The sequence below is a fragment of the Bradyrhizobium sp. WSM4874 genome (assembly GCF_055811835.1).
Window position 1 is genome coordinate 56,872 of the sequence record NZ_JBVVPR010000005.1, and the last position, 56,460, is coordinate 113,331.

The 56,460-nt window shown below is 62.4% G+C and carries 52 protein-coding genes and 1 pseudogene (2 of these 53 cut by a window edge); 30 read left to right on the forward strand and 23 right to left on the reverse strand.

What is annotated here, in order from left to right; genetic code table 11:
* A protein-coding gene (locus tag AC0L3P_RS06955; RefSeq protein ID WP_473301394.1) for a hypothetical protein crosses the window boundary here: on the reverse strand, nt 1-190 show its 5' portion. 143 nt of this gene lie to the left of the window's left edge; 190 of the gene's 333 nt are visible here — the first part of the coding sequence; its start codon is at nt 188-190; its stop codon lies beyond the left edge, outside the window.
* 278 nt (nt 191-468) lie between these two features.
* Nucleotides 469-759: a hypothetical protein gene (locus tag AC0L3P_RS06960; RefSeq protein WP_354055787.1), complete on the reverse strand. Its 291-nt coding sequence runs from the start codon at nt 757-759 to the stop codon at nt 469-471.
* Between the two features lie 320 nt (nt 760-1,079).
* Between AC0L3P_RS06960 and AC0L3P_RS06965 the strand changes: the two genes are divergently transcribed.
* The 3 genes from AC0L3P_RS06965 (at nt 1,080) to AC0L3P_RS06975 (ending at nt 3,340) form a co-directional block, all read left to right on the forward strand.
* Nucleotides 1,080-1,598: a hypothetical protein gene (locus AC0L3P_RS06965; RefSeq protein ID WP_473301395.1), complete on the forward strand. Its 519-nt coding sequence runs from the start codon at nt 1,080-1,082 to the stop codon at nt 1,596-1,598.
* Nucleotides 1,599-2,043: 445 nt separating this feature from the next.
* Nucleotides 2,044-2,319, forward strand: coding sequence for a hypothetical protein (locus tag AC0L3P_RS06970; protein WP_275167514.1), 276 nt, complete (start codon nt 2,044-2,046; stop codon nt 2,317-2,319).
* 265 nt (nt 2,320-2,584) lie between these two features.
* Entirely contained in the window at nt 2,585-3,340 is a 756-nt protein-coding gene (locus AC0L3P_RS06975) for an outer membrane protein (RefSeq protein ID WP_473301396.1), read from the forward strand.
* A 317-nt stretch (nt 3,341-3,657) separates the two neighbouring features.
* On the opposite strand, the gene AC0L3P_RS06980 is transcribed toward AC0L3P_RS06975, so the two are convergent.
* Nucleotides 3,658-4,095, reverse strand: a complete 438-nt coding sequence (locus AC0L3P_RS06980) for a hypothetical protein (protein WP_473301397.1) — start codon at nt 4,093-4,095, stop codon at nt 3,658-3,660.
* Between the two features lie 365 nt (nt 4,096-4,460).
* Between AC0L3P_RS06980 and AC0L3P_RS06985 the strand changes: the two genes are divergently transcribed.
* From AC0L3P_RS06985 to AC0L3P_RS07000, 4 genes are all read left to right on the forward strand, one after another.
* Nucleotides 4,461-5,306: an HD domain-containing protein gene (locus AC0L3P_RS06985; protein WP_473301398.1), complete on the forward strand. Its 846-nt coding sequence runs from the start codon at nt 4,461-4,463 to the stop codon at nt 5,304-5,306.
* A gap of 94 nt (nt 5,307-5,400) precedes the next feature.
* On the forward strand, nt 5,401-6,489 hold the full coding sequence (locus tag AC0L3P_RS06990) for an AI-2E family transporter (RefSeq protein WP_473301399.1): 1,089 nt from the start codon (nt 5,401-5,403) through the stop codon (nt 6,487-6,489).
* An 86-nt stretch (nt 6,490-6,575) separates the two neighbouring features.
* Nucleotides 6,576-7,784, forward strand: a complete 1,209-nt coding sequence (locus AC0L3P_RS06995) for an acetate/propionate family kinase (RefSeq protein WP_473301400.1) — start codon at nt 6,576-6,578, stop codon at nt 7,782-7,784.
* Nucleotides 7,785-7,888: 104 nt separating this feature from the next.
* Nucleotides 7,889-8,347 (forward strand): potassium channel family protein, encoded by a 459-nt coding sequence (locus AC0L3P_RS07000; protein ID WP_275167509.1) that lies wholly within the window; start codon nt 7,889-7,891, stop codon nt 8,345-8,347.
* Here the strand turns inward: AC0L3P_RS07000 and AC0L3P_RS07005 are convergent.
* Nucleotides 8,325-9,008, reverse strand: coding sequence for a helix-turn-helix domain-containing protein (locus AC0L3P_RS07005; RefSeq protein WP_275167508.1), 684 nt, complete (start codon nt 9,006-9,008; stop codon nt 8,325-8,327). The genes AC0L3P_RS07000 and AC0L3P_RS07005 overlap by 23 nt on opposite strands.
* Before the next feature lie 316 nt (nt 9,009-9,324).
* On the opposite strand from AC0L3P_RS07005, the gene AC0L3P_RS07010 reads away from it, so the two are divergent.
* Both AC0L3P_RS07010 and AC0L3P_RS07015 read left to right on the forward strand, forming a co-directional pair.
* Nucleotides 9,325-9,948 (forward strand): response regulator transcription factor, encoded by a 624-nt coding sequence (locus AC0L3P_RS07010; protein ID WP_473301401.1) that lies wholly within the window; start codon nt 9,325-9,327, stop codon nt 9,946-9,948.
* Between the two features lie 195 nt (nt 9,949-10,143).
* The gene (locus tag AC0L3P_RS07015) at nt 10,144-10,518 is read left to right on the forward strand and encodes a response regulator (protein ID WP_275167506.1); all 375 of its coding nucleotides are present in this window, start codon (nt 10,144-10,146) and stop codon (nt 10,516-10,518) included.
* Nucleotides 10,519-10,530: 12 nt separating this feature from the next.
* Here the strand turns inward: AC0L3P_RS07015 and AC0L3P_RS07020 are convergent, their stop codons facing one another.
* Genes AC0L3P_RS07020 through aspT form a run of 3 tightly spaced genes read right to left on the reverse strand, consistent with a single transcriptional unit; the run spans nt 10,531 to nt 13,761 of the window.
* A complete protein-coding gene (locus tag AC0L3P_RS07020) occupies nt 10,531-11,142 on the reverse strand; it encodes an invasion associated locus B family protein (RefSeq protein ID WP_473301402.1) in 612 nt (203 codons plus the stop codon).
* Between the two features lie 31 nt (nt 11,143-11,173).
* Nucleotides 11,174-12,061, reverse strand: a complete 888-nt coding sequence (locus AC0L3P_RS07025) for an alpha/beta hydrolase family protein (protein WP_473301403.1) — start codon at nt 12,059-12,061, stop codon at nt 11,174-11,176.
* A gap of 11 nt (nt 12,062-12,072) precedes the next feature.
* On the reverse strand, nt 12,073-13,761 hold the full coding sequence (gene aspT, locus AC0L3P_RS07030; RefSeq protein ID WP_354055765.1) for an aspartate-alanine antiporter: 1,689 nt from the start codon (nt 13,759-13,761) through the stop codon (nt 12,073-12,075).
* Between the two features lie 137 nt (nt 13,762-13,898).
* Here aspT and AC0L3P_RS07035 point away from each other — a divergent pair, with 137 nt between their 5' ends.
* From AC0L3P_RS07035 to AC0L3P_RS07060, 6 genes are all read left to right on the forward strand, one after another.
* Complete coding sequence (locus tag AC0L3P_RS07035; RefSeq protein ID WP_473301520.1) at nt 13,899-14,564, forward strand: YoaK family protein; 666 nt, start codon at nt 13,899-13,901, stop codon at nt 14,562-14,564.
* Nucleotides 14,561-16,303 carry a SulP family inorganic anion transporter gene (locus AC0L3P_RS07040; RefSeq protein ID WP_473301404.1) on the forward strand — a complete coding sequence of 581 codons (1,743 nt, stop codon included), beginning with the start codon at nt 14,561-14,563 and terminating at the stop codon, nt 16,301-16,303. Before AC0L3P_RS07035 ends, AC0L3P_RS07040 begins: the two co-directional genes overlap by 4 nt.
* Nucleotides 16,304-16,475: 172 nt before the next feature.
* On the forward strand, nt 16,476-19,229 hold the full coding sequence (locus AC0L3P_RS07045) for a decarboxylase (protein WP_473301405.1): 2,754 nt from the start codon (nt 16,476-16,478) through the stop codon (nt 19,227-19,229).
* 15 nt (nt 19,230-19,244) lie between these two features.
* Entirely contained in the window at nt 19,245-20,945 is a 1,701-nt protein-coding gene (locus AC0L3P_RS07050; RefSeq protein WP_473301406.1) for an aspartate:alanine exchanger family transporter, read from the forward strand.
* Between the two features lie 31 nt (nt 20,946-20,976).
* The gene (locus tag AC0L3P_RS07055) at nt 20,977-21,414 is read left to right on the forward strand and encodes a hypothetical protein (RefSeq protein ID WP_007592965.1); all 438 of its coding nucleotides are present in this window, start codon (nt 20,977-20,979) and stop codon (nt 21,412-21,414) included.
* 174 nt (nt 21,415-21,588) lie between these two features.
* The gene (locus AC0L3P_RS07060) at nt 21,589-22,044 is read left to right on the forward strand and encodes a hypothetical protein (RefSeq protein WP_473301407.1); all 456 of its coding nucleotides are present in this window, start codon (nt 21,589-21,591) and stop codon (nt 22,042-22,044) included.
* A gap of 96 nt (nt 22,045-22,140) precedes the next feature.
* On the opposite strand, the gene ppk2 is transcribed toward AC0L3P_RS07060, so the two are convergent.
* Nucleotides 22,141-22,941, reverse strand: coding sequence for a polyphosphate kinase 2 (ppk2, locus tag AC0L3P_RS07065; RefSeq protein ID WP_473301408.1), 801 nt, complete (start codon nt 22,939-22,941; stop codon nt 22,141-22,143).
* Between the two features lie 38 nt (nt 22,942-22,979).
* Entirely contained in the window at nt 22,980-23,432 is a 453-nt protein-coding gene (locus AC0L3P_RS07070; RefSeq protein WP_354055753.1) for a hypothetical protein, read from the reverse strand.
* 180 nt (nt 23,433-23,612) lie between these two features.
* Between AC0L3P_RS07070 and AC0L3P_RS07075 the strand changes: the two genes are divergently transcribed.
* The 6 genes from AC0L3P_RS07075 (at nt 23,613) to AC0L3P_RS07100 (ending at nt 30,509) form a co-directional block, all read left to right on the forward strand.
* Entirely contained in the window at nt 23,613-24,023 is a 411-nt protein-coding gene (locus AC0L3P_RS07075) for a hypothetical protein (RefSeq protein ID WP_007610043.1), read from the forward strand.
* Nucleotides 24,016-25,248 carry an HlyD family secretion protein gene (locus AC0L3P_RS07080; protein ID WP_275167495.1) on the forward strand — a complete coding sequence of 411 codons (1,233 nt, stop codon included), beginning with the start codon at nt 24,016-24,018 and terminating at the stop codon, nt 25,246-25,248. The genes AC0L3P_RS07075 and AC0L3P_RS07080 overlap by 8 nt, the downstream gene beginning before the upstream one ends.
* Nucleotides 25,249-25,361: 113 nt before the next feature.
* Complete coding sequence (locus AC0L3P_RS07085; RefSeq protein WP_473301521.1) at nt 25,362-26,705, forward strand: TAXI family TRAP transporter solute-binding subunit; 1,344 nt, start codon at nt 25,362-25,364, stop codon at nt 26,703-26,705.
* Between the two features lie 149 nt (nt 26,706-26,854).
* A complete protein-coding gene (locus AC0L3P_RS07090; RefSeq protein ID WP_473301409.1) occupies nt 26,855-27,847 on the forward strand; it encodes an ABC transporter substrate-binding protein in 993 nt (330 codons plus the stop codon).
* Between the two features lie 104 nt (nt 27,848-27,951).
* On the forward strand, nt 27,952-29,595 hold the full coding sequence (locus tag AC0L3P_RS07095) for a DUF3300 domain-containing protein (protein WP_473301522.1): 1,644 nt from the start codon (nt 27,952-27,954) through the stop codon (nt 29,593-29,595).
* Complete coding sequence (locus AC0L3P_RS07100; RefSeq protein ID WP_473301410.1) at nt 29,592-30,509, forward strand: DUF2950 domain-containing protein; 918 nt, start codon at nt 29,592-29,594, stop codon at nt 30,507-30,509. The genes AC0L3P_RS07095 and AC0L3P_RS07100 overlap by 4 nt, the downstream gene beginning before the upstream one ends.
* A 112-nt stretch (nt 30,510-30,621) precedes the next feature.
* Here AC0L3P_RS07100 and AC0L3P_RS07105 read toward each other — a convergent pair whose 3' ends face one another.
* From AC0L3P_RS07105 to AC0L3P_RS07115, 3 genes are all read right to left on the reverse strand, one after another.
* The gene (locus AC0L3P_RS07105; protein ID WP_473301411.1) at nt 30,622-32,316 is read right to left on the reverse strand and encodes an MASE4 domain-containing protein; all 1,695 of its coding nucleotides are present in this window, start codon (nt 32,314-32,316) and stop codon (nt 30,622-30,624) included.
* A gap of 102 nt (nt 32,317-32,418) precedes the next feature.
* Complete coding sequence (locus AC0L3P_RS07110; protein ID WP_473301412.1) at nt 32,419-33,786, reverse strand: amidase; 1,368 nt, start codon at nt 33,784-33,786, stop codon at nt 32,419-32,421.
* Entirely contained in the window at nt 33,767-34,963 is a 1,197-nt protein-coding gene (locus tag AC0L3P_RS07115) for an MFS transporter (protein ID WP_473301413.1), read from the reverse strand. Before AC0L3P_RS07115 ends, AC0L3P_RS07110 begins: the two co-directional genes overlap by 20 nt.
* A 26-nt stretch (nt 34,964-34,989) precedes the next feature.
* Here AC0L3P_RS07115 and AC0L3P_RS07120 point away from each other — a divergent pair, with 26 nt between their 5' ends.
* Nucleotides 34,990-35,325, forward strand: coding sequence for a hydroxyisourate hydrolase (locus AC0L3P_RS07120; RefSeq protein WP_473301414.1), 336 nt, complete (start codon nt 34,990-34,992; stop codon nt 35,323-35,325).
* On the opposite strand, the gene AC0L3P_RS07125 is transcribed toward AC0L3P_RS07120, so the two are convergent.
* Genes AC0L3P_RS07125 through AC0L3P_RS07140 form a run of 4 tightly spaced genes read right to left on the reverse strand, consistent with a single transcriptional unit; the run spans nt 35,326 to nt 39,180 of the window.
* Nucleotides 35,326-36,141, reverse strand: coding sequence for an ABC transporter permease (locus AC0L3P_RS07125; protein ID WP_275167487.1), 816 nt, complete (start codon nt 36,139-36,141; stop codon nt 35,326-35,328).
* Nucleotides 36,141-37,004 (reverse strand): ABC transporter permease, encoded by an 864-nt coding sequence (locus tag AC0L3P_RS07130; RefSeq protein ID WP_473301416.1) that lies wholly within the window; start codon nt 37,002-37,004, stop codon nt 36,141-36,143. Before AC0L3P_RS07130 ends, AC0L3P_RS07125 begins: the two co-directional genes overlap by 1 nt.
* A 4-nt stretch (nt 37,005-37,008) precedes the next feature.
* The gene (locus tag AC0L3P_RS07135; RefSeq protein ID WP_007608710.1) at nt 37,009-38,055 is read right to left on the reverse strand and encodes an ABC transporter substrate-binding protein; all 1,047 of its coding nucleotides are present in this window, start codon (nt 38,053-38,055) and stop codon (nt 37,009-37,011) included.
* Between the two features lie 30 nt (nt 38,056-38,085).
* Nucleotides 38,086-39,180 carry an ABC transporter ATP-binding protein gene (locus AC0L3P_RS07140; RefSeq protein WP_473301417.1) on the reverse strand — a complete coding sequence of 365 codons (1,095 nt, stop codon included), beginning with the start codon at nt 39,178-39,180 and terminating at the stop codon, nt 38,086-38,088.
* An 88-nt stretch (nt 39,181-39,268) separates the two neighbouring features.
* Here AC0L3P_RS07140 and AC0L3P_RS07145 point away from each other — a divergent pair, with 88 nt between their 5' ends.
* Entirely contained in the window at nt 39,269-40,660 is a 1,392-nt protein-coding gene (locus AC0L3P_RS07145; RefSeq protein WP_473301418.1) for an amidase, read from the forward strand.
* On the opposite strand, the gene AC0L3P_RS07150 is transcribed toward AC0L3P_RS07145, so the two are convergent.
* Together AC0L3P_RS07150 and AC0L3P_RS07155 are read right to left on the reverse strand one after the other, a co-directional pair.
* On the reverse strand, nt 40,657-41,406 hold the full coding sequence (locus tag AC0L3P_RS07150) for an aspartate/glutamate racemase family protein (protein ID WP_473301419.1): 750 nt from the start codon (nt 41,404-41,406) through the stop codon (nt 40,657-40,659). The genes AC0L3P_RS07145 and AC0L3P_RS07150 overlap by 4 nt on opposite strands.
* A 2-nt stretch (nt 41,407-41,408) precedes the next feature.
* Nucleotides 41,409-42,119, reverse strand: a complete 711-nt coding sequence (locus AC0L3P_RS07155; protein ID WP_473301420.1) for a GntR family transcriptional regulator — start codon at nt 42,117-42,119, stop codon at nt 41,409-41,411.
* Nucleotides 42,120-42,322: 203 nt separating this feature from the next.
* On the opposite strand from AC0L3P_RS07155, the gene AC0L3P_RS07160 reads away from it, so the two are divergent.
* Nucleotides 42,323-43,063: a maleate cis-trans isomerase family protein gene (locus tag AC0L3P_RS07160; RefSeq protein WP_473301421.1), complete on the forward strand. Its 741-nt coding sequence runs from the start codon at nt 42,323-42,325 to the stop codon at nt 43,061-43,063.
* Nucleotides 43,024-44,484 (forward strand): dihydropyrimidinase, encoded by a 1,461-nt coding sequence (gene hydA, locus AC0L3P_RS07165; RefSeq protein ID WP_473301422.1) that lies wholly within the window; start codon nt 43,024-43,026, stop codon nt 44,482-44,484. Before AC0L3P_RS07160 ends, hydA begins: the two co-directional genes overlap by 40 nt.
* Nucleotides 44,485-44,608: 124 nt before the next feature.
* Here hydA and AC0L3P_RS07170 read toward each other — a convergent pair whose 3' ends face one another.
* The 4 genes from AC0L3P_RS07170 to AC0L3P_RS07185 all read right to left on the reverse strand — a co-directional run bounded on the left by AC0L3P_RS07170 (nt 44,609) and on the right by AC0L3P_RS07185 (nt 49,054).
* Nucleotides 44,609-45,238 (reverse strand): hypothetical protein, encoded by a 630-nt coding sequence (locus AC0L3P_RS07170; RefSeq protein WP_275167480.1) that lies wholly within the window; start codon nt 45,236-45,238, stop codon nt 44,609-44,611.
* 9 nt (nt 45,239-45,247) lie between these two features.
* Nucleotides 45,248-47,503: a xanthine dehydrogenase family protein molybdopterin-binding subunit gene (locus AC0L3P_RS07175; protein WP_473301423.1), complete on the reverse strand. Its 2,256-nt coding sequence runs from the start codon at nt 47,501-47,503 to the stop codon at nt 45,248-45,250.
* A gap of 1 nt (nt 47,504) precedes the next feature.
* On the reverse strand, nt 47,505-47,969 hold the full coding sequence (locus AC0L3P_RS07180) for a (2Fe-2S)-binding protein (RefSeq protein ID WP_473301424.1): 465 nt from the start codon (nt 47,967-47,969) through the stop codon (nt 47,505-47,507).
* A 149-nt stretch (nt 47,970-48,118) separates the two neighbouring features.
* Entirely contained in the window at nt 48,119-49,054 is a 936-nt protein-coding gene (locus tag AC0L3P_RS07185; protein WP_473301523.1) for a helix-turn-helix domain-containing protein, read from the reverse strand.
* A gap of 361 nt (nt 49,055-49,415) precedes the next feature.
* Here AC0L3P_RS07185 and AC0L3P_RS07190 point away from each other — a divergent pair, with 361 nt between their 5' ends.
* The 5 genes and pseudogenes from AC0L3P_RS07190 (at nt 49,416) to dusA (ending at nt 56,310) form a co-directional block, all read left to right on the forward strand.
* Nucleotides 49,416-50,426, forward strand: a complete 1,011-nt coding sequence (locus tag AC0L3P_RS07190) for an aldo/keto reductase (protein ID WP_473301425.1) — start codon at nt 49,416-49,418, stop codon at nt 50,424-50,426.
* Nucleotides 50,427-50,517: 91 nt separating this feature from the next.
* A complete protein-coding gene (locus tag AC0L3P_RS07195; protein ID WP_473301426.1) occupies nt 50,518-51,369 on the forward strand; it encodes a VOC family protein in 852 nt (283 codons plus the stop codon).
* A 255-nt stretch (nt 51,370-51,624) separates the two neighbouring features.
* Nucleotides 51,625-51,885, forward strand: a pseudogene (locus AC0L3P_RS07200) (putative quinol monooxygenase); the annotation flags it as partial.
* Between the two features lie 210 nt (nt 51,886-52,095).
* Nucleotides 52,096-54,975, forward strand: a complete 2,880-nt coding sequence (locus tag AC0L3P_RS07205) for an ATP-binding protein (protein WP_473301427.1) — start codon at nt 52,096-52,098, stop codon at nt 54,973-54,975.
* 339 nt (nt 54,976-55,314) lie between these two features.
* Nucleotides 55,315-56,310 carry a tRNA dihydrouridine(20/20a) synthase DusA gene (gene dusA / locus AC0L3P_RS07210; RefSeq protein WP_473301428.1) on the forward strand — a complete coding sequence of 332 codons (996 nt, stop codon included), beginning with the start codon at nt 55,315-55,317 and terminating at the stop codon, nt 56,308-56,310.
* A gap of 33 nt (nt 56,311-56,343) precedes the next feature.
* On the opposite strand, the gene AC0L3P_RS07215 is transcribed toward dusA, so the two are convergent.
* Nucleotides 56,344-56,460: the 3' portion of a TIGR02281 family clan AA aspartic protease gene (locus tag AC0L3P_RS07215; protein WP_275167471.1), read on the reverse strand. The gene runs 438 nt beyond the window's last position; 117 of the gene's 555 nt are visible here — the last part of the coding sequence; the start codon falls outside the window, past its right edge; the stop codon is at nt 56,344-56,346.

A 56,460-nucleotide genomic window follows, 5' to 3' on the forward strand; every position in this document is an offset into this window, starting at 1 on the left:
ACCAGGGCAGACTCTCGTTAGTGTAGTAGTGACCGCGATAAGAGGGAGTGACGTACAATCGCGTCGCCGCTTGCGCCTTGTCGACCTTCAGCGAAACTCCGCTTTGGTCGGTCCAGCCTATGGACAGCGTCGTGCCGCATACGAGCGCGGCGACGGCAACGGCAATTTTCCTTGCGCTTATCGACTTCATGGACGTTCTCCAAAAATGAAGTTCAACGCTACAACACCATCCCGGCACTGGGCCGCCGACTTGCTTTAGATCAAGAGATTGAAATAAATCGAGTCCGCTTCCTCTTCGAATTCGCCGGATCCAGTTCGGAGCGAGTTAAGTGAATCTGGAGGAGGAGGCTCCGACGTCTGAAAAGTGCAGCCCGCCGGGTCGCATCGGAAAGCGCGCTGTCACGTGGGACGGCTTCTCCACACTGGAGCGAAGTATGCAATCGTGCGAGCGCTTTTTGCTGGAATGCGTCAGGCAGTCGGCGACAAGCTCCGAGACGGCATGACGCCTCTCGACCTGCTCTTCATCATGTCTGCTGTTTCGTTTGTAGGCTCGTGTTGCGCCTCGACCAATTTGCTGAACGCGAAGAACAATCGGGCGGTGATGCCACCTTTTAATTGGTGCTCATCATGAAGCGTCTCGGCGGCCTGGCGTGACCAGCTCCTTGCCTCGGCCATCCAGACTATTTGGTTTACCGGATCCTGGCTTGCAAGCTGCCGGCAAAGTGCTGCGCGCGAACTCAGCTCGGATTGACTCATCATCGGCCCTCCCTGCCAGAAGCTCGATGTACGCGGTGAGAATTCTGCGTTGCGTGCCACATCTCTGCAATTGCCCTTCCGGCCATTGTACCAAGGGGCATGTCACTGACACTGACTATGCCATGCGGCACTAACGCGAGGCGGTGTTGCGATAATTCAATTCGTTGATCTGGCTCAAGCGAAACCGCGTCGGGCGCGGTGAACATTAGTCCGCTGCAGCGTGCGTGCGCTTACCACGAAGCGCCGCCCATGCCTCAGCAAGTGTTTCACCAGGGGCGCGCCGCGGCGGAAGCGGCGGCGGCTCGATTTAGGCAACCACGTCCATGCAGGTTGCGTTGCTTCGCCAATTCTGCCGCCGTGGCCCGTTGCTTGCCAGACGAAAATCTGCGGCGACGATGGCGCCGACAATGCCTATCTCACGATATCTGTTCTATGTCGGCGGTGCGTTGCTCGCGATGCTCTTCGTTGCGGATGCCTTTGTCCCGGTCCGGCCCGCTATACACGATGGCGTTGCGCGCTCCTCCACTATCCGCATCCACTCTGATTTGAGGTTGCCCGAACGGATCGTTCTCGACACTAGCCGGCCCACGATCGTGGCGGTCGACGTCCCCAAGGTCGAGCTCGCCGCCCCGCCGGGCGCCGACCTGCCACAGACGCGCGCGCGCGAGGCATTTGCTCGGCTTGGACCGCTCGATATCGAACGACCGCCAGCGCGTCCGTCGGCAAAGGCTGATGCGAAGCCGCAGCGTCAAAACAAAATTGTGAGGAGGCACATTGAAAGAAATATCCGGCTCGTCTCGCGACCTCCGCAGTACGGCTGGTTTGGCAACCAGGTCTGGTGAGCGTCTCCGTTCGTCGCTGCGGAGTGGGGCGCCCGCCGTTGATACTGATCAACGAATGCACGTCGAAGCGTCGCCTAATCAAACGTCCTCAAGATCGGGAGTAACTGACATGAGTGAAACGCCAAGGTTTCAACGACTCGATCGTCGCGAGGCTCTTTCATTGCTCGGATGGCCCGCTGTGCTCGGATTGGCGACATCCGGCACGGTGCTGTTAGGAACAGAAGTGCCGGCTCAGACGATCGGCATGGAGCGACGCCAGGAGAGGCGGGGAGCCCGCCACGAGCGGCGTCAGGAACGGCGCACGGGCCGGACTGAACGCCGCCTGGAAAGGCGTACAGGGCGCACGGAGCGCCGTGAAGAGCGGCGCAACTAGGACGCCGACATGATCTCACCGATCATCGTTCACCGGCATATGTCTGCTTGATCGCGATCCGGAAGCTGGCGGATGCCGCAGACCTGGTACGTAACATTCGAGGTGCAGAAGCGTGGGACCTTGCCGAAGAGGCGAAGCCCACGGGAGACACGCACATTCGAGAGCGAAGCCGAGGCGCGGGCTTTCGCGCGAGAGAAGTTCAATGAGGGATTGATCGTGTTTGCAGGCACGCTCAATCCCTTTTTGCCGCGACGGCTGATCCCCTCGAGCGACATTCCGTCCTGGATAGAGCAAGACCAAGGCGACGAGGTTGCCGGCCAGGACGCCAAGCGCGACCCGGAGAAATAAGCGGTCCATCATGGTGACTGATGCTGATGACCGGAGGCGGCTCGGAGCGGGCGGCTGCCTTTTGGTGCTTTCGCATACTGGCGCCGGTCGTTCGACTCTGTTGGCGACGCAACCCGGAGTCTGGTTCGAAATGTCTTGAGTGTTGCCATTTTGGCACGGGGAGTTTGTACCCTCGCCCGTAGAGTTTCAGCTGGAAGTTGGGGGATGATTGCAGTGCAACAAGCCGCCGTTCGAGCAATCAAAAAGCGGCCGGCAAGGAGAGAGCATGATGAAAAGACTTTTGCTGACAACCGTTGGTCTGGTGGCGCTGTGCACGGCGGGGACCGCCATGGCTGCCGACATGGCCGTGAAGGCGCCGCCACCGGCACCGATTATTCCAATCTACAATTGGACCGGGTTCTATATCGGCGGCAATGGTGGCTGGGCGCAGAACCACAACTGCGTGGATTTCCTTGACGCGGCTGGCGTCGCCGTCGCTTCCGGCTGCCGCGATCGATCCGGTGGCGTCATCGGTGGCCAGCTCGGTTATCGCTGGCAGGCCAGCCAGTGGGTGTTTGGTCTGGAGGCTCAAGGCGATTGGGCGGATCTCAGCAACCAGCGCGTTAGCCTGTTCGATCCGACGCTCTCCACGCGCGCCAAAACGAGCGCCATCGGCCTCTTCACCGGCCAGATCGGCTACGCCTGGAACGCGTCACTGTTCTACGTGAAAGGCGGCGCTGCGGTAACAGACAATCGTCTCAGCGTGCTTGATACTGCGACCGGCGCCGAGCTCGCGGCGCAAAGCGCAACCCGCTGGGGCGGTGTCATCGGTGTCGGATTCGAGTATGGCTTCACCCCGAATTGGTCGGTGGGACTCGAATACGATCATCTGTTCATGGGGCACCGAAATAATTCGTTCACGGTCGCCGATCCGCGCCTTGCCGCTTTTGTAAACGACCGGATCACCCAGGACGTGGATATGCTCACCGTGCGCTTCAATTACCGCTTCGGAGGGGCCAACCCCGTCGTCGCGAGGTACTGAACTCTCTCGGTCTGATGTCTTCAGGGGGCCGGCAGCAACGCCGGCCCTCATTTTTGTGGTCTTATCGTGCAAGCCAGGCAGCGTCTGCCGGCGCGATCGACCGGACCGCCGCGGTTGGTCGGAGTGCCGGACCGCACTGCTTCTCGTGCAGCAGCGCGCGCGACGGGACGCACTCCCAGGGCGACGCCCGGTCTTGCGACGCAATGCGCGGGGTAGTTCACAATATTGGCAGTATACGGCCGCGTTGGCGCTTTCAGGGCTCGCGAAGACGAGCCCTGGCACCAAGAGCGCGTGCTCAGGAGAATCCGAGGCAGATTCTACCAGCCGGAATAGTAGCTCCGTCTCGCGTAGTAGCCGCCATAACCGCCATAGCTTCCGTAGGCGCTGTAGGCACTGGGCGGACAATAATCATAGCCGTATCCTCCGCCGTAAGAGGAGTATCCGCCGCCGTAGGACGGATATGCACCATAGTAGCCGGAGCTTGCGATCGCGCCACCGACGACGGCGCCCGCGACCACCGCGCCGGCGCCCCAGCCACGGTAGCCTCTATATCCATAACCTCTGTAGCCATATCCGGCGCCGCGATATCCCAAACCACGATAGCCCAATCCCGCTCCGCGGTAGCCTCCACCCCATCCGCCGCGATAACCCCAGCCTCCGTAGCGCACGTTTACTACGTCGTTATCGAGCGCTGCTCTCATCACGCCGACGTTGGTGAGCAATGGCGCTGCTTCGCTTCCGGGTACAGAAATCATGGCGCTCGCGACAGTAAGAATTGCTGCAAATGCCCCTTTGATGAACCTCATAATGTCCTCCAGTGGTTTAAATCTCGACTGACCGGCAAGAGAAGAATTCCGTCACGCCGGCGGCATGGCCGTGCACATGAAATGTTTGCCTTCGTTACCGGCTTGGCCTTGATTTGAATCAACGAGAGAGGTTGGAGACCGTGAGCGGCTCCGACCGGTCACGGGTCCGCTTGCCCGAGGCGCGGCACCAGATGGATCGTCTTTAAGGTCGCAGAGCGCGGCCGGCTTGAAGAATCTGCGAATATCGCCAGCATTGATCGCAGAGAGACATGGCTTGATCTGCATCGTCGACAATACCATGGCGGAGAGACCTGATGATCACAGTTCCGGAACTGGTGTCGCAAGCTCTGGGCGCGTTTCTGACGACGGAAACCAAGGACCGGTTCGGTGCCTCCCATGCCGGTTTGACCGAACTGCTTCCGTTCGCGGCCAAGCTCACGATGGAGTGCATCGGCAATAGCGATGCCCTGTATCACAATATCGAGCATACGTTGCTCGTAACCTTGGCCGGGCACGATATCTTGACGGGACGTGCGTTGCTGCGGCCCACCACAGCAAATGACTATGCGAATTTCATCCTCGCGTGCCTTGCTCATGACATCGGATACGTGCGCGGTGTCGTTCAAGGCGATGAGGACGAGCTGTTCATAGCCGACGTGAAAGGCGGCACCGTTCGGCTGCCGCGAGGATCGTCCGATGCGGCATTGGCGCCATACCACGTAGATCGGTCGAAGTTGTTCGTCCTGGAACGGCTGGATTCCGTCGAGCAGCTGGATGCGGGCCGGGTTGCTCAGGCGATCGAATATACCCGATTTCCCTATACAATGTCCTCCAATGACAGCCTCATCGAAGAGGAGGGATTGCTGCTGCGAGCCGCCGATCTCATCGGTCAGCTCGGAGATCCCAACTATCTGAAGAAGTCGAACGCGCTGTTCTACGAATTCGAAGAGATCGGACTCAACAAGACCCTGGGCTACGCGACGCCAGCGGACATCGTTTACAAATATCCGCAATTTTATTGGAGTAACGTGGCTCCCCAGATCCAGCCGGCGATACGTTATCTCAACGTGACGTCCCGAGGCCGGCAATGGATCGCGAGTCTCTACGGCAACGTGTTTCGGGCCGAGCGTGAGCTGAACCTGTCCGGACCTCAGCCCTAGAAGAGCGCGCGCTCGTTGATCTGGATCAAGCCAGCTGAGCGAGGGGACTGGCTAGTTCGCCTCAGCATGCGCGGCATGAGCTGAAGGCGCGTCCGTGAAAACACTCCGCCAGATATTCTCAGGAGACGAGATCATCCAGCTTCTGATCCGGCTGGGATTGCTGGGGCTGTTGCTCATCTGGGCCCTTCTCCTGGTCCGTCCATTCGTGCCCATATTGGCCTGGAGTGTCGTGCTCGCCGCTGCGCTGAACCCGGTATTTCGGCGCCTCTCCGACCTTCTGGGCGGTCGACCGAAGCTTGCAGCGACGATCCTTACTCTCGTCAATCTTGCTGTGGTGATCGGGCCCGCGACCTGGCTGGGCATGGGCGCGGTCGACGGGATCACCGATCTCGCCGCCCAGGTGACGGCTGGCGAACTGCATGTGCCTTCGCCGCCGCAGTCTCTCAAAGATTGGCCCATCGGCGGCGCTCAGCTCTTCGATCTCTGGGACCAAGCGACGACTAATCTCCGGTCGCTCTTGCGTGCAGTGGTCCCCTACCTGAAGCCATTCGCTGCGACCTTGCTCGGATTTGCCGGCAATGCCGGGGTGGGAACGGTCAAGTTTCTGCTGTCGGTGGCGGTGGCCGGGGTGCTGTTTCCGTATGGACCTCAGCTCGTGGCTGCGGGGCGCAGCTTTCTGTCGCGCGTCGTGCCGGACCAGAGCGAGCACTTTCTGGATCTAGCAGGTGCCACGATCCGCGCGGTGGCCCAGGGCGTGATTGGCGTCGCCATCATCCAGGCCTTGCTGGCGGGTATCGGCTTCAAGCTGGCCGGCATCGCCAGCGCGGGGCTGCTGGCTTTTGTGGTGTTGTTGCTGTCGATCGTGCAGATCGGCGGGGCCATCGTCATCCTGCCGGTCATCATCTGGATCTGGACCGACAAGGAATTTCCGATCGCCCTCCTGCTGACGGTGTTTTTCGTGATCGTATCAGTTCTCGACAACATCCTGAAACCGCTTGTCATGGGCCGCGGCCTGACCACGCCAGCGCTCGTCATCCTGATCGGGGTGATCGGAGGAACCCTCTTCCACGGGATCATCGGCCTCTTCATCGGACCTATCATTCTATCTGTGGTCTGGGAGCTGACGGTGGCCTGGATTCGTACCGAACGTGCTGTGCCGACGAAACTGGCGATCGAGCGTTGACTGTCTAGCTCGCTTGGTGCCGTTGCTGTGACCGCCGGTGTTGATGCAGGGCTTTGACATGCTCCAACGAGTGCGACGTGAGTGTCATGGATACCATCCTTGTCATCAATGCCGGCTCTTCCCACCTCAGGTTCCGGATCTATTCGGTCGAAGGAGAAGGAATCTTACGACAGCAGATCAAGGGGCGGATCGGCGGCATCGGGCGTTGCCCGCGACTGCAAGCGAGCAGTGCCGGCGGTGATCCGCTTGCCAATCGCGCCTACCCGATCGAAGCGGTGCTGGATATTTCGGCCGCACTGAACATTGCAGTCGCTTGGTTGCGGGATGAGCTTCATATCAGCCCCATTGCTGTCGGGCATCGCGTCGTTCACGGCGGTGCGGAGCATGACCGCCCGGTCCTGATTGATCAGGAGGTCCTGACTCGCCTGGATGGACTGACGGAATTGGCGCCGCTTCATCTGCCGCACAATCTGGCTCCAATACGTTTGATCCTGTCTGACTTCCCAACGCTCCCGCAGGTCGCCTGCTTCGAGACCGCATTTCATCGAACCCATGCTGAGGTGGCCGACCACTGCGCGATCCCCCGCTGGCTTCATGCCGAAGGCGTACGGCGCTATGGATTTCATGGCCTCTCCTACGAATATATCGCGAAGACCTTGCTGAAGGTTGCGCCAGAAATCGCGATGGGGAGGGTGATTGTCGCGCATCTCGGGCGTGGGGCATCAATGTGCGCGCTCCATGGAGGACGGAGCGTCGAGAGCACCATGGGATTCACCGCGATAGACGGACTGCCGATGGAAGCGCGACCAGGGCAGATCGACGCCGGAGTTGCGCTTTATCTCCTCTCGGAGAAGGGAATGGCAGCGTCCAGGGTGCAGGAGTTTCTCCTCGGAGATTACGGGTTGAACGGCCTCTCGGGCCTCAGCGGCGATATGCGTCAGCTTGAGGCAAGTGAGGATGTCGACGCAAAATTTGCGATCGACTATTTCGTTCATTGGGTCGGCCTTAACGCCGGTATGCTCGCAGCTGCGTTGCAAGGGCTCGATGCCTTTGTCTTTACCGCCGAGATAGGCGAAAGCTCCGCGTCGATCCGTTCGCGCGTGGCGGAGCGGCTCGCATGGCTCGGTGTCAAGCTTGATATGGCGCAGAATGCGCGGCAATCGCAGCTGATATCGTCTTCCGCCAGCCGCATTCCAGTTTACGTCGTGCCGTCCGACGAGGATCTCATGATCGCGAGACACACGTTGGCGCTGCTGATGAACCGTAGCTCGACAGCTCCAAACGGGGCATCGTGATACGTTCTCCTTGATCCGGGTTGCGGTCAGGCGTTGAGGGGGGCGTGGTCGGCGCTTGCGGGATTATCGGACGGCTTCTTCGATGTCGGCACCAGGAGTGTGTAATGGCGGTCCAATTCCTGCTCGGTACCTTGATCAGCGTGATCAACATCATGATTCACGCGCTGGTGACCGTTGCGGCCATCGATATCGCTCGTACCGCCGGATTAAGGCACACGGCGCGGCCCCGGTCGCACCTGATGGCCGTGATGGTCACCACTGCTGTCATTTTGATGGTCGCGCACACTGTCGAGGTTCTCATTTGGGCGCTCGCCTATGCGGCAGTCGGCGCGGCGCCTCCGGGCAGCGATCTGCTATATTTCACGTTTGTGAACTACACCACGCTTGGTTATGGGGACATTACGCCCGTGGCGGGGTGGCGGCTGACGGGACCCATGACAGCTATGAACGGAATCCTGATGTTCGGATGGTCGACTGCGGTCCTGTTTGAGGTTCTGCGCAAGACGGTCGAGCATCTCGCCGCGATTGCGGCACCTAAGTCTAGTTCTGGAGATCGAGGCTAGCGAGCTTCAGCCTGTCCAGCAGCACGATCTGGCGCTGGGTATTTCCGATGAAGCCGAGGATCCCGAGCTCATGCAACCGCGATAGTGCGCGGGAGACGGTTTCCAGCGTCAATCCGAGATAGTCGGCGATATCGCGCCGCGACATCGGCAGCGCCATGATGCCAGCAGCCGTCAGCCGCTTGTCCATCTCGATCAGGAAGGCTGCGACTCGCTCCAGCGACGTCTTGCGGCCAAGCAGCAGCATGTGGTCTTCCGCATGCTGAAGGTTCTTGGTGGTCATGCTCAGCAGGTTGCGGGCAACCATGGGGTCGCCCTGAGCAACCAGCTCGAGGCTTTGGCGCCTGACCAGACGAACCGTGGTGTCGACGATCGCTTCAGTCGTGAATCGGTGCACGCCGCCGTTCTCGAGCCCGAAAATATCGCCGGCCAGGTGAAATGCGCCGATTTGGCGCCGGCCGTCGGACAGCAGCTTATAGCTTCGCACCGCGCCCCTCTTCACCTGATAAACGTATTCCGCAGGCTCCTTTTCGCCGTAGACTTCCGAGCCTTTCTTGTAGGTAAATTCGTTTAAACTAATGATCGGGTTTGAATCGGTGTTTAACCCTAGCTCGCGGAGCGAATGAAGCCGCGAGGCGGCGTCGGCAGCGGTGCGAACGAACATGGCCAACTCCCGAACTGATGGTGACGCGGTATTTCCATCGTCGGGAATGAGGAGCCGCCGAAAATCCGCTTCCCGCGAAGGTTGTTTAGGCCATAAGTGGGGTTTTCAACCATTGTCTGTAGGTGCATTGTACCAAGGTACAGGAAGGGTTCGATGCGCTTGATGAGAACCCGTCAGAGTGTCTGTCAGATGGTGCGGCAATATGCCGAAAACAGACGCTCCATTCGCGGTTGTGGCATTCCAATTGTGCTGCTTTGCTCAGGTACTAAGGCGCATCTGGTCTTTCTGCATTTGAAGTACCCAGCGAGGAAAAAACTTGCCCGGCTTCGTTTATGTCGTGGACGACGACGCATCCTTTCGGATGGCGATCCAGCGTCGGCTTAAACTGGCTGGGTATGAAGTTGTGACCTACGCGTCCGCCCAGGAGTTACTGGATGATCCGCCAGGGTCCGACGATCCGGGATGTATCTTGCTCGATGTGCAGCTTCCGGGCCTGAGCGGGCCGGAGTTGCAAGCCTCCCTCGTCCAATGCCATTCGCCGCTGCCCATCGTCTTTCTGACCGGACATGCGGATACCGCGACGACGGTCCGTGCGATCAAGGCCGGCGCGGAGGATTTTCTGACCAAGCCGGTGTCGTCGGAACAGTTGATCGATGCGATTGAGCGGGCAATGGCTCAACAGGAGGCGGCGCGGAGTCAACACAGCAAGCTCGATTCGCTACGTTCTCGCTTGAGGTCTCTATCGCGGCGCGAACGACAGGTGTTCGACCTGATCGTACGCGGCAAAATCAACAAGCAGATCGCCTATGAGCTTGGAACGACCGAACGCACGGTGAAGGCGCACCGCCACCAAGTGATGACAAAGATGCAGGTACTATCGTTTGCCGAACTGGTGTCCGCTGCAGAGCGGCTCGGCCTTCTGGATTCGGCAAAGATGTGATGCAGGCCGTTTTCGTGGCTTCGTCAGGTCGGTGATCAGACCTGTACGATGGGACAATATGAAATGTTATTGACATATTTCGGCCTGGACCGCCTACATACCGGCGTCGTTAGCCGTCGGATTAGCGCAGGAACCTTTGCCCCGTAGCGTCGTTGCGACGCGAGTGCCAGGTTTCCAATCAGAAAGACGGGTCCATTGTTTGCACGTAAGCCGATTTACGTCGTGGATGATGATTTATCAATGCGCCGAAGCTTGGAGCGGCTGCTTCGGAAGCACGGCTTTGATGCGGTTGCTTTTGATTCCGCGGGTGCGTTGCTTCGTCATGGGTGCATCGAAGAGGCGTGCTGCATCGTTCTGGATATCAATCTAAACGGCGAGTCGGGTATCTCACTCCGCCGCAGGCTCGCCAGCGAGGGTGCCACGGTCCCCGTCATCTACATTACCGGCAACGACTGCCGGGCGAATCAGGTTGCCGCGATTGAGTCTGGGTGCGCCGCCTATCTGGCCAAGCCCTTCGCAGCAAGCGCACTCATCGACTCCATTGAACGCGCCTGCGCAGAGCATGGCTGAAGCCGCCGCTGCTCACTCCTCGATGTCCTGCTCCAGGGTCTGTGTGGGCGCGCCTTTGTGAGCCGGGCCGAACTGTGCCAGCGGCAACGACGTCGTCAGAGACAGAAGGTTGGGATCGGTGAGTTCGAGCAGGAGGACCTTGCCTCCATCCATGTCTTTGACGAACTTGGGATCCGCTGCGTCGGCGGCAATGCAGGTATTGGTCAGGCACCAGGTGTAGGGCAATGACTGGGCGCTTACTCCATCGATCGTCAGCTTGGCGGGCCTCTGCAGATACATCCCGACGGGGACAAACACTTGGAGCCGGGCAGTGCGGTCGCCGTCACGCTCGATCAGGTCCAGGCGCACCGCCATCTGGCCCGTTGCAAACTTGCCGGTGATCGAGGTCCGGCACAGCATCGGCGCGCCGCCGGGCTTTACGCAAAGCTTCCGCCAGTCGCCATAGGTGATGTCCTTGGCTTCGCGCTGTCCGCGAGGCGCAATTTCGGCGGGCTTTGCCTCGCGCGCATGCTCCTGCGCTGCCGAGTTCTGGGCTGAAGCCGGTCCGACAACGGTCGCTGCTAACAAAAGGGATAGGTAAGCGCGCGCCTGCTTGAGCCATGGTGTCGAAGCTGGGTTGATCATGTCAGTGCCTCCAGCCGCGCGTCCTCCGCGCCTACTTCTGTTCGTCGAGGAATTTCTCGACGAGTGGTGCCCACGTCGCGATCGTGTCAGGCGAGCCGACGAAGAAATGTCCTTCGTTGCCGAAGGGCGGCATCAGATGATATTCGGCCCTGCCGCCGGCAGCGGTGAAGGCCTCGTGCATGCGCTTCGACAAGGCGGGACCGAAAAACGTGTCGTTCTCGATATAGAACCACAGCATTGGAACGCGCGAGGTTCGGCCGAAATCGGCAGTCGCTTCGACCAGCTTGTCCGGTGCGCAATTGTTGTTGGGTTTGCCATCGACGCGGCCCCCGCGTCCTGCTGCGAATGTGATGATTGCCTTGACCTGCGGCGGGTTTGCACTCGAGAGCGCAATGGAAGCCCAGCCGCCCGCGGACTGTCCAATGACGATCACGTCCTTCGGCAGAACGCGCTTCTCGGCCACCATGTAGTCGATGATCCAGAGATCGGCTTGCGCAACTGCACGGCCGGCGTCGTGGAAGTTCGGATTGGTGCAATTTCCGACCTTGGAGAAGAACGGTCCGTAGAGACCATGCTCGGGAATATCGATCGCGGCTGCCCCATAGCCGGTGCCGACTGGTGCAACCACGAAGTAGCCGCGCTTGGCAAACCATTTGGCGGCGCCACGGAACTCCACCAACGGGAAGAAGCTGCGATCGACGGGCTTGAGCGACACGCCGTGGTTCATGATCGCCAGCGGGAAGGGGCCGTCGCCGACGGGCCGCACTACATAGGCGAACATCGGCAGCGGTAGCGGCAGAGCCCAGACCTCCTCCTGGATGCGGACATTGTCGTCGGCACGTGCTGGAGCAATAATGCAGGCCAGGATACTCAATGCTGCCGCCAGGTAAGTCACTGTTGAAGCATGGCGGAGATTCACGCGCGCCTCCTTCAACCGGCGAAAGTGCTGGCCACGATGATCGGTCCAAGCACGGTCAGCACAACGTTTCCGACAGCATAGGGCACCGCGACGCCGAGCACCGGCGTCTGGCTTTCTGCAACTTCGCAGGCGCCGGTCACGGCGGCATCGACCGTCATGGCGCCGGCGAGCGCTCCGCAAATGATGACCGGGTTCATGCGAAGCACGCGATGCGCGAACAGGGTGGTCACAATCAGCGGTACCAGCGTGACGACCAGGCCCATGCCGACCAGCAGCATACCGTGCGACTGGATCGCGACCCAGGCTGCGTGGCCGTTGCCGAGTCCGATCGCCGCGATGAAGCCGCCGAGCCCGAGGTCGCTCAGCGTTTGCTGCGCGGCGGGCGGCATCGCACCCATGGTCGGCCGGCGCGAGCGCAGCCAGCCGCAGAAAAGTCCCGCTATCAAGGCACCGCCGCCGCCGCCCAGAGTCAGGGGCACTGAACCGATCTTGACGCTCGCGAGACCGGCGAGAAGACCTACGGCAATGCCTGCGGCAAGGAATGCAATGTCGGTACGGTCGTCGGAGCTCAGGATCTGTCCAACCTGCGAGGCGGCGCGCTCGATGTTGCGGGTGCTGCCGACCAGCGTCATGACGTCACCGACATAGACGCGGGTATCGGCGCTCAGGGGGACCTCGCGTCCCATCCGCGTCAAGGTGCGCAGGAACACGCCGCGCGCAGCGTCGCCAACGCGTTCAGCCACCTCCTTGACTGAGCGGCCATGGAGCTTGCGATTGTCGACGAGGACCTCGACCACGTTGCCGGGAAGCGCCTTCAGGATCTCGTCAGCGTCGATCTCGGTGCCAACAATCGGCTTTGCAGCGACGATGGCGGCGGTGCGGCCTGCGATAACGATGTCGTCGTTCGCTTCAAGAACAGTATCGCGATGCGGTTCGACGTCAGCGCCCTGGCGCACGATCCGCTCGATCACGCTGCGGCTGCCGATCTGGTCTTCGACGGCGCCGACGGTCCGTCCCGCCGCTGCCGACACCCGGTACGCGCGGGCCTGGAATTTTCGATAATGCAGATTTTCAGTTTGTGGCGGGTTGCCGCCCGAAAGCTCCGCCTCGAGCTTTGCAGCTTCCGCTTTCAGATCGATCCGCATCAATTTCGGCGCGACAAACGGCACGTACAGGAGCGTGAGGATATAGCCGAGTACGTAGGTGACGGCGTAGCCGGCGGCGATATTGGCGTCCTGTTGCTGCAGCACCTCTTTGGTCAGTCCGAGCTGGGATAGTGCGCCAGATGCGGTGCCGATGACCGACGATTGTGTCAGGGCTCCCGCAGCAAGACCGGAAGCGGTGCCGGGACCGAGCGCGAACACATGGGCAAATATGAGAACGATGACGAGGCCGGTACCACCAAGCACGAGCGCGAGCGCGACCTGAGCCAGGGTCCGGATGCTCAGCGAGGCAAAGAACTCGGGTCCGGATCGGTAGCCGATCGTGAACACGAACAGGCTGAAGAGAATAATCCTGAGCAGGGAAGGAAACGTGAAGGTGCCAAGCTGCCCGATCAGGACGGCAACGATGAGCGTGCACGCGGTGGTACCTATCGAAAAGCCGCGGATTCTGACGCGACCAAGAATGGTGCCGAGCGCGACGGACAGCAGCAGGAAAATTTCCGGCGCGGCGGATATGATCCATCTGACCGTGCTCATGGGCGGGCCCTCCAGCCATTTGCGCCAATCTGGTTGGTGATAGCCGCCGATGCTTGATCCAGATCAACCTCGCGGTCGGCCAGACGCTCCCTGTTGAGTTGCAGGATTTCAAAACCCGACGTTGGGGCAAGAGTACGATGGATACCACCGCCGCTTCGTCGATACGCCGCGACGAAACGGTGCCTGTCGCGCTGTTGCTGGCCTTCACCGGCGGCTATCTCGATGCCTATACGTGGATCGTCCACGGCGTCATGGCCAACGCCCAGACGGCCAATCTCGTCCTGCTGTGGGTCCACGGCTCCGTCGGCAACTGGGCGAAAGCGCTCCACTTCGTCCCACCGATCCTTGCGTTCGCGGTCGGTATCGTCGTCGCGTCATGGTTGCGTCGCGCGGCGGGAGAGCGCGCCATTGCCATCAGCATACTGCTGGAAATCCTCCTGCTGGTCGTTATCGCCGTCCTGCACAATCGCCTGCCGGATCTCGCGGGTACGCTTGGCATTTCGTTCGTCGCCGCCGTACAGAGCGCGGTCTTCACGAGAGTTGAGGGCGTGCCCTACAGCTCCGTCATGATCACGGGCAACATGCGGCAGGCAATTGAAGGGGTGTTTGCTGTAGCTTCTGGCGATGGGGCGCTGCGGCCTCCGGGCGTTTTCGCTGTCTTGTGCATCATGTTCGGCCTCGGCGCCGCGCTCGGCGCTTTCGCGACCAAGCAGATCCCGAATCTGGCGCTCGGCGTTCCCGTGATCGCGCTCCTGATCGTGCTGTTGCGTTGCGAAAGTCCCGGTGACGAGGCCAGCCCATGACCTCATCTGACCGCAGATCGCGCTGGACCTTCCTGTTTCCGCCCGCAATCTGGCTGGCGCAGTATCACAGTGCCTGGCTGCGTTCGGACGCAATCGCCGGAATCACCCTCGCGGCTTACGCCATCCCCGTGTCGCTGGCCTACGCGACTCTGGCGGGCCTGCCGCCCCAGATCGGCATCTACGGCTACATGCTCGGCGGCCTCGGCTATGCGCTGCTCGGGTCGTCTCGCCAGCTTGCGGTCGGTCCGACCTCCGCGATCTCGTTGATGATTGCGGCGACGGTCGGGACGCTGTCCGCCGGAGATGCGGCGAAATACGCCGAGATCGCAAGCCTGGCCGCATGCGCGGTGGCGTTGCTCTGTCTGATCGCGTGGTTGTTCAAGCTCAGCGTTCTCGTCCGCCTGGTGAGCGACAGTATCCTGGTCGGCTTCAAGGCCGGCGCGGGACTTACCATCATGATGAGCCAGTTGCCGAGCCTGTTCGGTGTCGCCGGAGGCGGTCACAATTTCTTCGATCGCGCCATCAAGCTCGCCGGCCAGCTCGGCGGCATCAATTGGCTGGTTCTGGCGATCGGAGCCATCGCGCTCTCGTTCCTGCTGGTGGGAGAGCGGCGGCTGCCGGGAAGGCCGGTCGGGCTCACGATCATGGCGCTGTCGATTGTCTTGGCAACACTGCTTGGCCTTCCGTCGCTTGGCGTACCAGTCACCGGGCAAATCCCAGAGGGATTGCCGGCTATCGGGTTGCCGAGTTTTGGTTTGTTGGAGCCCGACGAGCTCTTCCCGCTGGCTGCGGGATGCGTACTGCTGGCCTATATCGAAGGCGTCTCCGCCGCCCGCAGCTTTGCTGCCAAGCACGGCTATGCCCTCGATGTCCGGCAGGAGTTCTTGGGGCTTGGCGCGGCGAACCTCGTCACCGCCTTCGGCCACGGCTACCCCGTGGCCGGCGGGCTGTCGCAATCTGCGGTCAACGACAATGCCGGGGCGCGCACGCCGCTGGCCCTGGTGATCTGCTCGGCGACGCTTGCGCTGTGCCTGCTGTTCTTCACGGGTCTGTTGACAAACTTGCCCAAGGCAGTGCTGGCGGCGATCGTCCTCGCCGCCGTCTACAGGCTGGTGGACATCCGCGCGCTGTTGCGGATGTGGCAAGTCAGCCGCATCGACTTTTATGCCGCGGCGATTGCCCTTCTGTCAGTGTTGCTCCTGGGCATCCTGCAGGGCGTTTTGCTGGCGGCCGTCGCGTCGATCTTCCTGCTCCTGGCGCGGGCCTCGCGTCCGAATGTTGCTTTCCTCGGCCGGCTCCCCGGTACCGGCCGTTACTCCGATAATGCGAGGCATGAGGGCGTCGAGCCATTGGTCGGCATCATCGCGTTTCGACCCGAAGCCTCGTTGCTCTACATCAATGCTGAAACGATCCTGGAAACAGTGTTAGGCACCTTGCCGCTGTCGGTCGGCGCCAAACTGGTTGTCTGCGATCTATCGGCATCCCCCTACATCGATCTGGCCGGCGCGCGCATGTTGCACGATCTCTATGACGAACTCGCCTCCAGGAATATCACGTTCCGAATCGTCGGCGCGCACGCACAATTGCGCGATTTGCTGCGGGCTGAAGGCCTGGCGGAAAAGACCGACAGCGGAGCGTGGCTTCGTTCGGTTGACAGCGTACTCGGGGAGAGCACGACCGGGCAATCATCTGATGCCAATCCAAAAGATACACCCGACTTATGGGCGGGCCGGCTCTGATGCGATCTCACCATCGTCCTCAATCGGTCACGCGGTAGCGCCTTGGACGATGTCCGCATCGCAAATTGTTCCGGGCCTCTGCAAGGTGCTCGACCCTTGACTTGGATCAATGGACCGAGGTGGGCGGGCATCACGATCCCGGACGAGACGTCGCAAAGATCCGGAGAGAGACATGTCCAAGGACGCCAAGGCTGCAGAAAAGCGCATCGATCAGTTCATTTCCGGGCCCGGCGGACGGGCGGATGATTGGCGCGATCTGGTCGAGGCAGCGAAGGCATGGTCGCGCGGCGGCGACCGCACGAAGTACGATGCGGCGCTGGCTGATCTTTCCGTCATAGAGGAGTTTCACGGCTATCCCGGCCTGCAATTGATGGCGGCCTTGCGGGAAGCGGCAACGGCCGGGGATGCGGCGGAGTCACTTGGCCTTACGACGCGCATCACGCAGGCCTTGATGACACGATCCTTCCGCCAGCACGCCGGCGACTGGGATCCCAAGGACGACGGTGCCGATGCCTCGCCCGAGCTGGTGCCCTCGACCTTCGGATCGCATGGGGGCCATCGGCCCTATTTCGAAACACTGATTGTCACCGGCGTCTCTTCCAACCACTGGCCGGCGCTCGCCGCCGAATGGCGAAAGCTGCGACGTCCGGTGGATTCGTTTGTTTATGAGCCGGTGATCGTCGGCAGCCTCGAGGATGCCTTCTGCGCGACAATGCTCAATCCCAACATCGCGGCCGTCGTCATCAACGAAGGGTTCGGTCTGCGTTCGCGTCACGACGCGCCAATCCTGCGGACCATGACGGCCGGCGCGGGCCTCAATGACGAGGCCGACGCGTCCGCGCTCCGGCTTGCGCACATCATCAAGCGGGTACGTCCGGAGCTTGACATCTATCTGATGTCCAACCGCGACGTCGAGAAAATGGCTGGAGACCCCGAGGCCAACGTGGTTCGGCGGATATTCTACTCCATCGAAGAGCTTCTCGAGCTCCATCTCTCCATCCTCGAAGGCATCCAAGATCGCTTCGACACTCCGTTTTTCGACAATCTCAAGAAATACGCACAACGCCCGATCGGAACGTTCCATGCGCTGCCGATCGCGCGCGGCAAGTCTGTGTTCAGGTCCGACTGGATCCGCGACATGGGGGAATTCTACGGCTTGAACCTATTCCTGGCCGAGAGCAGCGCGACGACCGGCGGCCTCGACAGCTTGTTGGAGCCGACCGGCACCATCAAGAAAGCGCAGGACAAGGCGGCGCGGGCGCTCGGCGCAGATCGCGTGTTCTTCGTGACCAACGGCACCTCGACCTCGAACAAGATGGCAGTGCAGGCGCTGCTCGGGCCGGGCGACATCGCGATCGTCGATCGCAACTGTCACAAGTCGCACCACTACGGCATGGTGCTGGCGGGCGCCCAGCCGATCTATGTCGAAGCGTTCCCGATGACCGAGTATTCGATGTACGGCGCGGTGCCGCTGAAGACCATCAAGCAGGCGCTGCTGAATGCGCGGGCCGATGGCCGGCTGGACCGCGTCAAGATGCTCGACCTGACCAACTGCACCTTCGACGGCCACATCTACAACACCCGGCGGGTGATGGAGGAATGCCTCGCGATCAAGCCGGATTTGATCTTCCTGTGGGACGAAGCCTGGTTCGGCTTTGCGCGTTTCTCGCCGTTCCTGCGGCGACGGACCGCGATGGGCGCCGCCAACGAGATCGAGGCTTGGATGCATGATCCGAAATCGGTCGCGGCTTACGAGAAGCAGCAGGCCGAGCTCGGCAAGACCCCCTCGGACGAGGTGCTGCTCAAGACTCGTCTGATCCCGGATCCGCGTCAGATACGATTGCGCGTCTACCAGACCAACTCGACCCACAAGTCAATGTCGGCGATCCGGCAGGGGTCGATGCTATCGGTCAAGGACGTCGAATTCCACACCGTCGAGCAGCAGTTCAAGGAGGCGGTGTTCACGCACGCATCGACCAGCCCGAACCAGCAGCTCATCGCCAGCCTCGACGTCTCACGGCGCCAGATGGAGCTCGAAGGCTACGGTCTGGTGGCCAACGCGATCGAAATTGCGTTCGCGATCCGCAAGGCGGTCAACAGCAATCCGCTGATCTCGAAATACTTCCGGATTCTCGGTGCCGACGCGATGGTGCCGGCGCAATATCGCCAGAGCGGCTTCACCGACTATCTCGCAACAGGCATGAACTGGGCAAACGTCCTGAAGAGCCTGGACGACGACGAGTTCTGCCTCGATCCGACCCGCATGACCTTGGTGTGCGGCACCGCGGGCTACGACGGCACGCAGTTTAAGGGCATCCTCGCCAATGACTACAATATCCAGATCAACAAGACATCGCGCAACTCGGTGTTGTTCCAATCGAACATCAACAACACCCGCAGCGACGTCGCCCATCTGGTGAGGGTGCTGGCCGAGATCGCGGGCGAGGTCGACCGTGGCTTGGTTCAGGGCGGCGCCAACGCGAAGAAGACCTTCGAGGCGCGGGTCAAGAGCCTGATGACCGATGTGCCCGACCTGCCGAATTTCTCGCACTTCCACGACAGTTTCCGTGGCGATGCCGGCACCAAGACCAACGAGGGCGACATCCGTAGCGGCTTCTACTCGGCCTATGACGCAGCGGGGTGCGAATATATCCGGCTCGGCGATTCCGAGATCGACCGCCGCCTCAAGGCCGGGCCGGACCTCGTCTCCGCGAGTTTCGTGATCCCGTATCCGCCGGGCTTTCCGATCATGGTGCCGGGACAGGTGATCACGCAGGAGACCATTGACTTCATGCGAAAGCTCGATGTGAAGGAAATCCACGGCTACGACGCCAAGGAGGGGCTGAAGCTCGTACGTGCCGAAGCCTTGGCGAAGATTGGTCGGCCCAAGCCCGGCGCCGCGCCGAAGCTGAAGGCTGCATCGTAATAAAAGGGGACGGACATGCAGAGCTTTTTCACGTTCTTGCAGCAGAACCCGTTTCTGTTGCTGTTCTTCGTCGTTGGCGTCGCCGTCTGGATCGGCCGGGCCAGCATCAAGGGTTACGGCCTAGGCATGGTTGCCGGCGCCATCGTGGTGGGCGCCGGCCTATCTGTGTGGGCGTCGGTCTATGGCGTGAAGCTCGAGTTGAACAACTTTGCCAAGAGCCTCTTCTATTACCTGTTCATGTATGGGGTTGGCCTTCGTGTCGGGCCCTCTTTCATCAACAGCCTGAAAGGCGACGGCCTCAAGTTCTGCATCCTTGCGCTCGTGTCCAGTGTTATCGGACTTGCGCTGGTCGTGATTTGCGCCAAGCTGTTTGCGCTGCCAATTGGTGCTGCCGGCGGCATGCTGGCGGGATCTCAGACCATGTCTGCCGCGATCGGTTCGGCCGAGCAGGCTATCACCTCGGGTGTGGTGAAGCTCCCTGAAGGCATGAAGCCCGAGGACGCGTCTGGCATGATCGCGCTGTCCTACGGCATCACCTACATCTGGGGCACCGTCGGCATCATCCTGATCTGCAAATACCTGCCGCGCTGGTGGGGCGTCGACGCCAAGGCCGCAGCCAAGCAGTACGAGCAGGAGTTTGGCGTCAAGGACCTCGAGGGTGGCGGCCTGACCGGTTACCGGCAGTTCGGCCTCCGTGCCTACCGGCTCGATAATCCGGCCCAGGTCGGCATGAGCATTGCCAAATTCCGCACGATGAATCCCGAATACCGCATCGTCAATGTGGCGCGCCGAGGAGAACCGCTGGGTGCCGACCCCGAACTCGTTCTGGAAAAGGGCGACGTCGTCGCGCTCGGCGGCTCGACTGAGCATCTCACCGACAAGATGGGGCTGATCGGGCCGGAAGTTGCCGACGCCAAGGCGCTCGGCATTCCCATGGATCAGGCGGACATCCTCGTCACAAACAAGGCGATGGCGGGACGGACCTTTGAATCCTTCCGCGAGACGGCCATTGCCGGTCAGTTGCAGGTCACCAAGGTCGAACGTGGCGGCGTGCAGATTCCGGCCGGTCTCAAGACCGAGTTGCAGCGGATGGACATCGTCTCGGTGGTCGGCATCAAGTCGGCCGTCAACGAGCTCGGCGAGATGTGGGGCCGCATTGCACGGACCAACACCTCGACCGATCTGTTGACGCTCGCCGCCGGCATGATCATCGGCTTCCTGATCGGGATGATCGAATTCCCGGCCTTTGGTGCCAAGATCGGCCTCGGCAACGCCGGCGGTCTGTTGCTGTCGGGCGTGATCGTCTCATCGCTGGTCTCACGGCTGCGCTTCTTCGGCAATACGCCGAACGCGGCACGCAATGTGCTCGAGGATCTCGGTCTCGTAGTCTTCGTCGCCATCGTCGGCATCAATGCCGGCGCGGGACTACTGGCGCAGCTGACCGGGGCCGTGGCACTGAAGATCTTCGTTGCCGGCTTCATTGCCTGCACGATTCCGCCGTTCATCGTCTGGGCGATCGGCTTCCACGTCTTCAAGATCAACCCGGCCGTGCTGATGGGCGGCGTTGCCGGTGCGCGGTCGCACTCCGGCCCTTGCCGCGAAGCCGCGGTGGAGATCCAGAGCTCCGTGCCCTGGATTGGGTTCCCGGTCGGCTACGCCGTATCGGGCATTCTGCTCACCGTGTTCGGCTACTTCGCAATGATCCTGGCTCAATAGCTCGGCGTCAAAACCAGAGGAAAGAAAAGTCATGAGAAAAGTCGCTATCTATGCCGCCCTGGTCGCCTCGCTGGCAGGCGTCGCCGGATTCAGCACGCCATCGCGGGCAGAGACCGGCCAAGTTGCCGTTGTCTTCACCAAGGGCGGATTCATCGTTGGCGTCGGTGGGGGCGAGGGCGTTCTGCTGTATCGCGGCCACAAATATCCCTTCACCGTCTCGGGTATGAGCGTCGGCTTCACGATCGGCGCCTCGACCACCAAGCTGGTCGGTCGCGCCCTCAACCTGAGGGGACCGGAGTCGATCGAAGGCTCCTACGCTGTCGGCGGTGCGGGCGGTGCTATCGCTGCTGGCGCAGGTGCCGTTCAGCTACAAAACGGCAACGGCGTGATTCTGCAGCTTAGCGGGCCGAAGGTCGGTGCGGAGCTGTCAGCCGCTGTGGGGGGCGTGACGATAGCTTTGAAGCGGTAGAGCGGCAGTCGCGCCGCTTCGGCGGTCGCGGCACTCTAGCTGAATGGCGGCTGCTTTTCTCATGCACGTAGGTCGGGGAAGCGCCCGCAAATCAGCGCCAGGTCGGGTGCCAACCGCGTTTCGCGAGGCATCGTCGAAGCGGATCACGGCACCCATATCGAGGGAGGACATGCCATGCTTCGTTATCTACTAGCTTTTGTTGCGACCGTCGTTCTTCTCACGGCCACGCTCATTCCCGATGATGCCTATGCCCGCCGCGGAGGTGGCGGTGGTGGCTATCGCGGAGGTGGAGGGGGCATGCGCGCCGGAGGTTTCCATGGCGGCGGGGTTCATGCCGGACGCATCCATGGCGGAGGCGGACGCCACTACGCAGGAGGTCCGCGGCCAAGCCATCCGATTGCTGGTCGTCCTAGCCGTCCAGGTTACCCCGTTGCGGGCCGTCCCGGCCGTCCCGTCGCCGGTTATCCCGGAGGCTATCCGCGATATGGCTATCGAGGCGCGGCTTACGGTGCTGCTGCCGTCGGTGCGGCCGCCGCGGGCGCCTACGGATACTACAATAACAACTACAGTAACGGTTGTTATCAGGACACGTACGGCAACTGGGTCTGCCCCAACCAGTATCCGTATTGAGGGAAAGCGCTGCTGACGGGCCAGCGAAGTCCGTCGGCAGCATCGATCTGACCGTCAAAGATCTGACCGCACTGGCCGTGCGGCCCGATCACCTCGTCAATATCGCTCGGTGACGAAGTTCATTCCGCGCAGGCCGGCCTGGTCATTGTAGCGTCCTTTGTCGGAACGCTTCGGCAGCCTCACCTTGTCCTTCTTGATCCGCTTGTGCGGGATAGCCTCCAGGATGTGCGCGATACAGTTCAGCCGCGCCCGCCGCTTGTCGTCGGAGCGAATGATGTACCAAGGCGCCTCCTTCGTGCTCGTCTTCTTGAGCATCAGGTCGCGCGCGCGCGAATAATCATACCAGCGCTTGAAGGATTCGAGGTCCATCGGGCTCAGCTTCCATTGCCGCACCGGATCGTCGATGCGGGCGTTGAAGCGGCGCTCCTGCTCGTCCATCCCGACCTCGAGCCAGATCTTGATCAGGATGATGCCGCCATCGATGGCGTACTTTTCCATTTGCGGGCAGAGCGACAGGAAACGGTCGTGCTCGGCGGGCGAGCAGAACCCCATGACATATTCGACGCCGGCGCGGTTGTACCAGCTCCGGTCGAAGATCACGATCTCGCCGCCGGCCGGAAACTGCTTCATGTAGCGCTGGAAGAAAAGCTGCGTCTTTTCGCGATCCGATGGTGCCGGCAGCGCCACTACCCGGAATACACGCGGGCTGACCTTTTCGGTGATCGCCTTGATCGTGCCGCCCTTGCCGGCCGCATCGCGGCCTTCGAACAGGACGATGACTCGGAGCTTGTTTTCCTTTACATAATCCTGGAGGTGGCAAAGCTCGATCTGGAGCTTTTCGAGCTCCTTCTCGTAGTCTTTGCGCTTCATCCGCTCTGAGGCTTCAGCCTTTGCCATGCTTCGCGTTCCATTGCCTCGAGTTGGCCAAACCGTGATCAGTCGCCCCAGGAGATGGTGACCCCGATGTCGCCGGGCACGCCGTCCGGGAAGTCAATGACCTGATAGCCGATGCGATAGCCGCGCGGCTTGAGGTATTCGGTCCAGAGCTCGAAGATCTCCTTTGGAATTCCAGTCAGCGTTGTCTCCCAGCCCGCCTCCATCTGGTTGATCGCGCGGCCCTTGTCGGTGCACAGCGTATTCGGGAAGCGATAGACCTGCACTTCGGTCAGGCCGTTGCGAACCGCGCGCTGGATGATGGTCGAGGCGAGCTTGATCTTCTCCTCCTCGGTCTTGCCGGACGGTTTGCTCAGCCGTTCGATCAGAGCGCGTTTCTCGGCTTCGGCCGCGGCGGCGAGGCGAACATATTCCTCAGCCTTTCTGGCCTCCTCGAGCGCGGCTTCCTTGCGGATTTGCAGTGCGTTGGGAATGAGCTCATCGATGCCGGGCATGATTGTGCGTTCCTGGCTTGCTGTGGGATCGGAGTCAGGGCTAGGCTAGGTTTCGCGCCGTTCGGACCCTTGATTCATATCAAGCAATTTTCTCACCTGCGCGGCCAGGGTAACTAATCGGCGCGCAGACCGCCCTGATCCCTTCTGTGGAGGCGACCATTGAGCGAGCAACTTCATCCAATGGCCCCGCATCATCTGCCGTTCTATCTCGCGCCGGGAAGCGGGACGGACGTGCTGATGGTGGTGATGGGGATCTTTCTGGTCGGCAGCGTGCTCTGGGTTGGGACGCTGTATTGGAAGCTGCACAGCCTGCCGGAACGAATGGCCCACAAGTCGCAGAAGCTTCAGTTCGAGATCGTGGCCGTGCTGGGCATCATCTCGCTCTTTACGCACATGCACATTTTCTGGGTGGCTGGCCTTCTGCTCGCGATGATCGACTTGCCGGATTTCGGCACGCCGCTGCGGAGTATCGCAGGCTCGGTTGAGAGGATCGCCGACGCCGCGCCCGGCGAGGGTCGCGAGCCCGAACTCCCTAGCTTGCCGTCGGTCGAGAAGCCGATCGTCAAGGGGAAGGAACACAGCCATGTTTGAGCTCATGTTCTGCTCCCTCTTGACCATCCTGCCGGACTACCTCTACCGCCGTTATGCCCAGGGCAAACGGTTCGGCAAGGAAATCACTTTCTTTTCCATCTGGTATGAATTGCGATGGGGCATCACCGGCTGCCTGATGCTGACGATTTCGCTGATCACGATGATCTTCTACTTTCACCCGTCAACGACCTCGGCCGCGCTCTATTTTCGGACGGTCCCCATCCTTCCTGAAGGCTCCGGCCGCGTCGCGGAAGTCAATGTCGGCTACAGCGAGGCAGTGAAGAAAGGCGATGTGCTGTTCAGGTTGGACAGTTCGAAGCAGAAGGCCGCCTTGGAGACGGCCACGCGCAAGATCGCCGAGGTCGACGCCGCGATGACAAGCGCCGAAAACGACGTGGTCAAGGCCGAAGCGCAGATCCAGGAAGCCAAGGCCAGCCTTCAGCAGGCCAAAGACGAGCTGGACGTCAAGACGGAGCTGCAGCGCCGCAATCCCGGTATCGTCCCGCAACGCGATATCGAGAAACTACAGGTCGTGGTCAACCAGCGGCAGGCCGGTGTGGACTCGGCCACCGCGTCCAAGACGTCGGCGATGTTGCGGCTTTCAACGCTGTTGCCGGCTGAAAAAGCGAGCGGCCAGGCGGCGTTGGCTGAAGCGCAGGTCGATCTCGACAAGACCTTCGTTCGCGCCGGCGTCGACGGGCGGGTCGAACAGTTCTTCGTTCGGCCTGGCGATCTCGTCGCCCAGATCATGCGACCAGCCGGCGTGTTGATACCGGCGGATGCCGGCAGGGGTAGGCTGCAGGCCGGGTTTGGACAGATTGAAGCGGGGGTGATGAAGGTAGGGATGGTCGCGGAAGCGACCTGCATCTCCAAGCCGTGGGTGATCATTCCGCTCGTTGTCACCGATGTGCAGGACTACATCGCCGCCGGCCAGGTCCAGGCTGGCCAGGAATTGATTGAACTTCAGAATGCACGCAAGCCGGGTTCGATACTCGCCTTCCTGGAGCCGCTCTACAAGGGCGGACTTGAAGGCTTGACGCCGGGCAGCAGCTGCATCGTCAATGCCTATACCAGCAATCACGAGGAGATCACTGCGAAGGAGACGGGCACGGCTCGGGCCGTCGCTCTGCATGTCGTCGATGGCGTCGGGCTCGTGCACGCCATGCTGTTGCGAATTCAGGCGCTGCTGCTGCCGATCAAGACGCTGGTGCTGAGCGGGCACTGACCGGCTTCGCTTTGGTTTGAATCGCACTTCGGTTCAGCGATGCGCCTCAGTTGAGCCGGTCTGGCGTCATGAGCCAGTCCGACCACCCAGCGCATATTCACTATGAGCGCTACATGGTTCCCGCAAAAATGCCGATCTGGCTTCGTTCCGTCATTGTCGCCAGCGCTGTCGTGCTCGTGGTTGGAGCTGGCCTGTTCGGCTACCGCTGGTATTCCCGCCCGACGACGCTGACCATCGCGGTCGGATCGCTGGACGGTGAGGCCGCTCGTCTGGTCTCGGCACTGGCGAGCCGGCTTGCCGTGGTGAACGCCCCGGTCCGGCTCAGACTGGTGGAAACGACCAATGCGGTTGATGCGGCCGAGCAGTTTGCGGCGGAAAAGGTCGAGCTTGCTGTCGTCCGCGGCGACGTCGGCGACCTATCGCAGGCGCAGGCCATCGTGGTTCTCGCCCATGCCGTTGTCCTGCTGGTTGCGCCGCCGGGCTCCTCCATTACCGAAATCGCTGGTCTGAAGCGCACCAGCGTCGGCGTGATCGGCGGCGAGATGAATCGCAAGGTCGTTGACGTCCTCAGCGACGAATACGGCCTTGGACGCGCCAACGTGACATTCCGCAATCTCCAACCGGCAGACGCGCGGCGGGCACTCGACACCAAGGAGGTGCGGGCGATTCTGATCGTCGTTCCCCTTGCGGAAAAGTATCTGGCCCTCTTGCGCGGCCTCTTTCTGCAGACGCCGAAGACCGCGCCGGTCCTCCTTCCCGTCGAGGCGGCTGGTGCCATCGCTGAAAAGCAGCGCGCCTATGAAAGCTTCGACGTCCCGAAGGGCACGCTGCGCGGTTCGCCGCCTGTTCCGAGCGAGGATCTCACCACGCTGCGGGTTTCGTTCTATGTGGTCGCGCAAAAGCAGCTCAGCGCAGAGGTGGCGGGCAGCCTGGCCGACGCGCTGATGAAGGCGCGCAGGGACCTGCTCGGTGAATTGCCGATCCTCTCGCAAATGACTGCGCCGAGCACGGATTCGGACGCCTTCCTCCCGGTTCATCCTGGCGCCGCAGCATTCTACAACGGAACGCAGCAGAGCTTTCTGGACGAATGGGGAAACGCGATCTTCCTCGCGCCCATGATTTTCGGCGGCCTCATCTCCATATTGGCGGCGGCTTGGAAATTCCTTCAGGTGCGTGATCCCTCTAAGGACGAACGGGGCCTGGACTTGCTGTATGCGCTGGGCGCGCGGATACGCAAGACGGAGGCGGAGGCCGAACTGTCCGATATCGAGGTCGAGATCGACCGGGTGCTCCAGCGCCAGCGCGCCAAGGCCGCTGCAGGAGACGAGAATGCGCTCGATGTCACGACATTGAATGTCGCTGCGCATCGTCTTCAGAGCCTGATTCACGACCGTCGGATCCTGCTGTCCGCGAAGGGACATGAGCAAGCGCTCGGTCAGCCAGTTGACCGCACCTGACGGTGGTCACTCCAGACCAAGTCGACTCACGGCCGAACCCAAGCTCAGCTACCTTGATCTTGATCAAGCCCTCCGGCCGCCAACCCCGTTTCCTTCAGCAATCGCGTCATGCGAAGGGTGCGGGACATTCGGGGGATAGCGGACGGGCAATGAAGCGTCGTGAGTTCATGGCCTTGGTCGGGGCTGCAGCCGCTTGTCCGGTTTTCGCGTATGCTCAGGACAGGGCACCGCGGCCGATGCCGTCGGTCGGCGTGCTGACTGGCAATTTGGTGGGCGATGGCGGCGCTCAGATGCGCGTCAATGCCTTTCAGCAGGGTCTCGCCGATCTCGGCTGGATCGCCAATCAGAACTACCGACTCGATGTGCGCTGGCCGGGCTCCAATCCGACATGGCAGGAACGTGAAGCTCGGGAACTTGTTGCCACCGGACCCGACGTGCTGTTTGCGACCAGCACGGCGACGACACGGGCGTTGCGGGCTGCAACGCAGGTCATTCCGATCATCTTTGTCGGACTCTCGGATCCGGTCGGGACAGGCCTCGTCGTCGATCTGGCAAGGCCGACCAGCAATCTTACCGGATTCTCGCTTTACGAGCATGCCATGAGCGGGAAATGGCTGAGTTTGTTGAAGGACATGGTGCCCGGCATGAGCAGTGCGATGCTTCTATACAATCCCGAAACCGCGCCATATGCGCCGCTTTATCTTCAGGCCGCACACCAGGTGGAAAGTCGCCTGCGCATGACGGTTACCGGCGCCTCCGTCCGCAGCGGCGCCGAGATCGCGGGGGTCATCGAGACGGCGGCGCGGAATGGCAGCGGGATCGTCGTACTGCCGGACGGCGGCTTCTTCAGTACTCAGAGCGCCATGGCAATCCCGTTGCTGGCCCAGCGCCGCGTGCCGGCGATCTTCGCCGTGCGCTTCTATACTGTGAATGGCGGGCTGATGTCTTATGGCGCCGACCTGACGCAACAGTTTCGCGACGGCGCTGGCTATGTCGCTCGCATTCTTCGCGGCGCCGAGGTCCGCAGTCTTCCGGTGCAATTCGCCACAAGGTTCGATCTCGTTATCAACGTGAGAGCCGTCCACGCGCTTGGGCTGGCGATCCCGGAACGATTGCTGATGGAGGCTGAGCTGATCGACTAGCTTGCTCGGGCGTCCCGGGAGATGAGGCAGCGTTTCGTTGATCTCGATCAACAAATGTCAGCTCTCCGGTCTGATGATCGCCGGGAATGTGCATGGAGGATCTGATGTTTCGCTGCGGCAGGATCTTGATGGCGGTTGCGCTCGTGATCGCGATTCCGCTGGCGGCGGCGGCGCAGACCGCAGATAAGGCGCCGGCCTCCAGCCCGCAGCAGGCAAATCCCCCCGCGCAAGCCGCAGAGCTTCTGAAACCGGAGCAGCTCGAAGCTCTGGTCGCGCCGATAGCGCTCTATCCCGACGAATTGCTTGCCAACGTGCTGGCGGCTTCCACCTATCCTCTGGAAGTCGTTCAGGCCGATCGCTGGCTGAAAGAGCGCAAGACTCTGAAGGGTGATGCCCTGAAGACTGAAGTCGAGAAGCAGCCGTGGGATGACAGCATCAAGGCGCTGGCCTCGACTGCTGAGGTCCTAGCCATGATGAGCGACAAGCTCGACTGGACCAAGGCGCTCGGCGACGCCGTGCTGGCGCAGCAGCCGGACGTGATGGATGCGGTCCAGCGGTTGCGGACCAAGGCTTATGACAATAAAAAGTTGGTGACCACCAAGCAGCAGAAGGTGAGCGTCAAGACCGAGGAAAGCAGGCAGGTGGTCGTGATCGAGCCGGCGGTGCCCGATACGATGTACGTGCCGTATTACGAGCCTGCGACGGTTTACGGCGCGTGGCCCTACACCGAGTATCCACCATATTACTTCGGCTACCCATCCTACATCGGCGCAGGCGTCGTCGCGGCGGGTCTCGCCTTCGGCACGGCCTGGGCCATCGGCCGCTGGGGCAATTATTGGGGCGGCGGCTGCAACTGGGGCAACCGCAACGTCTATATCAATCACCGAACCACGAATATCGGAAATGGCTGGCAGCACAATCCTTCGCATCGCCAAGGGGTACGCTACAACAACGCCAACGTTCAGCAGCGCTTCGGCAATAGTAATCTGAAGGCCGGTGCCGCCGACCGGACGGATTTCCGCGGTCGTGACGGACAGCAGAAGCCGGGGCAGGATCGGCCAGGTGCGGGAGATCGCGCAGGAGATCGTGCCGGCGACCGCGCAGGTGATCGAGGCGGTGACCGACAAGGCGCGGGGGATCGTGCCAAGGCGGGGGGCGATCGTGCTAAAGGTGGTGGCGATCGCGCTGCCAAGGGTGGTGGTGCCAAGAATGCCGGCGCAAAAAGTGCCAGCCCTAAAGCGGGCGGTGCCAAGAGCGGCGGTGGCGCCAAGGCCGCGAACCGCGGTGGTGGCGGTGCCCTGAACGTGTCGTCGGGCCGCTCGGCGGCTGCAGCATCGGCCCGTGGCCAGGCGAGCATGGCGAGCATGGGACCGCGCGGTGGCGGCGGCGGAGGTGCGAGCTTCGCCGGCCGAGGCGGCGGCGGAGGCTTCCAGGGTGGCGGTGGCGGTGGCCGCGGTGGTGGTGGTGGTGGCGGCGGACGACGTTCCGATATCGGGCTGAAGCACGATGTCGTTCTGCTCGGCCATCTCGCAAGCGGCCTTGGTTACTACCGCTTCAGCTATATCGGCAGCGACAAGGCCTATGTCGGCGTCATTGCGCAGGAAGTCGAGGAAGTGAAGCCGGTAGCCGTCACCCGCGGAGCCGACGGCTATCTCCGGGTCTATTACGAAAAGCTCGGTCTGAAATTCCGTACCTATCGCGATTGGCTCGAGAGCGGCGCGCGGATTCCTGCGGGGGTGACGCCATGATGAGTTTGAAGTCGCTTCTTCGTGCGGCGTTGCCGGCCATCATGGCGCTGGCGCTCCTGAGCTGGCCATCCCTGGCGCAGCAATCCTATCCGACACCGGAGGATGCGGCAGCGGCGCTCGCTGCCGCCGTCAAAAGCGGGCCGGACCGGGCCATCCTGAAAGTGCTCGGCAGCGCTGCCGAGGACATCGTCTCGTCCGGTGATGAGGTTGCCGACGTCGACATCCGGAAACGCTTCGTCTCGATGTATGATGCTAAGCATTCGGTCAAGACAGAGGGTAACAAGAAGGCGATGCTGATGTTGGGTCCGGACGACTTCCCGTTCCCGATCCCGCTCGTCAACACCAAGACCGGCTGGGAATTCGATGCCGCCGAAGGCCGCATCGAAGTGCTGTATCGCCGCATCGGCCGCAATGAGCTCGACGCGATCCAGACCAGTCTTGCCTTTGTCGATGCCGAGAACGACTACGCTATCAAGGATCGCGGCGAAGGGGCCGGCGTGTACGCACAGCGCATCGTCAGCAGCGCGGGCAAGAAGGACGGGTTGTTCTGGCGCGACGACAGCGACCAGAGCCCGCTCGGCGCACTGGTAGCGCAGGCTTCGGCTGAAGGGTACCAGGCCGGGGATGGCCCGGAGCCCTATCACGGCTACTATTTCCGCATCCTGAAAGGGCAGGGCTCGAACGCGCCAGGCGGCGCGCTCAACTACGTCGTCAAAGGCAAGATGATCGGAGGTTTTGCGCTGGTCGCCTGGCCCGCCGAGTACGGCAATTCCGGCGTCATGACCTTCCTGGTCAATCATGCGGGCGTTGTCTACCAGAAGGATCTCGGGCCTCGGACCAAGGTCCTCGCTCCTCGCATGACTGCATTCGATCCGGACCAGACCTGGAAGAAGGTCGATAGTGCAAAACCCTGAGCGACGCACGTAGATAGTGCGTCTGGCATCCTCGTGTCGGTCGCCAACCTCAGCACGATCATGATCTCTCTGAAGTGAGCGAAAGGCGGAACGATGGTGACGCCTCGTACCGCTATTGCGCAGAAGACTGAGCGGAGATTGGCATCTCCAGCTCGAAAACGGAGCCCCTGACGTCCGACTTGACCAGCCTCAGCCTTCCTCCGCACCTTGCGACCAGGTTGGAGGAGATCGCCAGTCCCAACCCCATACCGCCTTGCTTCGTCGTGAAGAAAGGGTCGAAGATGCGCTCTTGATGACGCGGTGTGATGCCGGTGCCGGAGTCCTCGACGGACAAATGGACGGTTGTGCTACCATCGAGGGCGGTTTTCAGACGGAGCTGCCGTTGATCGGCGGGGACAGAACTCATTGCGTCAATCGCGTTCTTGCAGAGGTTCAGGACAATCTGCTGAAGCTCAGTGCCGTCCAGGGCGACTGGAGGTATGTTGCCCTGAAGCTCCGTCGCTACTGATACACCATTGGCCAGGAGATCGTGCTTCAAAAGTCTCAGGGTAAGCTCGGCGATCTCCTCGACGTTTGCCGAAGCGCCGCCGTGCGCCGTTTTGATTGTCATCTCGCGAATGCTCGATATGATGTCAGCGGCCCGACCGCCGTCGGCTTCGATGTCACAGAGGATGTTCTCGAGTTCCGCAAGTTCAGGGGATGCAGCTCGCAAGTGACTGAGGCCCGTCGCAGCATTGAGCGAGATGGCTCCCAATGGCGATCTCAACTCATGGGCGATCGCGCCAGTGACCGCGTCGATGCTGAGGAGCCGGTTCGCTCGTTCGCGCCGCTGCAGGGCGATGACGCTGGCGAGGCGTGAATAGAGAAACATCGTTTCGATGAGCAATACGGTCAGCAACATGCAACTGCCGACCAGAACGAAACCGCGTGCTGCATACCAACCGATGGTGAACCGTACCGAGCTGCCGATGATCGCCACCAGGAAATTGGGCAAGTAGGCGAGTAAAGTCACCATCAGCCAAAGGTCAAGAATGGTGCGCATGCGTGCAAACATGACGGTCAGAGCAGTCACATTCCATAGCAGTAGTATGAGGTTGACCTGATTACCGAGGGGCGTCTGATGCCTGACGTCGATCATGTAGAAGCTAGGGAGAAGTTCGGCTTTCGCGGTCACCATCCACGTCAATCCCGTCACCGTAGCGGCGATGCAGCCGAGAGCTAGCATGATCGCGGTTAGCGCAGGTCTGCCTGGTCTGCCGGCGGTGGAATAATCCTTTGTGAATCCGTACACCAGGATCGCTGCGGGAAAAGCCGTGTGCCAAAGCACGTAAAGCCAAGCGGGGCTATCCAGTCCATTTCCAATGACACCTGCGGGAGCGTATCCGTTCGGAAAGGCGAGCGTTTGCAGGAATGCGAACGATCCGCTGAAAACGTATCCGCTTGCCAGTGCGAGAAGTGCCCGTTGGGGCTGGATCGCAAATTGAGCAAACAGCAGGGCTGCCGTGATGAACTCGGCCAGAGCCAATGTGGTCTGCAATATCGGAACGAAACCATTAATCTGGCCCAATTGGATCCGAGCGAACGGCGCGATGACGGCTGCAAGGACGATGAGCAAGACGGCGACACTCACCGCCCAGGCCTTTTGACGAGGGGTTGCGGGTATGTTTGCGATGATCAATGGGAATTCTTGCTCATCGTCATGAGCAGGCTCGGCGGCCGCGTTGGCTGATCGCTGGCTCGCTAGCGCAATACCCGACCCTGATGCTGTCGCACCGCCGACAAGTCCCATGAACTTGCGCTGGCTCATGCCGCCTCCGGGCCCACGAGACAGCATCTTACTCGTCCCCGCGCCCGTTGAAAGCCCATAGGGCGATCGGCGTGTTCCGGCAGAGACATCTACCGGCAGGACTTATGTTCGCAGCATGGCCTCGATCTCTTGCGCTGCTTGAAGCAGCGTGCGGTCCTGTCCGCGCGCGGCGATGACCTGAAGGCCAAATGGAAGTCCGCACCCGTCTGTTCCGCACGGTACCGAAATCGCCGGCAGCCGGGCATGATTGACAAAGGGAGTTAACGCCGCGTGCGCGCGCGGGCTCGCCGCGCGGCCACCGATCATGTCGGGTCCGAGCTGGGTGAATGGCCAAGCGACACAGGGGACGGTTGGCGCCAGCAGCAGATCGACCTCGGTGAAGAATGCCGCGAAAGCATTGGCGATCGCGGCGCTTGCCACCAGCGCACCGGCAACGTCGGCGCCAGACCATGACAGCCCTCGCTCGATCTGCTTGGCGATGTCAGGATCGAAGACGCTCGGATCCGCGCGGAAGGCGTCTCGATAGAGTGCGGCGAGGCCGGCGTGCTGAAGCGGCATGATGGCCTCTTCCGTCGCGCCCGCCGGCCAGACGGGATCGCGCTGGGCGATGCTGAGGCCTGCGGCGGAGAGACGCGCGATGGCGAAAACGAGCCCGTCAGCGACAACGTCGTCGACCGCGACGTCGAGCCCAAGGCGTGGCGAGAACGCGATGCGCAGACCGGCGGTATTTTTGGCTTCTCGATCGATGCCGACTGAATCCGGATCGCGCGGATCGACGCCGGCCATGGCCTCGAACGCCAGCGCAACATCGGCAATGTCAGTGGCGATCGGCGCGATGACGGAGAGGCCGAAGAACGGTTCGGCGAAGCCGGGCCCATAGGGGATCGCGCCATAGGAGGGCTTGAACCCGGCGACGCCGACATGAGCCGGCGGCCTGCGGCTCGATCCGCCCGCATCTGTGCCGATCGCTAGCGGTACGAGGCCGGCCGCAACCGCGGCAGCCGGACCGCCCGACGAGCCACCGGGGGTCAACGTGGGATCGAGTGGATGCCGCGTTGGCCCATACAGGGGAGAGGTGGTCACGCCCTTGCAGGCGAATTCCGACGTTGCGCCGATGCCGACGACGACGGCGCCGGCCTTGCGCAGCCGCTCAATCGCAATCGCATCCCGCGGCGCGGCGAATTCGGCGAACAGGCGCGAGCCCTGTGTCACACGCCAGTCGCCGACCCAGATGTTGTCCTTGACGATGACGGGGACACCGGCGAGCGGCATCGTCTCGCCGGCACGCAGGCGATCGTCGATCGCTGCGGCGTCGGCAAGCGTACGCGCGGGAGCGGTCGTCACCACCGCGTTCAGCGCCTTGGCGGCCTCGATGCGCGCAAGCGCGGCCTTGGCGGTCTCGACCGCACCCGTTCGTCCGGCGGAGACGTCGGCCGCAATCTCGCACGCGCTACTTTCTTGCTTCTTCATCGCCTCCCCAGATCAGTGCCAACGTGCCGCAGAGGGTGAGGCACGCCAAGGCGAAGAAGGCGGCCCCGAGACTGGCTGCGCCGTCCAGGAGCGACACCAGGGCCGGTGCTGCCAAGAGGCCGGCATAGGATGCGGTCAGCACCGCGCCGGTGGTCTCGCCAATCCTGTCCTGCGGGGCGAGGCGTGCGATCTCGGCGATGAAGACACCGTTCCAGCCCGAGGCTGTCAGGCCGAACAGAGCTGCAATCGCGAACTGGCCGGTCCGTCCGAGCGATGCGCCATCGAGACCCAGCAGCGCTGCGCAGAAAGTCATGCCGAGACCGATGACGACGAGAACTCCGCGCGAGGCATTGAGGCGCATTGCGACGAGGCCCCAGCCGAGCCGGCCGATCAGGCCGCCGGCCTGGGCGCAGGCAAGCGCCATGCCGGCCTCGATATGGCTGAGGCCGAGTTCGCGGGTGCCGAGCGTGACGAAAACCGTATTGAGCGACACCTGCATCGCGCTGAACGGCATCGAGGCCAGCGCCAGCATTGCGATGCGCCGATCCGCGGTCACCAGTGCCAGCCGCGTGCTAAGGCCAAGCTCCGGCAGTGGAGCGACCTTGGCGACGTAGGCCGGCCGCAGGCGCTCGAACCATGCTATCGCCAGCAGCGCGCAGGCGCCCACGGCGGCATAGCACCAGGCGGGCCCTAGCGAGATTGCGATCGCGGGCAGAACCAGCGACCCGCAGACGGCACCGATCTGGTTTCCGGTCTGGCGAACCGAGAACACGAACGCACGCCGCTCGGTCGTCACGAGCCGCGCCAGCAGCGCCGCGCTTGCGGGCGTCTCAGGTCCGAAGGCGAGGCCAAGACAGAGGCCGGCTGCGAGCAGGGCCGCCGTCGAGCCGAGCGAAGCCAGCACCATGCTGGCGATGATCGCCGCCGCGCAGAGGCTCGCGATCCGCAGCGAGCCCAGGCGAGCGATGAACCCGCCGCCCCAGAACGAGGCGGGAATGCCGACCGCGAACACGGCGCAGGAGAACATCGAGAGCTGCCAGACCTCGATATGGGCGCGCGGTGCCACCACGCCCGGCGCGAACAGAGCCAGCGCCACCAGCGCCTGAAGCGAGGTCATGGCGCCAAGCGCCGGCAACAATGCGGGCGCTGGCCGAACGGCCGTGTTTGCGTCTACCATGGCGCTGCGTTCATTGGAGGAACATTGTGGCAGGCGGCATTTCCATTCACGCGGTCGATGTGGCGAGCGGCCGGCCGGCGCAGGGCCTGCGCGTCGAGATCTGGCGGATTGATCCGGACTCGCTCCGTATCGCCGACGGACGGCTTGGTGCCAATGGCGTGCTCGATCATCCCGTTGCGCAGGGCGCGGGCGTGACGGCAGGCGAGTACGAGGTCCTGTTTCATCTCGGCGAGTTCTTTGGCGAGCGCGACGGTTTTCTCACGGTGACGCCGTTCCGCTTTCGCATCAAGGATGTCAACGAGCATTTTCATTTGCCGCTGAAATTCACGCGCTGGGGCTATTCGCTGTTCCGCGGCGCCTGATCAGTTGGTCAGCCGCCGCGACAATCCCGTGACGCGCTCCATGATCGCGACCAGCGCGACGGTCGCAATGATTAGCACGCCCGACAGCGCGGCGATGGTGACGTCGAGCTTGCCCTCTAGGTCTTGCCACATCCGGATCGGCAGCATGTCGGTTGCGGCATCACGCAGGAACAGCGACACCGGCACGTTGTCGAAGGACGACATGAAGGCGATGAAGGCGCCTGCGATGATGCCCGGCCGGATCAGCGGCAGCACGATGCGCCGGAAGGTGTAGATGCGGCTGGCGCCAAGGACCGCCGAGCTTTCGAGCAGGGTGGGCTCCAGCTGGGCGAGCGCCGCAATCGTGTTGCGCACGACATAGGGGACGCAGACCACGGTATGGCCGATCACCAATGTCAGCGTCGACACCGGCAGTCCGACCAGCGAGAACAGCATCAAGGCGGCAAGGCCGAAGGCCAGCGCCGGCAGCACCAGCGGCGACATGAACAGGGAATCGAGCAGCCGCGCCGACAGCGTCGGCGAGCGCGAGATCGCCAGCGCGGCGGCAACGCCGAGCACCACGGACAGGCCCGTCGCCCATAGCGCCACGAGGAGGCTGTTCTTGGCTGCGAAGTGCAGCTGCCAGGCGTTCCATAATTCGGCGTACCAGCGCAGCGAATAGCCCGGTGGTGGGAAACGCAGCGAGAACCCGCTGGTGAAGGAGACGATCAGCACCACCAGCGACGGCGCGATGATGATGATCAGCGCGACGATCGCGATCACGGTCATGACCAGCTCGAAGCTGAACGCCTCCAGGGTACGCTTGCGCCCGCTCATCACGCGCCTCCATAGCCGCGCGACAGGCGGCCGAGCGTGGTGAAGACGGAGACGACCGCGAGAACGGCCAGCAGGAAGATGATCGAGATCGCCGATGCGAACGGCCAGTTTTGCAGCGTTGAAGCCTGCTGGTAGAGATACATCGGCATGAACAGCATCTGGCCGCCGCCGATCAGCGACTGGGTGATGAAGGCCGTGATCGCCGCGGCGTAGGTTAGTGTGCACCCGGCAATCACGCCGGGCAGCGACAGCGGCAGCACGATCTTGAAGAAGGTGCGCCAGCTTCCGGCGCCGAGCGAGCAGGAGGCATCGTCGAGATTGGAATCGATGCGGCCGAGCGCGGTGATCAGCGGTAACGTCATCAGCGGCATCTGCACCTGCGCCAGCGCGATCACCACGCCGAACTGGGTGTAGAGCAGCTTTATGGGCGTATCGATGATGCCCAGCGATTGCAGCGTCGCGTTGATGATGCCCTGGCGGCCCAGGATGACAATCCAGGCGAAGGTGCGCACCACGACGCTGGTCAAAAGCGGCAGCAGCACGATCAGGATGATGATGGTCTGAAGCCGCGGCCCGACCCGCTGGTAGAGCCAGGCGATGGGAAAGCCGAGCACGAGGCAGACGGCCGTCACCTCGGCCCCCAGCAGCAGCGTCGAGCCGAGCACGCTGAGGCTGAAGGGGTCGGTGAGGAAGTGCAAGTATTGGCCGAGACCCCAATGGAGCGCGGCCGTGTCGTTGTGCAGCGAGAGCCACAGCAATTGCAGCAGCGGCGCCACGAAGAACACCAGGAAGAACAGCGCCAGCGGCGCTGCCAATCCCATGCCGTAGGACGTGACGTCTCGTGATGCCGGTGCTGCGCCCATGGTGTTAGATCTTGATCTCGCGGTTGAAGCGCTCGATCCAGGCCGAGCGCTGCTCGTTGATCTTCTTCCAGTCCTGGAACACGAATTTCTGCTTCAGCTCCGCGGTGTCCTTGGCGAGCACGCGCGCGATCTCGCCGCCCATCGCCACCTTGGAATTGGTCGGCACGATCAGATAGGGCGGGTTCATCAGCGTGGTCTGTACCTCCGGCGTCAATGATGCCTCGATCAGCTTGAAGGCGAGCTCGCGGTTGGGCGAATTCTTGACGATGTGGATCGTGGTCTTGAAGGCGATGGCGCCTTCCTTCGGAGCCACGAACTCGACCGGCACGCCGCGCGCTTTCAGGATCTGGATGGCGTTGAAATTACCGGGCGAGATATCGATCTGGCCCTGCTGGAACAGGGTGGCGAGCGCGCCGGGGTTTGCGGCGACCGCGGCGAGATTGGGCTTCAGCTCCTCGATCGCCTTGAAGCCGGGATCGACATTGGCCTCCGAGCCGCCGCGCATCTTGGCAATCTCGACGAGCCAACCGGTGCCGAGCGTCGAGTTGAGGTTGGTGATGCCGACGCGGCCCTTGAACTCGGGCTTCCACAGATCGGCCCAGGAGGTCGGCGGCGTCTTGACGGCTTCCGGATTGTAGGTAAGGCCGACGACCTGGAAGAACGGGGCCGGGCCCATCGGCTCCTGCGCCTCGGCGATCAGGTCCTTGTAATAGGCGCTCTTCTCGACGGGGTATGGCTCGACGAGATCCTGGCCGATCGCGACCAGCGCCGGACCGGGATCGTGCAGCATGACGTCGATCGGCGGATTGGCCTTGGCGGCGTTCACCTTGGCGATCTGGTCGACCGAGAGCATGGGGTCGAGCACCATCGCGGCGTCCGCATTGGCCTTGCGGAAGGCCGGCACCAGCACGGCCTTGTGCGCCTCCTCCCAGCTTCCGGTGAAGGTCGCGAACACCAGCGGGCGGGCCTGGGCGTAGCTCAATCCGGGAAACGCCTTCATGGCGCCGAGTGTGAGTGCGGTCGTCATCAGGCTTCGGCGGTTCATGATCATGGTCGAACTCCCTCTGGACAAAGATTGGATCTAAAGCGTTGCAGGAAAGGCGTTGGCGAGCGACGGAGCGAGCGGGGCAAGGCGCACCGCGGCGCCGCTCTCCAGCGTGCGCGTCTCGCCGATGCGCGCCTGGGAGATCTTGACGCCGGAGCCGTCGGCGGTGGTGACTTCGTGCACGACCGTGGCCCCTAGCGGCAGCGACATGCCGACCACGCCGGCAAAGCCGGTCTCGTCACCGACGAACTGCAGATGCTCGGGGCGTATGCACACGGTGACGCGGCCGCCTTCGGTGAGGGCGCCGCCGGCGGGACGCGCGATGATTTCCGCGCCGGCGTCGAGGCGGACTTTTGCCGCCGTCCGATCCGCCGAGACGACGACGCCGGGCATGCGATTGCTGGCGCCGACGAAAGTGTTCACGAACAGCGTTTGCGGCCGGTCATAAACGTCGGACGGCGATCCGAATTGTTCTAGCTTGCCGTGGCTGAGCACGGCGACGCGATCAGCCATCGACAGCGCCTCTTCCTGGTCGTGGGTCACGATCAGCGTGGTGATGCCGGAGACGCGCTGGAGCCGCTTGACTTCGATCTGCATGTCGAGCCGCAAATTCTTGTCGAGCGCGGCAAAGGGCTCGTCGAGCAGCAGGATCGACGGCTTGATCGCCAGCGCGCGAGCGAGCGCCACGCGCTGCTGCTGGCCGCCGGAGAGCTGACGTGGCAACCGTTCCGACATGGTCGGCAGCTGGACCAGATCCAGCAGGCGCTGCGCTTCGCGCTGGCGGGTCCCTTTGTCGATGCCGCGCGCAGCAAGCCCGTAAGCGACATTCTCGCTGATGCTGAGATGGGGGAACAGTGCGTAGTTCTGGAACACGATGCCGACCGCGCGGCGGTTCGGCGGCAGCGCATCGACGATATCGTCGCCGATGATGATCCGTCCCTGCGTCTGCGCGATGAAGCCGGCGATGATGCGTAGCAGTGTTGTCTTGCCGCAGCCGGAGGGCCCGAGCAGAGCGATGATCTCGCCGCCCTTGATGTCGAGATTGATGTTCTCGACCGCGAGCGCGCCGCTCGGATAGCGGTGGGTGACGGCGTCGACGACGAGCGATCGGCCGCCTTGCGCTTCAGCCATGATGTTGCCTCCCGTTCACCCGAGGAAGAAAGCAAGTCTCGTGCCCGCGACGGTCGCTTTTCGCTGCGAGTTTTGGCATTGTGGCGCAATGACATCGGATCGATCGGTTTGCGACTTCACTGCCACGGTCCTTGCGCGCGCCATTGCGAAGGGCGAGCTGTCGTCGCGCGAGGTTGTCGAGGCGCATCTCGAACGGATTGCGCACCGAGACGCGCAATTGGCGGCATTCATGACTGTCAATGCGGAGGGCGCCCGCCGTGCCGCGCAAATCTGCGATGCCGCGCCCGCGCCGGTCGGCCCGCTGCATGGGGTGCCCGTAGGGATCAAGGACCTCACGGACACGGCGGGGCCCGCGACCACCTATGGGTCGGTTCTGTTTCGTGATCACGTTCCGGCTGAGGACGATCTCGTGGTCGCGCGGCTGCGGCGCGCTGGTGCGATCATTCTGGGCAAGACCAACACGCCGGAATTCGGCTTCGGCGCGGTCTGCACCAATAAATTGTGCGGCCCGACCCGCAATCCGTTCGATTCCGCGCTGACCTCGGGCGGTTCGTCCGGCGGCTCCGCTGTTGCCGTCGCAGCCGGCATGGTGCCGCTGGCGCATGGCACCGATTTCGGCGGCTCCGTGCGTACACCCGCGAGCTTCTGCGACGTCGTTTCGATCCGGCCGACGCCCGGCCGCATCCCGTCGCCGCATCGCCCCCTCGGCTGGGACATGCTCGCCACCCATGGCTTCCTCGCCCGCGATGTCGACGATCTCGAACTCGTGCTGTCGGTCTGTGGGGCAGGTGACCCGAATGATCCGCTTTCGGTCGGCGTCGTCACCGACGATCGGCCGGTCGCAAGACGTCCCAGAATTGCGGTGACCCCCGATTTCGCTGTCGCGCCTGTTGCACGCGAGGTCCGTGCGCGGTTCGCCGCGGCGTGCGAGGCGCTCGCGGCCGCGGCCGATGTCGCGGCCGCGTCGCCCGATTGCGGCGGTGCGATCGAGACATTTCGGACGCTGCGCGCCGCGCACATCGCCAACAGCTATGGCGAGCTGCTGAGGGCGCGCCGCGCCGAGCTCACGCCCACCGTGATCTGGAACATCGAGGCGGGCGCAAAGCTCGCCGCGGAGGACTATCTCAACGCCGAACGGCGCCGCACCGCGATCTACCGCAGCTTTCGCGAGCTGTTCAGCCGCGCCGATTTCCTGGTCGCGCCGGCGGCGTCCGTTCTGCCCTGGCCAAATGAGATCAGCGACGTCACCGTGATCGATGGCGCGGCGCTGGAGACGCCGATCGATTATCTCGCCGTCACCTTCATCGTGTCGCTGGTCGGTTTCCCGGTCCTGACCATGCCGGCGCCGCGAGGGGAGAACGAGTTGCCGTTCGGCATCCAGATCATCGCACCACCGGGATGCGAATCCCGTCTGTTTGCCTTCGGCCGTGCCATCCAGAACGAACTTGGTTTTTCGCATCGCTGGCCGAAGCTCCCCTAGCTGTCGCGATGCTCAAGCCGGGCGGCGAGCGCATCGGCAAGGCCAAGCGTGGGTTTGGCGGCGGGACGGCGGTACGTGCCTGCAATTGCCTTGCGCAGGCGCAGCGCCACCAGGGCCTCGGCCTGCTTCACCGAGGCGATGACTTGATCGACGACGGGGACGGGGATCCGGTCGGCGACGCGCTCAGCGAGGCCCGAGAGCGGCGCACCTGCAAAAATCAACACGTCCGCATCGTCTTCCACGATCGCGCGCCGGGCGAGATCGACCAGCACATCCTCCTTCTCGGTGCCGACCTCGGAGATCGCCTGGAACGGCGTATCGAGCATGCGGATACCGGCACAACGCTCCCAGAGCCCGTGGGCGCGGACGCATTCCTCGTACCAGGGGCCAAGCGCCTGGGCGAAGGTGACGATGGCGAAGCGGCGCCCGGCCATGCAGGCGGTCAGCATCGCTGCTTCCGCCATGCCGACCACGGGAATGTCAAAAGTTTCGCGCGCGGCGAACAGGCCGGGGTCGCCGAAGGCGGCGATGATCGCGGCGTCGACATTGCGATGCTGCTCGGCCAGCATCTCAAGCGCAATGGCGCCGCCGATCTGCGCCTCGGTGCGCGTCGAGATGTAGGGCACGCCGCGGGTCGCGGTGCAGGGGATCAGCTCGGTCCCTGGCGCAGCCGCGCGCTGCCCGACTCCCGTCATCAGTTGCGTGACTTCGGTGCTGGTGTTCGGGTTGAGCAGCAGCAGCTTCATGGTTACGCCGCCGTCCGGTTGGCTTGAGAGGCCGCGATGACTTCGAGCAGCGCAGTGCCGGTGCGGTGGACATGGGCGCCGAGCAGGCGGCCGGCCGCTTCGCTGTCGCGCGCCTCGATAGCCGCCAGGATACCGGCGTGCTCGTCGACCGAATTGCTCCAGCGGCGGTCGGCGCCGAGCGCGAGGTAACGCGCGCGTTCGGCGCGGGAGATCAGCGTCTCGTGCGCCTCGCGCAGCGGCGTGTTGCGCGCCATGCGGACGATGGTGTTGTGGATCTCGCCGTTGATGGCGAAGTACTCGTCGAGCTTGCCGTTGCGATGATGGCCTTCCATGCGGGTCTGAAGCGTGCGTAGCCGGGCGAGATCGCGCTCGGTGGCGCGCTCCGCGGCGAGCTCGGCGGCCAGACGTTCGATGCCGGCCAGCGCCTCGAACAATTCCGAGATGCCGTCGACTGCGATGCCGGCAATGCGCGGGCTGCGGTTGGGGCGCAGCTCGATCAGTCCTTCGGCCGCGAGTACCTTCATCGCCTCGCGTAGCGGGGTGCGCGATACGCCTAGCTCCTTCGAGAGCTTGGTCTCCTGGGTCTGCGATCCCGGCGCCAGCTCGCCGCGAATGATCATCGTCCGCATCCGCGCAGCGGCGCGCTCATGCAGGCCCATCCGCTTGAGTTTGGGCGACTTTCGGCTCTGGTTCGGTTCGGATTTTTGCTGCACTCAAGCCTCGCTGCTTGCGCGCAATCTAATCCAATCTCTGTCAAACCCGTGCTCAAATAGGAGACGTATGTAGCTAAAAATAAAAGCATATCGAACAAATTGCATGCAGTATGCAGATTGCGGGTTGCGCGGGTGCGAGGGATGCGGATGATCCTGCTGAGGAGCGCAGTCGCGCTTCGCCGCAAATGGAGCGAACGCGATCGATGTTAGTACTGCGCAGGCGTCTCGGCATGATCACGCCATCCTCCAATTCGGTGCTCGAGCCCGTCACTAACGCCATGCTGCATGGCGTCGGTGATGTCACCGCGCATTTCTCACGCTTCCGCGTTACCGAGATTGCGCTCGACGCCGCCGCGCTGAACCAGTTCGACGCCTCAGTGATGCTGCCCGCAGCGGATCTGCTCGCCGATGCAAAAGTCGATGCCATCGCCTGGAACGGCACGTCCGCGAGCTGGCTCGGCATCGACCGCGACCGGAGCCTGTGCGAGGCGATCACAGCGCGCGCGAGCGTGCCGGCAACGACCTCCACACTCGCCTGCATCGATGCCGCCCGCGCGCTCGGCGCCAAGCGTGTCGGCCTGGTCTCACCCTATACGGACGACGTGCAGCGGCGGATCGCGGACGTGTGGGCTCAGGAGGGCATCACCTCGCATGCGGAGCGGCATCTGGGCTTGCGCGATAATTTCTCTTTCGGCGAGGTCGCGCCTGCAACGATCGCGGACATGATCCGTGCCGTGGCTGCGGAAGGCGCCGACGCGATCGTTATCCTCTGCACCAACCTCGACGGCGCCGCGCTGGCCGCTTCGCTCGAACGGGAATTGGATATCGCCGTGCTGGATTCCGTCGCGGTCACGCTGTGGCGGACCCTGAGCCTCTCCGGCGGCGACGTTGCGGCTCTTGCGAAATGGGGCCGGATATTCCAGACCATTCCGGTCATCAAGTGATGGAGACTCCTGTGGCGCAGCTCGATCTCGCCGTTCGCGGCGGCACCATCGTGACGGCCGGCGACGAGTTCCGCGCCGATATCGGCATTCGCGACGGCCGCATCGTCAGCATCGCCGAGAGCGTCGAGGGCGCAGCGCGCGAGATCGACGCAACCGGTCTGCTGGCGCTGCCGGGTGGGATCGACAGCCATGTCCACATCTCGCAACCGTCCGGGCCCGACGTGGTGATGGCCGATGATTTCGCGTCGGCGACGCGCTCGGCAGCCGCCGGCGGCAACACCATGGTGTTGCCCTTCGCGCTTCAAGTGAAGGGCACGTCGCTCCGAACCTGCGTCGAGAACTACCGCAAACTCGCCGAAGGCGAATGCTATATCGACACGGCGTTCCACCTCATCATCTCCGATCCGACCGCGGTCGTGCTCGGGCAGGAGCTGCCGGCGCTGGTGAAGGACGGCTACACCTCGTTCAAGGTGTTCATGACCTATGACGACCTCGTGCTGAGCGACAAGCAGCTGCTCGAGGTGTTCGAGGTCGCGCGCCGCGAGGAAGCGCTGGTGATGGTCCATTGCGAGGGGTACGACGCCATCCGTTTTCTCACCTCAAAACTCGAGCGAGAGGGGCATATCGCCCCGTATTTCCATGGCGTGTCCCGGCCGCAGGCCGTCGAGCGCGAGGCGGCGCATCGCGCCATCAGCCATGCCGAGATCGTCGGTGTCCCCATCATGATCGTCCACGTCTCCGGTCGTGAGGCGATGGAACAGGTGCGCTGGGCCCAGCAGCGCGGATTGCCGGTGCATGCCGAGACATGCCCGCAATATATCACGCTCACGGCCGACGACATGAAAGGCCTGAACATGGACATGTCAGGTGCGAAATATGTCTGTTCGCCGCCGCCCCGCGATGCCGAAAGCCAGCAGGCGATCTGGGAGGGCATCACCACGGGCGTGTTCCAGACCTTCTCGTCCGATCACTGCCCGTTCCGCTACGACGATCCCAAGGGCAAGCTGACGCCGAACGGCCGCACCTCGTTCCGCTGGGTGCCGAACGGCATTCCGGGTGTCGAGACCCGACTGCCCATCCTGTTCTCCGAAGGCGTATCGAAGGGACGGATCAGCCTGCAAAAATTCGTCGAGCTGACGGCGACTAACCATGCACGCATCTACGGCCTCTATCCGCGCAAGGGCTCGATCGGCGTCGGCTTCGATGCGGATATCGTGCTGTGGGACCCCAAATTGAAGAAATCTATTCGGCAGGCCGATCTGCATCACGGCTCGGACTACACGCCATGGGAAGGCTTCGACGTCACGGGATGGCCGGTAACGACGATCGCCCGTGGCCGGGTGGTGTACGAATACGGCAGGATCGTCGGCGCCAAAGGCGCAGGCGAGGTTCTCAGCCGCGGCAGGTCGAGCCTGATCTGATCGGGCTCAACACGCTGCTGCGCAACTGTGCCGGCCGTGCGCGCGGGCGATGGCCGTCTCAAGTCCACAGACAATGCCGGTCATATGTTCGTATCCAGCCCTCGCATGCGGCAAAACCGATCGCTCAATTCGGACAAGGTTGCCCGGCCGCCCCCCACAAGGCGACGTCCTTGACATGTTCCTCGAAGCTGCCTGGAGGCGTCGTCCGGCCCGCGCCGGGCGCCCAACCGCGCGGAATGAAGCCGCTCAATGACGCGTCATGCCGCAGATGCTCCACCAGCCCGGCGGCGTCGCGGCCGCCATTGCGCTTGGGGTCCTTCATTTGCGCGCAGATCTCGGCGCCGCTCTTTCCGAACCAGATGAAAGCAACGGGAGCGAGTTGCCAATCGATCCCGGCGCGGGGCGGAGCGGGAGCCGGCTCGTTTGCTTGCGTGGAAGTCATGTGACAGGTCGAGCAAGGGACCGCCTCCTCGCCCTTGCGGCTTTCTCCGCCGTGGATGTTCATACCATGCACGCGAGGTTTGGTTTCGCCAGCCGGCGTCCAGATCGGAATCGCCTTGGCGTCAACGTGGCAGTTCGCGCAGCGGGGATGTGTCACCACCGCTTCAATCCGATTCCAGGCCTTCAAACCCTCGCTGCGGCTGACGCTACCCGGCCGCAGCACATCTTTGGCAACCTCCTTCGCCGCGACAATGCCTGTGAGGACCGCGACGGATGAAGCAGCGATGACGAGCGCAATCAGCGATATTTTCATGGCTCTGCCTCACACGAAATCAATAAACTTGTTGAACGGCATTTCGCGGATGCGCTTGCCTGTCGCTGCGAATATCGCATTGGCGAGCGCGGGCGCGGCCGGAGGAACGGGAGGCTCGCCGATACCGCGTACTTTCGGGTCGTTCTCGAGTGCGCGGACTTCGATGACCGGACATTGATAGATTCGCATCGCTTCGTGGTGGTTGTAGTTGGTTTGCTGGACCGCGCCCTTGGCGTAGGTGAGCTGGCAGTTCATGGCATGGCCGAGTCCCCAGACCACACCTCCCTGCACCTGGCTTTCCAGATTCACGGGATCGACGACCTTGCCGACATCGACGGCGACCCAGACTTTGTCGATCCTGACGCCTCGGTCGGTCATTGTGATCTCGATGACCTCGGCCGTGGGTGTCCCGAAGGATTCCACGAACGCGACGCCTCGCCCCTTGCCGTTGCCGAGAGGCCCGTTCCAGTTTGACATCTCCGCAACCGTCTCCAGCACCTTGCGGTAGGTTGGAACGGAACACATCGCGATGCGCGCCTTCAACGGATCAAGCCCCGCCGCATGGATCAGCTCGTCGATGAAGCTCTCGGTAAAAAAGCCGGCCGTCGAGGCTCCGACCGATCGCCATGTGGTGCTTGGCGACAGCCCTTGCGCTTCATAGCTCGTGGCTCGGAAATGGGGCAGGTCGTAATAGACATTCCACAGACCGGCGGCTAACTGCGGGTCGGGGTCCTTCGACGGCGCTCCCATCCGTTCGAGCAACCCTTTCAGCGGAGCCGTCGATGCCAATTGCAGATCGGCCGCGACGATCTTCCCCTTGTCGACACTGCCTCTGTGGCGGGCGATTGCAATCTGCCTCGGGATGTCCTGCAGGAAGTCCTGCTCGCGCGAAAAGACCAGCTTGATCGGCGTTCCCCGCATCTGATTGGCGATCTCGGCCAGGACGCGGATATTCTCGAATTCCAGACGGTGACCGAAGCTTCCACCGGTCCACTGATTGTGGAACGTCACCTGTTCCGGCTTGAGGCCGATGGCAGCTGCCGCGATGCTTTGGACGGCCTGAGGACTCTGATGGCCGACCCAGATTTCCATGCCGGAATCGGAGACAATGGCGAGCCCATTGAGTGGCTCCAGAGGCTGATGCCCGACATAAGGCGCGCGATACTCGGCTTTGACGAGCGTGCCCTGTTTCAGCCCAGCCTCTATGTCCCCAACTTTCCGCCATTCCTTGCCCAGGAATTGCGGTTTGAACGATCCTTCAAGGACCTTCCAATGGCCAGCCTGTTCGGCAGGGTAGGTCGAGGGCGCCCACACGCATTGGATCGCATCGACCGCCTTCATGGCGTACCAGCTGTTGGTTGCGATCACAGCGACGCCGTTCTTCAATTTAAGGATCTTCTTGACCCCCGGCATCGACTGCGCCTTGCCTGCCTCGTAAGATTTCAGCGGCTGGCCCTTGTTGGGGTTCAATTTGACGGCGGCATACATCATGCCGGCCATCTTCTTGTCGATACCGAACTTCAGCTCGCCCATGACCTTCGATCGGACGTCGAGGCGCATCATCGGCTTGCCGACCATTCGCCATTTCGACGGATCACGCGGCTTCGCATCGAGCACCGGCGCGATCCGGGCGGCTTCCGCTGCAAGTTCCACGTAGGGAATCTTGGTGCCGTTGGGCAGGATGACGTGGCCAGACTGCGTGCTGATGTCGGCCAGCGCGACACCGGAACGCTTGGCCGCTGCAGCCTTGAGCGTTTCGCGCGCGACCGCGCCGGCGATACGCAACTTTTCGTAGGTGTCCGGAATCGAGCTTGACCCGCCAGTCATTTGCAGGCCCGACTTTCGCAAAGCTTCGAGCGCATCGGCACGCGCGGCCTCCGCCGCCGGGCTATGGTCCGCCGACAGGAACGGCGCATTCTCATTGGCAAACCCGGTGTTGAAGTAAGCGGGACTCGGTCCGGCAAAGCGGACCTCGAATTGCCCAGGGTCGAGGTCCATTTCTTCTGCAATCAGGATCGGCTGCGCCGAGCCGACGCCCTGACCAATATCAGCGTGTTGGGCAATGAGCGTTATCTTGTCCGGGCTGATCTCGACCCAGGGATTGAAGGTGACTGAGTTCGGCCCGAGTTCTGCGGCCAGGGGATTGCCGTTCGTTGCCGTAGCAGCCATGGCCGCATCGCCGTAGGAGCCGAAAGCTATTCCGCCCGCTATCGCGGCGGAGCCGAAAACGAAAGCGCGACGGGAAATATTCTTGATGTCCTCCATCTCACTTCTCCGCCATTTTCTTTGCGGCAGCCGCGTGGATCGCAGCGCGGATACGCGGGTAGGTGCCGCACCGGCACAGATTGCCGGACATCACCTGGTCGATAAGCTCGTCCGTCGGCTTGGAAGCGCGTTCAAGCAACGAGATGGCCTGCATGATCTGGCCGGTCTGGCAGTAGCCGCATTGTGGGACCTGATGGTCGATCCAAGCTTGAAGAACCGGATTCTGATCCCTGTTCTCCAATCCTTCGATCGTGACCACCGACTTGCCCGCGACTTCGCCGATGCGGGACTGACAGGATCGAACGGCCTTTCCATCAATATGCACAGTGCAGGCGCCGCATTGTGCGACACCGCAACCGTACTTCGGGCTTGTAATGCCGAGTTCGTCGCGCAACACCCAGAGCAGGGGCATTTCGGGTACGACGTCAACCTGGCGCTTGATCCCATTGACCGTGAGTTCGATCATGTCGCTACGTCCTTGGCGGATTGTTGATGCGGTCGTGTTGGATCTGGTGTCCTGACATCTTGCTTCCCTCTTGCGATCGGGACATCCATTTGTTCGCCCCAACAGCACTGTCTCATGCGTGCCGAGCGGTATTGCCCAATCCTGCGCTTTCATGCGCAATCTCTGCGGAGTCCCGCGACGATGCGATCGGTCCTGACGTCGAGCGGGCCGCAGCACAGCTCGCGGTATTGCCCCGGTGTGAGGGTGGTGGCCTTGCGGAACACGCGCGTAAAATTGGCTTGGGACCCGAAACCGAACTCCAGCGCAATGTCGACCAGCGACGAATGGTTGCGTGCCAGTTCTTGCCGCGCGGCCTGGACGCGTCGTTCGGTCACGTAGCGGTGTGGTGAGAGTCCAGTCGCCTCGCGAAAAAGCCTCGAAAAATGATAGGGACTGAGGCAGGCCTGCGCCGCCAGCTCATCAAGCCTGATGTCAAGGCCGAGCGAGGCCTCGATATGGTCGAGCACGCGTTGGAGCCGTCGCGCATCGAGCGATGGTGATTTCTCGGGCGGCCGCCAGCGGTCGATCGTGTAGTGCGCCAGAAGATGTGCAGCGAGCGCGACCTGGATGCCTTCCACAAACAACGCATCTGTCGGCTGGCGCGGACGATGGAGCAGATCACGCAAGGGCGAGCAGACGTGGAAGAGAACCTGGTCGGGCAGGCCGTGGGCATAGGCGATCTCGACCTTCGCCGGATCGATATCGAAGTCGGCGAGGGCACTTTGGTCCAGCAGCGCCGGCGGAAGGTAGAGATGGAGACATTCGATCCGGTCCGAAAGCTCGAGATGGCTCTCCTGCGTACCCGCCGGTGCGAGGTAGCTCATGCCCGGCCGGGCAAGGCTCTTCTGGACTTCGCCATTGCCGATCCGGTGGACCATCCCGCCGCCTGACAGCAGCATGACGAGCTCGGTGCAAATGGGGGCGGGGGTTGCTTGGTGGCCCGCCTCGAATTTCCGGTGTTCAATGCTCAGCGCAGGCCACTCGCTGGTCTTCGCGAGCTTCTCGCTGTTCTGATATTTTTGATCTCCATGCGTGACGAACGCCATCATGACCTCCGTCCCGGCCCCGTACGCGAGCGAGCGATGATTTCATCCAGCGGACAGTCGCAGTCTCGTTCGCTGCCCGCTCAGGGATTTCTCACAAACCGCCGCACGCGTGTCCAGAGGCGGGGCGGTTAAAAGAGGTAAAAGGCAAGCAGAGCAGGGGCTTCGGCGATGCGCCCGCCAGTTTCGAAAGCTGATCTCGCGCCGGATGAGCAAGATGCGTCCGTCATCTCGCAAGAATCGGAAATACCACAATGGGCCCGCAATCTAGTGATGGCTCATCTAACTGCGATTGCTGCAGTCGACGTTCTCCCGATCATCCCTCGACGGATGGCTTCGCCTGCCACAACGAAGGACATGCGATATGGCCCTTAGGGATATTCTGTCCAGCAGGCTCGGCTTCGGCGCGGCGCCACTCGGCAACATGTTTCGCGACATTCCGGAGCAGGAAGCGCTCGCGACGGTGAACGCGGCCTGGGACGATGGCATCCATTATTTCGACACTGCCCCCTTTTACGGCGCAGGTCTCGCAGAAATCCGCATGGGCGCTGCCCTGGCCGCCAAGCCGCGCGGGGAATACGTGATCAGCACCAAGGTCGGTCGTCTGATTCAGGACGAGATCGAGGATGTCGGTGCCCGCGACCTCGGCGAGAAGGGCGGCGTCTTCAGATATGGACGCCCCAACAAGATTGTGAATGACTACTCACGCGATGCCACGTTGCGCTCGATCGACTTCAGCCTGAAGCGGCTAGGCACCGACCGTATCGATATCGTTTTCGTGCATGACGTCGCGCAGGATTTCTACGGCGACGAGTGGCTGTCGGTCTTCGAAGATGCGCGCAAGGGCGCCTTCAAGGCGCTTGACCGGCTCCGCGACGAGGGTGTGATCAAGGGATGGGGGCTCGGCGTCAACCGCGTTGAACCGATCGAATTGCTGCTTGGGCTGGAAGGCCCGCGTCCTGACGGTTTTCTTCTCGCGGGCCGTTACACGCTCCTCGACCACGCACGGGCGCTTCAGAGGGTGATGCCGATGGTCGCAGAGCACGAGCTCGCAATCGTCGTCGGTGGTCCCTACAGTTCCGGGGCACTCGTCGGCGGACCGAATTTCGAGTATGCGCCGGCAACTCCCGAGATCCTCGGCAAAGTGACGCGGATCAAGGCGATCGCTGACCGCTACGGCATCAGCATGAAAGCAGCGGGCTTGCAGTTTGCGCTGGCGAATCCGGTGGTTCAGGCCGTCATTCCGGGCGCGAGCCGTCCGAGCCGCATCGCTGAGGATCGCGCAGCTCTCCTCGAATCCATCCCTGCCGATTTCTGGCACGAACTCCGTTCGGCAGGTCTGGTCAATCCCGCCGCGCCGCTTCCCGCCGATTGAACGGCGCAATCGGCGCTCCGACTTTTCGGCTCGGCTGCGCGTCGACCGACAGGAACTGCTCGTGAATCAAACAACGGCCAAGGAGACAGACATGACGGACAATCGGGACAACGCGACTGGAACGGGGCGCCGTAGCGTGCTTCGAGCGGTCGGTGCTGCCGTGGTGACCGGTGTTGCCGCCAGCACGCGCCCCGCCGCAGTCGCCGCAGCTCAGGGCACGGATGCAATGTCGGCTGTCGAACGCAACCAGGCGCCGCTTGGCGCGCGACTCCAGGGTGTCCAGCACTTCGGACTTACGGTGCAGAACATGGAGCGAGCCTATCAGTTCTATACTGAAGTACTGGGCGGTACCGAAGTTTTCCGTCACGGCGATTTCAAAGGTGACGGAGTGCAGAACACCCTGCTGGCCGACCAGGAGATTGAGGCGAACGCTCGTGGGGTCAATCCCCGTATCATCGGGGTCCCCGATTTGCGGAGCGGCGCGCAGCGGCTGGATGTCCGCTTCATTCAATTCGACAACATGGTGCTTGAGCTGCTGCAATATCGCGAGTCCGATCAGCCGATGGGCACTTCGAAGAGCTTTGCCGAACCGGTGGAGCACATGAGTCCCGCGTTTCCGCGCATGATGCATATCTGCTTCTATGTTCGCGACGATGTCGATTTCAACAAGTTCATCACCGACCTCGAAGCCGAATCCGCTCGCCGCGGCATGGCGCAGGTGAGGGCAAACCGGACGGTCCGGGTCACGACCGAGGCGGAAAGAAAAGCCGCGCCGCAGAGCGCCAATACGAATCGGGTCACCGAAGAGCCCTCGAACGGCTGGGAATTGATCTATTGCAAGGGCCCGGAAGGCGAGCAGCTTGAATTCGTCAAGGCGCTGGGCCCGGTGAAGAAGCGATTCAGCGAAGCCCTCGCGAAACGGCAGCAGGCGATCACACGCTGATCCACAGATCACGGGCGACGGACATCCGATCTCCAGCCGGTTGCCCGCTTGGCCCTGCGAAGCGTTCGTGACTGACAATTCGAGGTACTCATGATGCCAATTCTCGTCCGTAACTCGCTTGCCGCCCTGCTGTTCGCCGTTTCGATCATCGGAGCGGCGTCTTAGGCGGTCGCCGAAGAAGCGCCGCGCGTCCGCTACCAGGAAATTCCGGAAGGCGCCTATTCGGTGGTGGCGCAGGTGTGAGCCAAGCCGAGTAAGGAAGATGCGCTGCGCGCAGCCACGTTGCCGCTCATTGCCAAGGTTTGCGCCGATCCCAGGAATCTGGTCTATTTTCTCGCGGAAGACCGGGCAAAGCCAGGCCACTTCATCTTCTACGAGGTTTTCGCCAGCCAGGCTGATTTCGACGCGCATAATGCCATGCCCTATGTCCAGGAATGGTTTGCCAAGCTGCCCGAGCTTGCTGAGAGCGGCGTCGAAGTCATGCACATGGCAATCCTTGCCACGCTGGAAAAATAGCCGGATTCCGATCGAGCACTCAATCGGCGGCTCGCATGTGAACAAGCAATATCTGAGCGGGTGCACCGGCCGCTGGATACGCAATCTGCGCTATGACGTTCCTGCGGCAAATTGCTCTTCGCAATCGTGCTAATTCGGAAGCGCGCTATTCAACCTCTTCGCAATGCATGATAATTCCGCTTGATCCATTAGATCGAACGGCAAGTATCGATGTTGGCTGTCACGGAGACACGACAACGGAGCGGGCGCCCGCAGGAATCGGCGTTCTCTTTCGGCCCATTTCGACTGATTCCTCGGCGCCAGTTGCTGCTTCTGGATGGGCGCCCGGTGAAGTTGGGAGGGCGTGCATTCGAGCTCCTGCACCTGCTGGTGCAGCGCTCTGGTGACCTCGTCAGCAAGAATGAGTTGATGGCGGCGGCTTGGCCGGGCACGTTCCTCCACGACAGCAACCTCAAGGTCAACATGTGGAGCTTGCGGCGTTCGCTGGGCGATACGCAGATCGAGCCTGTGTATATCGCGACGGTCGCCCGTCGAGGCTATAGGTTCATCGCCGATGTGCAGGCCATTGCCACCGACATCACCGACGATCCGGCGCCCGCTGATCCCGTCGTCCCGTCACGGCCGCCTTCCTTGCGTGGCATCGTTGGCCGCGAGTCGGACATGGCGGAGATAGCCGAACTGTTGGCCCGCAAGAGGCATGTCACCCTTGTTGGGCCCGGTGGCGTCGGCAAGACGACACTTGCCGTCGCCGTGGCGCAAGTCTTCGCCCCCCAATGCCGCGATGGCACGTGCCTCGTCGATCTCACCACAATTTCCGATCCGATGCTTTTCGGCCCCGCGCTGGTGACGGCGCTTGGGATCCGGGGCAACTCGGACAACAGCCTGGCCGTCGTGCTGGAGTATCTTAGGTCGCGCCAGATGCTGATCATCCTCGACAACTGTGAGCACGTGCTGCCTGCGGCGACCATCTTCGCCGGGAGCTTCGCGGAAGACACGTCGCCGTCGGTTCTGCTCGCGACGAGCCGGGAGGCGCTTGGTACCGCGACCGAGCATGTCGTGCGGCTTGGCTCGCTTGCCGCGCCCAGAGTGGGCGAGACCACAACAGCTGTGCAGGCGCTGAAATTCCCGGCGGTGCAATTGTTCGTTTGCCGTGCGGCCGAATGGTCGGACTACCAGTTTAAGGACGAGGATTGCGAGGCCATTGTTTCGATATGCCATGCGCTCGATGGCCTTCCTCTGGCTATCGAGCTGGCGGCGGCCCAGATCGGCACATTCGCTCCTCTCGAATTGGTGGCGGCGATGGACGGGAACCTGGGTTTTCGTGCAGCAGGCGCCGAAGTCACGCCTCCGCGTCATGAAACCCTCATGGCGACGATCGACTGGAGCTTCAGGCTCCTGTCGCACAAGGAGGCAAAGCTGTTTGCCTTGCTGTCCGTGTTCAACGATGCGTTCGAATCCGAAGATGCGGCTTTTGTCGCTGAGGGCGCCGGGCTGAACCCGGTTGACGTCGCGACCGGGCTCGGCAGTCTTGTCGCCAAATCCCTTCTGAGCGCAGAGTCCGACGGGCCGAGCTTGCGCTATCGACTGCTCGACAGCACGCGGCGATATGCAGCCGAGCGGCGGGAGAGCGATCGTGCTTGCCATAAGGCGCTACGCCACCATGCGGAACGCGTCCTGGCGCTGTTCGAACAGTCTGAAGATGAATGGAACTGGCGCGAGCCGGCTGATTGGACGAATCGCTATCTCGGCCGCATCGCCGATCTGAGGGCTGCGCTGTCGTGGGCATTTGGCAAGCATGGCGATCCTATCCTCGGAATCAGACTGACGGTCGCCGGGATCACTTTGTGGTCGGAGACCTCGATCCTGTCGGAGGCTCAAGCGCGGCTGGAAACGGCGCTTGCTCTGGCCAGGACCGTCGAATGCGATGATCTGCTGCGGGCAAAACTTGCCTGTGCGCTCGGATGGAGCCTGTTCTACGCCCGTAAATTGTCGAACGAGAACGAAGTTGCCTGGCTCGATGCGATCGAATTTGCAAGGCGCGCGCGGGATGGCGAATATCAGCAGCGCGCGCTGGTGGGGTTTGCATTTTATCTGCTTCAGATCGGACATGTCCCGCGTGCCATAACCTATCTCGAGGAGGCCACCGAGCTCGCTGAGCGCGACCGCGACCTGACGGCAACGTCCGAAGCCGATCGGGCACTTGCCTGGGCTCGAGCCTTCGCCGGCGAGTTGAGCCGAAGTCGCCCGGTTCTCGATCGCCTCGCTGCGACCTATTCGCTGGCCGATAGCCGTTCGCGCAAGGATGCGAACGAGGTCTATCGCTACATCACGGTCCGCTTCAATTTGCCGTTCGTCGTCTGGATGCAGGGACAGCCGGACTACGCGTCCAGACTGGCCAGCGACGCGGTCGAGGCCGCAGGCCGCAGTGGCCAATGGGTGTCCCAGTCGAATGCGCTCGGCCTTGCTGCGCTACCGGTGTCGCTCGAAACGGGAAATCTGGAGGCCCTTGAAAGCTATACGGAAAGGATGCGCGCCAATCTCGAGCGGGAGCGCATCTCGCGCTGGGTCCCGGTCGAGCGCTACTTCTCCGCGTGCCTTCGCGACCTGCGCGGCGACCCGCGCGCGGTGGAGGACATCCGAGCGGCGATCGACGAACTCATCGAATGCCGCTTTCTCATGCGAATTGGCAGCTATCTCGCGGTCCTCGCCCGCGCGCTGCTGAGACAGGGACGTATCGACGAAGCGCGCGCAGCCATTACCCGGGCTCTCGCGCATCAGGACCGCCAGGGCGAACGCTGGTGCCGGTCGGAGTTGCTGCGGATCGATGCATCGGTGATGCTTCGCGCAGGTGAGGCTCCGCTGGCTGAAAAGCGGCTGCAGGAGGCTCTCGCCGAAGCGCGGTCCATCGGCGCCCTGACGTTCCAGTTGCGTATCGGCACCGATCTTGCGAGGCACTGGATCGCACTTGGCCGCAGGCGCAAGGCTGCCCAGTTGCTCGGGCCGATCTATGAAGAGTTCAGCGAGGGCTTCGGATCAAAAGACCTCATTGAGGCTTGGGAACTTTTGCGCCGAGCGCGAGCGAAAAATTAGTGCTGCGAGCAGCATGCTGAATGACGGCTTGACGGTCGAATATAGCGGGCCGCCGGTGGCGAACGGAACGGCTTGGCCCCTTTGGCGAACTCGCCGATCGAGGGCTTTGCGGCGGTCGATGTTGCGCTCCATGTCGAGCGCCCAATCTTCACCGTCCTTGCGACGGCGGAAGGTCTCTGACACATAGCGGCTCTGCGACGGACCTGGACGCGCCAGTTCCTAATTCGTGGACGCGACGTGTGCACCGAGAGGCCAAAACGGGTACAAACGTGTGCAATTTCGGCTAGTTTGGAGTGCACGGGTTGGTGCTTCATCCTATTGAGACGATGAGGTAAATCATTGAAAGCGCAAAGCTATCGCTTTTCCGTGGCCCCCATGATGGATTGGACCGACCGGCATTGCCGGGTGTTCCACCGTCACCTGACGAAGCGGGCGCTGCTCTATACGGAGATGCTGACCACTGGTGCCATTATTCATGGTGACCGGGGGCGGCTGCTTGGGTTCGACCTGGTCGAGCACCCGGTCGCGCTTCAGCTCGGCGGGTCGGATCCGCGCGAGCTGGCGCTGGCGGCGCGGATCGGCGAGGAGTTCGGTTATGACGAGATCAACCTCAATGTCGGCTGCCCCTCCGACCGCGTGAAGGACGGCCGTTTTGGCGCTTGCCTCATGGCAGAGCCTGATCTCGTGGCGAGGTGCGTCGAGGCGATGAAGGGTGCGGTTGCCGTGCCCGTCACCGTGAAGTGCCGCATCGGCATCGACGACCAGGATCCGGAAGTCGCGCTCGACAAGCTTGCGCGCGCGGTCGTCGCCTCCGGCTGCGATGCGCTAATCGTGCATGCCCGGAAAGCATGGCTCAGCGGTTTGTCGCCGAAAGAGAATCGCGACATCCCGCCGCTCGACTATGATCGCGTCTATCGCCTCAAGCGCGCGATGCCCGATGTGCCTGTCATCATCAACGGCGGCATCCCCGGTGTCGACGAGGCCAAAGCACATCTCGATCACGTTGACGGTGCGATGCTCGGACGGGCCGCCTATCAAGAGCCGTGGCGGCTGCTCTCGGTCGATACCGACATTTTCGGCGAGGCGGCGCCGCATGCCTCGATGCAGGATGCGATCGAGGCGATGATGCCCTATATCGAGCAGCAGCTCGCGCGCGGCACGAGGCTGCACTCCATGATGAGGCATTTCGTCGGTGCATTCCACGCCGTGCCCGGTGCACGCGCCTTCCGCCGACATCTTGCTGAGCAGGGTGTGAAGCCCGGCGCCGGCCTCGAGGTGCTGCGCGATGCGATTGCGCGTGTCGGTGCCCGCGCGCCGGCGGAGGCGGCGGCCTAGCCGTAGTCGCACGAAGAGCCGGTTTGCAAAAGTCTAGTCGACTGCCAGGCGCGAGCGGCGGTGACTGGTCTGGAGCTCCGGATAACCGGTGAGCATCAGCTTGTCGGCACGCACGCCCCAGCTCTCCAGGCGATCGAGGAAGCTCATGCC

Bases quoted from the DNA above. Each gene is read 5' to 3' on its own strand.
- AC0L3P_RS07000 (WP_275167509.1), top strand. From the start codon at position 7,889: ATGGCGGTCCAATTCCTGCTCGGTACCTTGATCAGCGTGATCAACATC.
- AC0L3P_RS07040 (WP_473301404.1), top strand. From the start codon at position 14,561: ATGACCTCATCTGACCGCAGATCGCGCTGGACCTTCCTGTTTCCGCCC.
- AC0L3P_RS07130 (WP_473301416.1), bottom strand. From the start codon at position 37,004: ATGGGCGCAGCACCGGCATCACGAGACGTCACGTCCTACGGCATGGGA.
- AC0L3P_RS07020 (WP_473301402.1), bottom strand. From the start codon at position 11,142: ATGATCAACCCAGCTTCGACACCATGGCTCAAGCAGGCGCGCGCTTAC.
- AC0L3P_RS07055 (WP_007592965.1), top strand. From the start codon at position 20,977: ATGAGAAAAGTCGCTATCTATGCCGCCCTGGTCGCCTCGCTGGCAGGC.
- AC0L3P_RS07085 (WP_473301521.1), top strand. From the start codon at position 25,362: ATGGTTCCCGCAAAAATGCCGATCTGGCTTCGTTCCGTCATTGTCGCC.
- AC0L3P_RS06995 (WP_473301400.1), top strand. From the start codon at position 6,576: ATGGATACCATCCTTGTCATCAATGCCGGCTCTTCCCACCTCAGGTTC.
- AC0L3P_RS07145 (WP_473301418.1), top strand. From the start codon at position 39,269: ATGACATCGGATCGATCGGTTTGCGACTTCACTGCCACGGTCCTTGCG.
- AC0L3P_RS07110 (WP_473301412.1), bottom strand. From the start codon at position 33,786: ATGAAGAAGCAAGAAAGTAGCGCGTGCGAGATTGCGGCCGACGTCTCC.
- AC0L3P_RS07135 (WP_007608710.1), bottom strand. From the start codon at position 38,055: ATGATCATGAACCGCCGAAGCCTGATGACGACCGCACTCACACTCGGC.
- AC0L3P_RS07080 (WP_275167495.1), top strand. From the start codon at position 24,016: ATGTTTGAGCTCATGTTCTGCTCCCTCTTGACCATCCTGCCGGACTAC.
- AC0L3P_RS06960 (WP_354055787.1), bottom strand. From the start codon at position 759: ATGATGAGTCAATCCGAGCTGAGTTCGCGCGCAGCACTTTGCCGGCAG.
- AC0L3P_RS07100 (WP_473301410.1), top strand. From the start codon at position 29,592: ATGATGAGTTTGAAGTCGCTTCTTCGTGCGGCGTTGCCGGCCATCATG.
- AC0L3P_RS07035 (WP_473301520.1), top strand. From the start codon at position 13,899: ATGGATACCACCGCCGCTTCGTCGATACGCCGCGACGAAACGGTGCCT.
- AC0L3P_RS07190 (WP_473301425.1), top strand. From the start codon at position 49,416: ATGGCCCTTAGGGATATTCTGTCCAGCAGGCTCGGCTTCGGCGCGGCG.
- AC0L3P_RS07180 (WP_473301424.1), bottom strand. From the start codon at position 47,969: ATGATCGAACTCACGGTCAATGGGATCAAGCGCCAGGTTGACGTCGTA.
- AC0L3P_RS07140 (WP_473301417.1), bottom strand. From the start codon at position 39,180: ATGGCTGAAGCGCAAGGCGGCCGATCGCTCGTCGTCGACGCCGTCACC.
- AC0L3P_RS06975 (WP_473301396.1), top strand. From the start codon at position 2,585: ATGATGAAAAGACTTTTGCTGACAACCGTTGGTCTGGTGGCGCTGTGC.
- AC0L3P_RS07090 (WP_473301409.1), top strand. From the start codon at position 26,855: ATGAAGCGTCGTGAGTTCATGGCCTTGGTCGGGGCTGCAGCCGCTTGT.
- AC0L3P_RS07075 (WP_007610043.1), top strand. From the start codon at position 23,613: ATGGCCCCGCATCATCTGCCGTTCTATCTCGCGCCGGGAAGCGGGACG.
- AC0L3P_RS07170 (WP_275167480.1), bottom strand. From the start codon at position 45,238: ATGAAAATATCGCTGATTGCGCTCGTCATCGCTGCTTCATCCGTCGCG.
- hydA (WP_473301422.1), top strand. From the start codon at position 43,024: ATGGGGCCGGATATTCCAGACCATTCCGGTCATCAAGTGATGGAGACT.
- AC0L3P_RS07045 (WP_473301405.1), top strand. From the start codon at position 16,476: ATGTCCAAGGACGCCAAGGCTGCAGAAAAGCGCATCGATCAGTTCATT.
- AC0L3P_RS06980 (WP_473301397.1), bottom strand. From the start codon at position 4,095: ATGATTTCTGTACCCGGAAGCGAAGCAGCGCCATTGCTCACCAACGTC.
- AC0L3P_RS07105 (WP_473301411.1), bottom strand. From the start codon at position 32,316: ATGAGCCAGCGCAAGTTCATGGGACTTGTCGGCGGTGCGACAGCATCA.
- ppk2 (WP_473301408.1), bottom strand. From the start codon at position 22,941: ATGGCAAAGGCTGAAGCCTCAGAGCGGATGAAGCGCAAAGACTACGAG.
- AC0L3P_RS06965 (WP_473301395.1), top strand. From the start codon at position 1,080: ATGCAGGTTGCGTTGCTTCGCCAATTCTGCCGCCGTGGCCCGTTGCTT.
- AC0L3P_RS07205 (WP_473301427.1), top strand. From the start codon at position 52,096: ATGTTGGCTGTCACGGAGACACGACAACGGAGCGGGCGCCCGCAGGAA.
- AC0L3P_RS07060 (WP_473301407.1), top strand. From the start codon at position 21,589: ATGCTTCGTTATCTACTAGCTTTTGTTGCGACCGTCGTTCTTCTCACG.
- AC0L3P_RS07070 (WP_354055753.1), bottom strand. From the start codon at position 23,432: ATGCCCGGCATCGATGAGCTCATTCCCAACGCACTGCAAATCCGCAAG.
- aspT (WP_354055765.1), bottom strand. From the start codon at position 13,761: ATGAGCACGGTCAGATGGATCATATCCGCCGCGCCGGAAATTTTCCTG.
- AC0L3P_RS07005 (WP_275167508.1), bottom strand. From the start codon at position 9,008: ATGTTCGTTCGCACCGCTGCCGACGCCGCCTCGCGGCTTCATTCGCTC.
- AC0L3P_RS07125 (WP_275167487.1), bottom strand. From the start codon at position 36,141: ATGAGCGGGCGCAAGCGTACCCTGGAGGCGTTCAGCTTCGAGCTGGTC.
- AC0L3P_RS07175 (WP_473301423.1), bottom strand. From the start codon at position 47,503: ATGGAGGACATCAAGAATATTTCCCGTCGCGCTTTCGTTTTCGGCTCC.
- AC0L3P_RS07150 (WP_473301419.1), bottom strand. From the start codon at position 41,406: ATGAAGCTGCTGCTGCTCAACCCGAACACCAGCACCGAAGTCACGCAA.
- AC0L3P_RS07160 (WP_473301421.1), top strand. From the start codon at position 42,323: ATGTTAGTACTGCGCAGGCGTCTCGGCATGATCACGCCATCCTCCAAT.
- AC0L3P_RS07195 (WP_473301426.1), top strand. From the start codon at position 50,518: ATGACGGACAATCGGGACAACGCGACTGGAACGGGGCGCCGTAGCGTG.
- AC0L3P_RS07050 (WP_473301406.1), top strand. From the start codon at position 19,245: ATGCAGAGCTTTTTCACGTTCTTGCAGCAGAACCCGTTTCTGTTGCTG.
- AC0L3P_RS07095 (WP_473301522.1), top strand. From the start codon at position 27,952: ATGTTTCGCTGCGGCAGGATCTTGATGGCGGTTGCGCTCGTGATCGCG.
- AC0L3P_RS06985 (WP_473301398.1), top strand. From the start codon at position 4,461: ATGATCACAGTTCCGGAACTGGTGTCGCAAGCTCTGGGCGCGTTTCTG.
- AC0L3P_RS07115 (WP_473301413.1), bottom strand. From the start codon at position 34,963: ATGGTAGACGCAAACACGGCCGTTCGGCCAGCGCCCGCATTGTTGCCG.
- AC0L3P_RS06970 (WP_275167514.1), top strand. From the start codon at position 2,044: ATGCCGCAGACCTGGTACGTAACATTCGAGGTGCAGAAGCGTGGGACC.
- AC0L3P_RS07185 (WP_473301523.1), bottom strand. From the start codon at position 49,054: ATGGCGTTCGTCACGCATGGAGATCAAAAATATCAGAACAGCGAGAAG.